Here is a 57,443-nt window from a genome sequence, read left to right on the forward strand (position 1 = left end):
ACATCATGGGCCGGCATCTGGTGGAACTCCCGGCGGACTTCGCCGCGCGTCCGCCGCAGGACGACAGGGAACCGCCCTCCATGGGCAAGCCCAGCGCGCAGCGCCAGGACTGGGAGGTGCAGTCGACCGTCCGGCACACCGCCCCCACCCCCGGACGCCCGCCCGCACCCGCCCCGGCCCCGGCCACGACGGGCGCGGCGGCCATGACGGCGATCGTCGACGAGACGGGGAACGCCCCCGCGGCGCAGTCCGCCGTGGGCCACATCCCGCAGCAGCGCGGCCGGTCGGCACCGGCCAGGCTGTGGCGGGTCGTCTCCCGCTGGTGGAGCGGCGACTGACCCGGCCCGTCCCGACGAGGCGCGAACGGAACCGGCATCCGGCCCGGTGGCCGCGGACCGTGGGTCCGCGGCCACCGGGCCGGACCCCGTCGGTACGGATGCGGCTTGTACGGATTCCCTTCGTACGGATTCCCCGAGCCGGGAGGGGAAGCGGGGGTTGTGGCGGCAGGGCCGGAAGCGGGAGCCGCGCCCCGGAGCCGTTCGTGCCCGGTCCCCGTACCATGCGGAAGCGTGAAGCTGACAATTCTGGGCGGCGGCGGATTCCGGGTTCCACTCGTGTACGGGGCGCTGCTCGCCGACCACGCCGAGGGCCGCGTATCGGCGGTCACCCTTTACGACACCGACACCGCCCGGCTCGCCGCGGTGGCCCGGGTGCTCGCCGAGCAGGCCGAGAACGTCCCCGACGCGCCCCTCGTCAGTGCCACCACCGACCTCGACGAGGCGTTGCGCGGCGCCGACTTCGTCTTCTCGGCGATCCGGGTGGGCGGCCTCGAAGGCCGGGCGGCCGACGAACGCGTCGCCCTCGACCGGGGCGTGCTCGGTCAGGAGACGGTCGGGGCGGGCGGCATCGCCTACGGGCTGCGCACCGTGCCCGTCGCCGTCGACCTGGCCCGGCGCATCGCACGGCTCGCCCCCGACGCCTGGGTCATCAACTTCACCAACCCGGCCGGTCTGGTCACCGAGGCCATGTCCCGCCACCTCGGGGACCGGGTCATCGGCATCTGTGACTCCCCGGTGGGCCTCGGCCGCCGCATCGCCCGGGTGCTCGGCGCCGACCCGGACCGGGCCCGGATCGACTACGTCGGCCTGAACCACCTGGGCTGGGTCCGCGGACTGCGCGTCGACGGCCGGGACGAACTCCCGCGGCTGCTCGCGGACCCGGCCCTCCTCGGCTCCTTCGAGGAGGGCCGGCTGTTCGGTGCCGACTGGCTGCGCTCGCTGGGCGCCGTCCCCAACGAGTACCTGCACTACTACTACTTCAACCGGGAAGCGGTACGCGCCTACCAGGAGGCAGAGCAGACTCGCGGTGCCTTCCTCCGCGAGCAGCAGGAGGGCTTCTACGCCCGGATGAAGGACCCGTCGGCTCCCGCCCTGGCCACCTGGGACCGCACGCGCGCCGAACGCGAGGCCACGTACATGTCGGAGAACCGGGAGGTCGCCGGGGTCGGCGAACGGGACGGGAGCGACCTGGAGTCCGGCGGTTACGAGCAGGTGGCGCTCGCCCTCATGCGGGCGGTCGCCCGCGACGAACGGACCACGCTCATCCTCAACGTCCCCAACCGGACCACGCTCCAGGTGCTCGACGCCGAAGCCGTCATCGAGGTGCCGTGCCTGGTCGACGCCAACGGCGCCCGCCCCGTCGCCGTCGACCCGCTTCCGTACCATGCCGTGGGTCTCGTCACCGCGGTCAAGGCGGTCGAACGCGCGGTCCTGGAAGCATCGGAGAGCGGTTCGCGCGCGACCGCCGTGAAGGCATTCGCCCTGCACCCGCTGGTCGACTCGGTGACCGTCGCCGAACGCCTCGTCGACGGATACGTCGAGGCCCACCCCGCACTCGCCTACCTGAACCGCCCCTGAGCCCGGACACGGCGGGGCCTCAGGCCCGGCCGGAGCGGAGCTCGTTGCCGACCATGAGGTGGAGCTGGGCCTCCAGCCACGCCCCGCACCGGGCGGCCAACCCCTCCTCGCCCGGCGCGGACCCGTCGTCCAGCGTGTCGAGGAAGGCGCGGAGCAGCGTCGCGGCACGGGTCAGGCCGGTGCGGGACAGCGCGGTCACGGAGTCGTCGATACGGGACCGGGCGGGGGCGTTCAGATGGCGCAGCCCGCTGTGCGCCACCGCCGACATGGCGGACATCGCCTCCTCCAGCACCGCCGCCAGCGGATCGGCGGACCGCCGCGCCACCGCCGCCAGGGCCGTGGAGCCGTCACCCGGGGCGAGGTCGGGCACGACCACCCCGGCCGGAGTGAGCACCCCGAGCGGATCGATCCGCACCCCGCCGCCCGAGCGGTGCACCGAACCGCTCACGTGCGTGGCGCCGCTCTCCAGCGCATCGGCCAGGGCGTCCAGCGCACCGGGGCACTGCGGCCGGTACTCCGACGCCACCACCGCCCGGGACCCCGAGGCATCGAGCACGACGGCCTCAAGACGCTGCTCGGCCGGGTCGTAGCCGACGCTCTCCACCGCCGACAGCGCGACGACATGGACGCTCTCCGCCTCCACCCGCGGCCGGATCAGCCGGGGCGGGCGGCCCTCCCAGCCCGCCGTCAGCGCGGCCAGGTCCCGTACGAGCAACGGCTCGGGCAGCTCGGTCCAGGCGGTGCCGACGGGGGTGATGGTCGTCGCGCCGAGCCGGCCCCGCGCGACGGTCAGCGCACGGCTCGGAGTGCGCCGCACGCTCTCGCTGACCAGGCTCCCGGCGGCCAGCGAACCGAGCGAAGTGGCGAGGAGGCGCCGGGCGGACAACCCGTGGGCGGTGAGTTCCTTGCCCTCGGCCGCCGTCCAGTCCTTGCGCAGCACGAGGACGTTGCCCGCGCCGGGATGGGCGAAGTACACCTCGGCGGTCAGGGACCGGCCGGTGCCGTGGACCCGGCAGCCGAGCGAGGTGAGCCGGACCCGGCGCAGCGGGGTGTCCCCGGCCTCGCGGGTGCCGAGCACGCCGGGGTGCGCGGCGGCCCGCCGCCGGGCGTGCACCTCGGTGATCAGGGCGGCGACCGACTCCGGGCGGTAATGGGCGCCGCGGTCGGCGTACGCGGTGAGCTGGTCCGTCAGCTCGGCGAGCGCCCCCGCGGGCCAGTGCATCGACTCGGCGGTCAGCCCGGCACCGGCACGCACCAGGGCGCCGCCGTGGACCGGCCCGACATGGGCCACGCCCTCCGCCAGCAGCTCGTCCACCAGCCCGACGGCCGTGTCGAGCGCGGACAGGGGCGCGGACACCGCGGCGGGGTCGCCGCCCCCGACCTGGACGGACACGGAACGCTCCGCGGTCCCCGTCGCGTCGGCGGCCCGGAACGCCCACACCGCGAGCGCCACCATCTCGCCGCGCAGTTCGGCCGCCGCGTCCGTCAGCGCGTACCCGATCTCGCCGGGCACCGGGAAACGCACCGTGCAGGTGGGGAGTTCGACCCTGGGCTCGGGATGGCCGGGGGTCGGGCGGTGCACCATGGCGCCGTAGCCGCGCTCGAAGGTGCGACGGGCCGAGGCGGCCGGGCGGGTGCCGACCGCCTCGGCGAGGGCCTCGTCGCCGGTGTCGCCGGGGGACCATTCGACGGCCGGGGCGGGCTCGCCGTCCGCGGCCGACCCTGCCCGGCGCTGGTAGGCCAGCACCAGGGCGACGAGATGGCGGCAGACACCGGGCGCGGAACAGCTGCAGTCGCCGTTGTCCAGACCGGCGGCGGGCGGCAGGGACGTGGTGGTGCCGTCGTCGAAACGGGCCCGCACGGTGGCGTCCGGATCGGTCGTGAGCTCGGGCACCGTCCCGGCATCCAGCTCCTTCGTGGCCCGTTTCACCAGGCCGCGGTTGGCCAGCGCCGCGAGCGTGTCCGGGGTGAGGGCGAGCAGATCGGCCCGCGCGTCGGCGCGACCGGTGGACGTGTCGGTCATCGGCCCAGCCTCTCGGCGACGAACTCGGCGAGGCGGCCCGGCGTCATCGCCCCGATGTGCGCCCCGGCCTCGGCGAGCCGCCCGGCCGTCCGGCGGTCGTAGTCGGGGTTGGCGTCCTCGTCGAGCGCGGCCAGCCCCAGTACGGTCGTGCCCTGCTCCACCAGTCCCCGCACCGCCCGCACCAGCCGGTAGGCGTCGCCGCCCTCGTAGAAGTCGGTGACCAGCGCGACGATGGTGCGCCGCGGATTCTCCACCAGCCCCGCGCCGTACTCCACGGCCCGCGCGATGTCGGTGCCGCCGCCCAGCTGGACCCGCATCAGCAGCTCCACCGGGTCGGTCACATCGGCGGTCAGGTCCACCACCTGGGTGTCGAAGGCGACCAGATGCGTCTTGAGACCGGGCAGGCCCCACAGACAGGCGGCGGTCACCGCGGAGTGGATGACCGAACCGGCCATCGAGCCCGACTGGTCGACCAGCAGGATCAACTGCCAATGCACCACGTGACGTTGGGTACGGGAGTGGAAATGGGCGCGCTCGATGAGCAGCCGGCGCTCGGCCGGCTGGTAGTGGGCGAGGTTGGCCCTCACGGTCTGCCGGAAGTCGAAGTCCCTGGCCAGGGGCACCCGGCTGGGCCTGCGGGAACGGGTGCCGTGGAACGCCCGGCGAACCTCCGGCCGGAGCTTGGCCAGGAGCTGTTTCACCACCGTCTCGACGATGCGCCGGGCCAGTTGCAGCACCTGGGGGTTCATCAGGTGCTTGGTGCGCAGCACGGCCCGCAGCAGCGTCGCGCTCGGCTCGACCCGCTCCAGCACCGCGGGATCGGTGACGATCTCCTGGATGCCGTACCGCTCGACCGCGTCCCGCTCCAGGCGTTCGATGGTCTCCTTCGGGAAGAGCCGGTGGATGTCGTCGAGCCAGTCGACCGCGGTCACCGCGGACGGCCCGTCACCGCCTTCCCGGGAACCGGAACGGCGCACCCCCCGTCCGGCGAGATCGGGGTCGCGGCCGTAGAGCCAGTCGAGGGCCGCGTCCCGGCCGGCGTTGCCCGGGCCCAGCTGCCCGGTGTGCCGTTCGGCGGGGGAACCGAGCACCAGCCGCCAGCGTTCCAGCCCCGCGTCGGGAGCCGTGCCGCGCTCCTCCTCGGGCGTGGGCGCAGGCTCGGGCGCGTGTCCGTGCGTGGTCATGGGGTGGCTCCCAGGTCGTAACGGGCCAGCAGGCGGGACACGGACTCCTCCAGCGTCCGGGCCCCGGCGATCAGCAGGGGGTCCGCGGTGGTCCGCAGCAGGGAACGCGACGAACCGCGCACCCCGCGCCGCTCCAGCAGCCGGCCGGCGATCCGCTCCCGTTCGCGGGGCGGGAAGAACGCGAACGCCTGCCGCAGCGCGGGCAGCCCGGCCAGGAACTCCTCGTCGGGCAGGGCGAGGACCAGACCGTCCAGCACGTCGATCAACGACCCGCCCCCGGCCCCGTCCTCGCCCACCACACCGGTCACCTCGTCGCGGGCGAGCGCGAACAGCCCGGCCAGCCAGTCGCCGAGGGCGTCCGCCCCGGCCCGCGCCACCGCACGGACCGCGTCGGCCGGGTCACCGGCGGCGTCCGGCTCCTCGGCCAGGGCCCGGTACAGCCCGAAGGCGGCACCGCGCAGATCGACCGGCGCCTGCGGATCGTCGCTGATCCGTCGGGCGATCCCGGCCACCGTCGCACGCGTGACGGGCAGCAGGTCCGGCGCGTGCACCACCGTGTCCCGCACCGCGACCACGGCCCGCAGCCGGGGCCGGTCCACCCCCGCGGCGCCGCGCGCACCCTCCAGGAGCCACAGCAACCGCGCCGTCGCCCCCTCGATCACGGCGGCGAGCAGCGGACCGTGCGCCATTCCGAACACCCGGTCGTGCCGCCACAGCCCCAACGCCGTGGCGAGTATGCCGCCGAGCGGCCCCACCGTCCGCAACCCGCCGACCCGGGAGGACAGTTCACCGAGCAGCTGCTCCGAGAAACCGTCCATTCCGCACAGCACGGCGTCGAACAGCGTCTTCGCCAGGTCGTCGGCCCCGGTCGTGGCGGCACGCGTCCGTTCGGCGAGTGCGACGGCCGCCGCCTCCGCCAGGGTCGCGCCGTACGCCCCCGCCTCCACCAGCGCGGCCTCGCGGCCCGGGGCGGTCTGCGTCTCCCAGCGCTCGGTGAAGACGGGATCGATCCCGTGCTCGGGACCGGACGTCCGCACGTGACCGGGTATCCCCAGCACGCGCAGCCGGTGCAGCGCCCGGCTGCGCTCCAGATCGGCGGCGTCCGTGAGGTCCAGCCGGTACGCGGCGCCCGCGTCGCCGTCGAGCGCCAGCGCGGCGAGCCGCGCCGCCACGTCGTGCACCAACGGCGGCGCGGGAGTACCGGGGTGGAGACGGCCGGTGCGGTCACCGCCGCAGGCGGCGAGCATCTCGACGACCGCGGGGTGGACGCCCGTCGACAGGGTGCCGCGCGCCGTCCACGGCAGCGGCTGGTCGAGGTCGTCCGTGATCAGGGCCCCCGCGAGCCCGTCCAGCACGTCGATCCGCGCCGGGGACGGGTGGCCGCGCAACGTGGTGAGCCCCTGCGCCAGGCTCCGGGCGGCGATCAGGTCGGCGGTGGACACCGGGAACTTCCGCGCCCGCAGCCGCTCGACGACCACCCGCAGCAGGTCGTCCGCGGCGGCTCGGGGCCCCAAGTCCCACACCCGCTGGTAGTAGCCCGGCGACGGCATTCCCGACTGGTACCCCGCGAACGCGTCCAACTGCCGGAAGGAGTACGGCACGAGGAAGCTCCCGGCCATGGCACCGTCCGGCGGGGCGGGCACCAGCGGCCACCCGTCCTCGCCCCGTTCCCAGTCGTCGTCCCCCGCGTCCCCCTCCCCGCCGGAGGCGGTGAGCGCGCGGAGCGCGGGCTGGTGGAAGCCGCCGGTGACCACCAGTACCGGCCGGTTCCCGGCCGCCCCGACCGCGGCCCGGACCCACGCCGCCATGTACGTTTCGCGGGCACGGTCGCCCGCGTCGGCCGCCGCGTCGCCCCGGACCAGCGCGAAGTACGCGTCGAGCCGGTCGGCGAGGCCGTCGTACGGCTCGACCTCGAACAGGCGGTCCCAGAGGGCGTCGGAGGAATCCACCGCGAAATGCCGGCACAGCCGCTCCGTCGCCTCCGCGTAGCGGATCTCCGCGTCGGCGTAACGGTTGGTGCGCTCGGCGAACGCGGGATGCCAGGCCGGGAGGTCGATGAAACGGACCTCGGCCCCGGCCGCCCGCCCAGCCCGCAGCGCGACCCACTCGGGCGAGTAGTCGCACAGCGGGGCCCAGGACGTCGCGGCACGCTGCTCGTCGCGGTAATGGCTGAACACCGCGACCGGCAGCTCGTGGCCGAGCAGCAGCTCGTCCAGCCGGCCGTTCATCTCGGCCGGACCCTCGATCAGCACCAGGGCGGGCCGGAGCTCCTCGACGGTCCGCTCGACGAGCCGCGCGCAGGCGGGGGAGTGGTGGCGCACCCCCAGGAACACCGCGGGCATCAGTCGGCCAGCAGATGGCGCGCGTCGTACAGGGCCTTCCACTGCGGGCCCTGACGGCGCGACACCTGCTGCTCCAGATAGCGGCGCAGCCGGGCCAGGTCCTCCGGACTGTCCTTCGCCGCCGTCCCCGCCAGGCAGGCCACCACGTCGGCGGCACTGCCCGGCTCGCCGCGCAGGAACCAGCCGCGCACCCCCACGGCGTGGGCGACCGAGACGGCCTCCGCCGTGCTCATCACCGCCGTGGGACGGTCCGGGCCACCGGCCCCGTCCTTGCCGCCGGTGCCCGCGCGCAGCTCCCGGAAGGTGCCGACCAGCACCTCCAGCACGTCCCGGTCCGGCGGCGGCTCCACTCCCGAACGCCGCAGCAGGGTCGTCACCTCGGCCTCGACCAGGGCCAGTTCGGTGTCCAGGTCGGGGATGGGGAACACCGTCTCGAAGTTGAACCGCCGCTTGAGAGCCGCGCTCATCTCGTTGACGCCCCGGTCCCGGGTGTTGGCCGTGGCGATGACGTTGAAGCCCTGCCGGGCGAAGACCATGCCCTCGGGCCCGGTCAGCTCGGGGACGGCCACCACCCGCTCGGAGAGCAGCGACAGCAGCGAGTCCTGCACCTCCAGCGGACAGCGGGTGATCTCCTCGAACCGCACCAGCCTGCCCTCCGCCATGCCGCGCAGCATCGGGGCCGGGACGAGCGACCGGGCGGAGGGTCCCTCGGCGACCAGCAGCGCGTAGTTCCACCCGTACTTGATCTGGTCCTCGGTGGTGGCGGCGCCGCCCTGCACCGTCAGCGTCGAGTCCCCGCTGACCGCGGCCGCGATCAGTTCGGACAGCAGCGACTTGGCCGTGCCCGGCTCCCCGACCAGCATCAGCCCGCGGCTCGTCGCCAGTGTCACCAGGGCCCGGTCCACCAGCGAGGGGTTGCCGACGAACTTCCGGCTGATGCCCGTACCGGCGTCGCCGACGATGAACCGGCGGGCGGCCCGCAGGCTCAACTCCCAGCCGGGCGGGCGGGGATCGTTGTCCTCGGCGCGCAGCGCGGCCAGCTCCTCGGCGTACCGCACCTCGGCCGGGGGCCGCTGCACCGCGACCGGGCCGTCGTCCGGCGTGCCCCCGCGCGTCTCGTCCCGTACGGTCATGATGCGACGCCCTCCGTGAGTTCGGCCAGGTCACCGAGGAGCTCGGACACGGTCACCGCGTCCAGTCCGGTGAACCGGAGCGGGTATCCGCCACGCCCCCAGTGGTCATTGGGCCGGCGGTCGAGCCAGACCGTCTCCAGGGTCTGGTCGGGGAACATGTCGACCACGCCGACCGCGATGCCCGGGTCCAGCGCGATCACCAGGTAGCAGTCGTCGCCCAGGCGCTTGGAGATCCAGCGCTCCACCCCGGCGTCCTGCGGCACCCCGCGCTCCCAGCCGCGCCGCTGCAGCCCGAGCACCTTCCCGACCGGAACCTTGAGCCCCTCGAACCGGGGGAGCCGGTAGGCGTCGGCCTCCTCCCCGGACAGGACGGACACGCTCCGCCCGAGCTGCGGGAAGGGCTGGAGGATCTCGTAGTCGGCGAACACCTCGGACCAGGCGGCCAGTTCGTCACCCAGGTGCAAGGGGTGCGCGAGCCGAACCGTCGCGTCGTCGGCCAGGACGAACACCTCGTCCTCCGCGTCGGCGAACGTGCGGTCCTCCGCCACCCGGAACGCGGTGCGCGCTCCGTCCTCCGCCTCGCTCAGCCACACCAGCCGACGCACCAGGTGCCACATCAACGGATGCTCGACGAACAGCTTCCGGAACTCCTCGGCCGTCCAGGAGCGTTCGGCCACCATCGCGGCCTCCAGCCGGCGCACCTGGTCCGAGGCGATCGTCCGGACGTCCTTCTTGAGCGTCATGAACCGCTTGCGCTCCGCCGGGGCGAGCTCCGCGTCGTCGCGGGCACCCGGCTTCGGCAGGTCCTTGCGGCGCTTGCCGTCCCCGTCCAGCACGTACGGTCGCAACTGCTCGTCGAAACCGACCGTGAACGAACGGGGACCGTAGTCGACGACCGTCGAGCCGTCCGCGTCCAGCCCGAGGTCGGGCACGAGCCGGTCGGAGAGCTGTTCCCCGGTCAGCCCCAGTGTCTCGGCGACCTCGGCGATCTTCTCCCCGGCCCGTTCCTTGAGCGCCTTGAACTTCACCCGCTGCGCGATGCCGTGCAGATGCAGCAGGGCCACGTCGCTGCCGATGGCGGCCAGCACGTCGAGGCCCTCCACGGCCCGGTGGTGCGCCGACTCCCCGGGCCAGGCCCGGATCACCGGGGTGAGCCGGCGCACCGTCTCGTCGTCGCCCAGCAGCCCCAGTGCCTGCAGCGCCCACGACTCCTTCGCGGGCAGGTTCGCCATCCGCCACTGCTCGAACAGGGCCCAGGCGAACTCGGCGAGCGAGGCGGCCTCGGCGGTCCCGGTCAGCACCTCGACGCCGGGGTACACCTCGCCGGGCTTCGACAGCGCCAGCATCATCACGGCGTGCCGCACCGACGCCGCCGGCAGCGCACCACCGGAACGGACCTTGATCTGCGGCAGGAGCGCGGGCTCCGCCCAGCCGGGCAGTACCGGCATTTTGGCGGGCAGCGCCCGCTCCAGCGGGTCGATCGACAGCAGGCCCGCCACCGCCGCCGCGGCCTCCTCGCCGTACGTCCGGGCGGCTTCGCGCACCACGTCGTCGCCGTGCGTCGAGGCGATGTGCAGCAGTGCCTGCTCCGCGGCGCGCCGTGCGGTGCCCGCCTTTCCGACGGCGTCCGGCACCAGGAGCGGGGCGGCCGCCACACCGTGCCGGGCGAACCAGGCGCGGGCGGTGGCCGCGGTGGACTTGAGGCGGACCGCCCAGTTCGCCATGTGCCGGGCGACCTGCACGTCGACGAAGGGCAGGAACAGCGGGGCGAGCGAGGCGGGCTGCCGGGGCACTGCGCGCAGCAGCAGCGGCAGCGCGGCGAGACCGAACCGGGCGGCGACCGGCTTGAGCGTCTCCTCACCGGCCCACAGGTCGGTCGGGTCCCAGGTGGCGAGCAGCGGGGCGACCTGCTCCTCGTCGCCGTGGACGAAGAACCAGGCAGGGTGCAGGCTGCCCCGGGCCAGGCTGTGCTTCAGGGCGGCGACCTCCTTCTCCCAGGAGTCGTCGTCGGGCCTGGCGGTGTACCAGGAGGAGGTGGCCGTCCACGCGGCCTGCTCCTCGGGAAGCCACTGGACCGAGGGTTCGGCCTCGGCGGTCAGCCCCTGTACGACCTCGTTCTTCAGCTCGGTGCGGGGCCGGGACCAGGGCGGCGACGTCAGCGCGGCGGGCAGGGAGTCGGCCGGCGCGTCGGCGATCAGGTCAGCCGGGTTGAGCAGCGGCTCGACGATCTCCACGACCTCCGGGGCGAGGCCGTCGAGTGCCAGTGTCACCACGTCGCGGTGGGCGCCGACGTGCCCCTGGAGCAGCTGCGGCACCAGGCCGGAGGAGCCCTTCGGGCCGGCGGCGGCGACCTTCGCGGCCAGCAGCCGCACCGCCCGCACCGGGTAGCGGCTCATGGCCGTGAGGAGGGAGGGGCGGACCTGCTTCGAGTCCACATGGGACAACAGGGCGAGGAACGCCTCGTCGGTGGGCAGCTCGACCAGGGAATCGGCGGCGAGCTTCACGCTCTCCGAGTAGTAGCGGTCGGACCGGTCCAGAACCTCGACGAGATGGGGGGCGATGGCCGGGCCGATGCCCTCGGCGGCCGTCGCGATGAACGCGACGTTGTCGATGAAGTCCGAGGAGGGGGAGAACCGGGCCATCTGCTCGGCGGAACCCAGCGAGTTGAACACCATCGCCCGCAGGATGCGGTGCTGACTGCCGGTCACCTCGGGATCCGCGCAGAGCTCGTCCACCCACTCCGTCTCGCTCGGCACGAGGTAGGAGACGAGGATCCTGTGCGGCATGTCGGTCCGGCACCGGGCCAGTGCCTCGACGGCCGCCCGGTAGGTGTCCTCGTCGGCCGCGGCGAGAAGGGTACGGACCCGGTCGATCGGGGCCCGGTGCTCCTGCGCCCAGTAGTAGTGCGGCTCCTGGAAGGCGACCAGCCGGGGTGCGCCGCGCTTGCCGCCGCCGCGCTGCCAGGTGCCCCGGACCGAGAACACCTCGGCCGCCGTCCGTGCGGCGAACGGCAGGCCGTACCGCGAGACCCAGAAGTCCGCCCACACGGAGTTCGGCACGGACGTCTCGACGATCGAGGCCAGCGCGGCCGCGCCGACCGGTGTGGGGCTGCCGCCGAGATGCGCCCGCAGCTGTTCGGCCACCCCGGCATCCGAGGTCGGTGCGTCCAGGAACTCCTGGATCCAGGCCATGTGGTCCGAGATCGCGGCCTCGATCGTGTCGAAGGCACCCTTGGCGGGCTTGCCCGGCACCCGGCGCACCCCGCCGCGCCGTGGATGGAGCACCCGCCTCCAGTTGGCGGGCAGTACGAAGGTGTCCTCGTCGGGGAGCGTCACCGTGCCCTCCCCGGGGGCGGCCGTGGAAGTCCCGCCCGGAACGGGGACGGCCGCGGAAGACTCGACGGGGACGGAGCCGGAAGCGGAATCGGAGGAGCCCGGGCCGGAGGGGCGGGAGGCGGACGTTCCGACCTCGCGGTAGCCCTTCTTCTCCTTCTCCGCGATCGTCTTGAGGACCTGGGCCGCGGCGGCCTCCGCCGACGCGTACTCCTTCGTCTGCGTACGTCCGTCGCTGCCGCACCGGCCGTAGCGCACCGTCACCACGGTGCCCACGGCCTCGGTCTCCCAGAACTTCGACGCACTGCCCTCGACGTACTCCCAGCGACGCACAGCCCCGCCCCCTTCGTCACTTTCGACTCGCACCGCCGCGAGCTCCTCGATCAGTGGTGCCACAGTAGAACGGACCACTGACAGCGCGAGGTGTCCGGGGTGTCCGACGAGGAAAGCCGCAGGTCATCGAGTGCACGGAAGTGCGCACCCGGGCAAGGGGTCTTTCCGGCGCGGCTGCTGCGGCCGGTGTGCGAAAAGTGGTTGCTGCCGCATCGCGGGCGGAAGACGCCGCTCCGTCGCCCGTCCCGGCGTCGGTGCCGCAGTGGTCCGTGGCCGGTCGCGGCGGAGGCGGTCCGCGGTCCGTCGCGGTCGAGTCCGTCACGTTCCGTGAGTGAACGGGGTGTGCGGCCGGCAGGGGCGCCGGTCACCCCCGCGTCACGGACGGGGGCTTCAGGGGGCGGAGATGGCGCGCTCGCCGCCGGACGGCGCCCACGACGGGGCCACACCGGTCACTTGGCACACCATCAGGAAGAGCGGAATGGGCGGGGTGTACGGCGTGCGGTTGTCGGGCTGGTGGATCAACCGGGGGCGCGCGGCGGGGACATAGGCCCCTTTCGCGTAGGCGACCTGCTGCGGCCAGTCCAGATCGAGATCCGAGCCCGCGGGCACGATCCACCACCAGCGGTCGGCGTCCGCGAAGACGCAGCCGGTGCGCGGCAGATGGGACATCAGCCGGAAGCCGTACCTGGCCGGAACCCCCACCGCGTCGCAGCCCAGGCTCGCCGACAACGCGGGCGGCAGCGGCAGGCGCACCGTGTCCGTGGTGAGCCGGGGATCGCGGGGGCGGCGGGCCCTGCGCAGGTGGGACATCGCGTTCTTCAACATGGCTGCTCCGGGCCGTGCGACAGCTCCGCCCAGACGATGCGGCCCGAGCCGTTGCCCGTGTCGCGGGAGCCCCAGGCGCTGCACATCGCGTCGACGAGCAGCAGGCCGCGGCCGTGCTCGTCGTCGGAGGCGCGGCGCAACTGCGGCCCGCCGGGCTGGCGCCCCTGGTCCTGCACGGCTATGCGCAGCCGCCCGTGGAGGCGGTGCAGCTCGCACACGACGCGCGTGCTCACGGTGTGCACCACCGCGTTGGTCACCAGCTCCGAGACGATCAGGATCGCCGCGTCATGGGTGTCCGCGTCCATCCGCCACTGGTCGAGCCGGGCCCGGGTCAGCCGCCGTGCGCCGGCCACCGACTCGGGGTGCGCGGGCAGCGCGAAGCAGTACCGGAGCGCCTCCGTCCCGGGACTGAGATCCATGAGCCGGGGGATGAGCGCACTGCCAGGTGCCACAACCGATTCCTCACAGTGGGGGCTGCGTCACGCTCCGCGCTCTCACGCGAATGAGGGCCGGCGCGACTTCGTGAACTGGTTCACTCACCAACTCTCCCCCTGTCGTGAACACTTGGCAAGGGGCACTCTGAAATTTTCAGAGTGGCTGTGTTCTGGATGGCCCATGCATGGCACACTGCTCGCAAACAGCGCATGGGGAGGTCTGAAGTGAGCGAACCGCGGTCCGCCCCGACCGTGGGTCAGGTCGTTCTCGGCAAGCGCCTGCAGGATCTGCGGGAGCGCGTCGGCCTGAACCGCGACCAGGCCGCCAAGGTTCTGCGGGTCGCGCCTGCGACGGTACGCAGGATGGAGACCGCCGAGGTCGCTCTCAAGATCCCCTACGTGCAGATGCTGCTGAAGGCGTACGGGGTCGCCGACGACGAGGCCGAGGCCTTCGTGGAGCTGGCCGAGGAGGCCAACAAGCCCGGCTGGTGGCAGCGTTTCCACGACGTGCTGCCCGACTGGTTCAGCATGTACGTCAGTCTGGAGGGCGCCGCGAGCCTCCTGCGCATGTACGAGCCGCACTTCGTCCCCGGCCTGCTCCAGACCGAGGACTACGCGCGCTCGGTGATGCGCACCGGGGCCGTCGGCCAGACCAGACCCGAGGACATAGAACGCCATGTGGCGCTGCGGATGCAGCGCCAGTCCCTGCTGACCAGACCGGACGCCCCGAAGCTGTGGGTGGTGATGGACGAGACGGTGCTGCGCCGTCCCGTCGGCAGCGTCGAGGCCATGCGGGGACAGATCGACCGGCTGCTCGAAGCGACCGAGCTGCCCCATGTGACACTCCAGATCGCGGAATTCTCGACGGGGCACCACCCGGGCACCTACGGCCCGTTCGTCCTGTTCCGGTTCGGCGTCCCCGAACTCCCCGACATGGTTTACAGCGAGTACCTGACCGGAGCCGTCTACTTCGACGCGCGCCCCGAGGTGGCCTCCTACCTCGAAGTCATGGACCGCATGGCGGCTCAGGCCGCCACTGCACAACGCACGAAGGAAATCCTCCGGGACTTCCGCAAGGAGCTGTGATGGATCCCATATACAACGGCATGCCGGCCGCCGATCTCGGCACCGAGGGCTGGCACAAGCCGTGGAGCGGTGGGAACGGGGGCAACTGCGTCGAAGCGATGAAGCTTTCCGACGGCAGGGTCGCCGTGCGCCAGTCCTCCGATCCCGACGGCCCCGCCCTGATCTACTCCCACGGCGAGATCGCCGCCTTCATCCAGGGGGCCAAGTCCGGCCAGGCGGACTTCCTCCTCACCTGACCCGCTTCCCCGTCCGGACCGACCGCCCACCCGGACCCGGCCGGAGCGCTCGCCCGAACCGGCCTTCTCACCCGAATCCGCAGCACCGCCGCCGTTCCCGTTCCACACTGCTGTTGTCCGCCGACCTATGGACCCATGGAGCGCGCTATGACCGGGCACGACCCCCGAGTCGTCGAGATCGACACCAGCAAGCCCCATCCCGCACGGATGTACGACTGGTTCCTCGGCGGCAAGGACAACTACCCGGTCGACGAGCAGATGGCCCGACAGCTGCTGGCCCTCGACGCCAGGGGACGGGACATGGCCCGGGTGAACCGGGCCTTCATGCACCGGGCCACCCGGTGGCTGGCCGAGAACGGCATCCGCCAGTTCCTCGACATCGGCACCGGCATACCGACCGAACCCAACCTCCACCAGATCGCCCAGCGGGCCGCCCCGGACGCGCGGGTCGTCTACTGCGACAACGACCCGATCGTCCTCGCCCACGCGGCGGCCCTGCTGCGCTCCACGCCCGAGGGCGCCACCGAGTACATCCAGGCCGACGCCCGCAGGCCGGAGGTCATCCTCGAGGCGGCCGGGTCGGTCCTCGACTTCGACGAGCCGATCGCGCTGTCGCTGCTGGCGCTGCTGCACTTCCTGGACGACGAGGACGGCGCGTCCGAACTCGTCGACCGCCTGGTCGAGCGGCTCCCCTCCGGCAGCTACCTGGTGCTCTCGCACACCACCGGGGACTTCGACCCCGACAGCGCGGCCCGGGCGTCCGCCCTGTACAAGGCCCGCGGAATGACGCTGCGCCTGCGCTCCCACGCCGAGGTCGCCATGTTCTTCGACGGGCTCGAACTCGTCGAGCCGGGCGTCTCGCTCTCCGCGGACTGGCACCCGGAACTCGGCGAGGTCGTCGAGGTCGCCGGCGACGGGCCCATCCCGGGCTACGCGGGCGTGGCCCGCAAGCCCTGACCGCCCGCCGGGCCCCGACCCGTCGGCCCCGGCCGCGGCGCCCGTACCGGCCGACCGCCCCCGCCCGGTGCGCACCGGCGTTCCGGACCGGTCGTACCGCAGGTCACAATGGGCGCATGTCACGACGCACCACACGACCGGGACGGCCCGCCACCGCCGGAGCACGGACCCCCGGCACCACCGCGGGATCGCCGTGCCCGTGCGGCCTGCCCGCCACCTACGCGGACTGCTGCGGTCGCCTGCACGCCGGGACCGCCGCCGCGCCGACCTGCGAGTCGCTGATGCGCTCCAGGTACGCCGCCTTCGTCGTACGGGACGCGGCATATCTGCTGCGCACCTGGCACCCCGACACCCGGCCGCCCGCCGTCGACTTCGACCCCCACATGCGGTGGGTGCGCCTGGAGGTACTGGAGACGACGGAGGGCAGCGCGTTCCACACCACGGGAACGGTCACCTTCCGCGCGCATTACACGGACGACGGCCGGCCGGACTCGCTCCACGAGAAGAGCCGGTTCGTCCGGCACGACGGGGCCTGGGTGTACGAGGCCGCGGTCTTCGTCGACTGACCCGCCCCGGGCGGCTCCTCGGCCCCGGTCAGGCGACGGCCGCCGCCCGCCCCCGCTCCGGGACGAGCTCCTGCTCCAGGTCCTCCGCCAGCAGCCGCTTGGCGATCGCGTCCACCGCCGCCCGCAGCTGCCGGTCGTCCGGGCGCGCCCCGCTCTCGTCCAGGCGGTCGTTGAGCCACCGGGCCCACGCCTCGGTGATCGTCGCCGCCTCCCGGCGCCCGGCGGCGGTGTGCGTGAACAGGTGGCCGTCGCCGGTGAGGTAGCCCTCCTCGATCATCCGGTCGAAGACCGGCACCAGCACCTCGGGCGGCAGCCGGTGCCGGGCCGCGATCAGCCGCAGTCCCGCGTGGCCCACCATGCGGGTGAACAGTTCGACCTGCATCACCGCCCAGGCCCCCGCCACGTCCAGTCGGGTGTCCGAGTCCGCCACGATCCGCCGGGCCGTGTCCGGGCCCGCCCCGCGCACGATCTTGGCCACGGCGAATTCGAGGAGCTTCGCCGAGTCGCCGGTCCCGGGCTGCGCGAACCCCTCGCCCATGTCCGTGGAACCGGCCCGCGCGGTGTCCCGCAGCTTCACCTCCTTCAGCAGGAGCGCCACGAAGAACCCCAGGACCGCGACCGGCACCGTCCACAGGAACACGGTGTGCAGCGTGTCCGCGTACGCCTGGGCCAGCGGCGCCGACTGCGCGGCGGGCAGGGAGTGCAGCCCCTCCGGGCTCTGCGCCGCCTTCGCCAGCACCGCGGGGTCGCCGCCCGCCCGCGCCGCCGCCGTGATGCCGTCGGTCAGGTTCGGTCCCAGCGTGTTGGCGTAGATCGTGCCGAAGACGGCCGTGCCGAAGGAGCTGCCCAGCGTGCGGAAGAACGTCACGCCCGACGTCGCCGTGCCCAGGTCCGAGTAGTCCACGGTGTTCTGCACGGCGATCGTCAGCACCTGCATGGACAGACCGATTCCCACCCCGAGCACCAGCATGTACAGCGACTCCAGCCACACCCCGCTGTCCGGGCCCATCAGGGAGAGCAGATACAGCCCCACCACCATGATCAGCGAGCCCACGATGGGGAAGATCCGGTACCTGCCGGTCTTGGAGACCGCGTTGCCGCTGAAGATCGAGGCGGCGAGCAGCCCGATGACCATCGGCAGCGTCCGCACGCCCGACAGGGTCGCCGAGTCCCCGTCCACGTACTGCAGGTACGTCGGCAGGAAGATCATCGCGCCGAGCATCGCGAAGCCCACGATGAAGCTCAGCACCGAGCAGACGGTGAAGACCGGGTTCCGGAACAGCCGCATGGGCAGCATTGGCTCCCGCGCCCGGAACTCCACGAGGCAGAAGAGCGCCAGCGCGACGACCCCGCCCGCGAACAGGGCGATGATGACGGGCGAGCCCCAGGCGTATTCGTTGCCGCCCCAGCTGGTCGCCAGGATCAGCGCGCTCGCGCCGATCGTGACCAGGGCGATGCCCAGGTAGTCGATCACGGGCCGCCCGACGGCCTTGACCGACGGGATCGTCCGGGCCGCGGCGATCACCACCAGGACCGCGATCGGCACATTGACGTAGAACGCCCAGCGCCAGCTCAGATGGTCGGTGAAGAGCCCGCCGAGCAGCGGCCCGATCACCGTCGACACCCCGAAGACCGCGCCGATCGCCCCCTGGTACTTGCCGCGCTCGCGCAACGGGATCACATCGGCGATCAGCGCCATGGAGGTGACCATCAGCCCGCCGGCGCCGATGCCCTGCAGGCCGCGCCAGATGATCAGCAGCATCATGTCGGTCGCCAGTCCGCACAGGAACGAACCGGTGATGAAGATGATCGCGGACAGCTGGAAGATGATCTTCCGGCCGAACAGGTCGCCGAACTTGCCCACCAGGACCGTCGCCACCGTCTCCGCGAGCAGGTACGCGGTGACCACCCACGACATGTGGGCGGCGCCGCCGAGGTCCGAGACGATCGTCGGCAGCGCCGTGCCGACGATCGTCTGGTCCAGGGCGGCCAGCAGGATCCCCAGCACGATCGTCACGAAGACGATGTTCCGGCGGCGCGGGTCGAGCACGGGCGGCGCGGCGGCACTCTGCGCGGCGGAGGCGGTCTCGCTGGCGGTGGTGGTCACGTCTGCACCCTCACACCGGCCGGCGCCTCCCGCATGTGGGGGACGGCCGGACGTGTCGTCAGCCCAGCAGGTCCCGCAGGGAATCCTTCATGCGCGCCACGAAGGCGTCCCGCACGGGCTCCGCCACCCGGTCCAGCGAGAGGTACGGATTGAGGTCCTCCAACTCGACGAGCAGCAGCTCGCCCTGGGCGGTCCGGCAGGCGTCGACCCGCTGGATGCCGTGTTCGAGGGTGTTCCACTCCACGAACCCGCGGGCGAACTCCAGGTCCGCAGTGCTCGGCCCGTACGGCTCCAGCACCCACCGCCGCTCCGGGTCCGGGGCGTACAGCGCGTACTGGAAGTCGTGGTCGACGAAGTAGAAGGACACCTCGTAGCGGAAGTCGATCCGGGGCTGGACGAGCACCGTGCCGTCCTCCTCCGGCGCCGGCGCCGCCTCCCGCACGAACCGCAGACCGACCGAGTCCGCCCCCAGCTTCGGCTTGACCACGTACTGCGCCGCCCCGGGCAGCGACCCCAGATCGGCCGCCCGGTCCACCGTGGGGATCACCGGACGGCCGGCCCGGCTCAGATCGACCAGGTACTGCTTGCCCGCCATGTCCCCGCGGCCGTGCAGCGGGTTGTAGACCCGGGCGCCCAGCTCCCGCGCCCGCGCGCGGAACGCGTCGTACGCCTCCTGGTAGTGCAGCACGGGACCGCTGTTGCGTATGACGGTCACGTCGAAGCCGTCCAGCAGCGCGGCGGCGTCCCGGGGGTGGCAGAGCGCGACGTCGAAGTCCTCCCGCAGCCGTGACGTCAGATGGATGTCCTCGTCGCAGTAGCGGCGTCCGCGTGCCTCGTAGGCGAGGTCGGTGACGAAGAGGACCGAGGGTCGGGGGCCGGAGGGCATGTCGTTCTCCCGGGGCGTGTCGGTGACCGGATGATCAATGGCCGTGACGGAGCTGCCCGTTCCCGGCCCCGGAGCGCCGTGACGGCCGCCCCGTACGGGTCGACCGCGTCGCAGCACCGCACCTGACCGACATCCTCTCGTCCGCCCCCGCGGCCGGTGCCCGCGGGGCGTACCGGATCACGCGCCGGGCGGACGGCGGGGGCTCCCGGTCACCACGGGCTGCCCGGGAGCACCGGGAGCCGGGGGTGGTGGGCGGCGAGGATCTTGTTGGCCCGGGCCAGGTCGGAGAGCGCCTGCTCGCGGTCGGCCCGGTCCTCGGCGCAGAGCAGCGGACCGCGGAAGCGGCGCACCTCGCGCGCGGCGCAGTCGGCGTCGAACTCCGCCTGCAGGATGTGCTGAGGGATGCAGGACCCGATCAGCGCGGCGACCCGGTCCGGGATCGGCACGGGGACGAGGAGGTGCGAGGCGGTCATGGGTGGTTCCCTCTCGGAACGGTTGGCCAGGAGGTGGTGCTCGGAGCGCGGCCGCCGGGTGGGCGGCCGACTCCTCCATGTGTACGGCACACAGTTCCGGGTTTCTCGCTGAGAACGTCTCCGTGTGGCAACCGTTTGAGAGTGACCGGCTATTTCGCTTTACTCACAAGTAAGTTGACTCTTGGTGAGCGACGTGATCCGGCTGAAAGTCGACTCAGAGCAGGGATTCGCCGCTCCGGTCCCGCAGCCGGAGGGCGCGCAGGACGGCCTCGGTGGAGAACCGGCTCTCGGGATCGGTCAGCTGCTCACCGAAGATCGACTCCAGATTGCGCATCCGGTAGCGGACCGTCTGGGGGTGGACGTCCAGCAGTTCGCCCATGTGGGCCGCGGTGCCCCGGGTGTCCAGCCAGATCCGCAGGGTCTCCACCAGCCGTTCCCGGCGGGTGGTGGAGATGTGGGAGATGGGGGCGAGCTCGCGCCGGGCGAGCTGGTCGACCAGGACCGGGTCGGAGAGCAGCCACAGGGTGATGAGGTGGTCCTCGCAGAGGATGACGGGCTCGTCGTCGATGACGTTGGTGTCGACGAGTTCGAGCACGCGCCGGGCCCAGCGGATCGAGTCCGAGGCCAGGGCGGTGGGCACGGTCAGGCCGATCGCGGCGCGGGTGCCGAGGAGCGCCTCGTCCAGCATGCGTCTTCGGGCGTCGTCGAACGGGCCCGGGATCAGTAAGTGCGGCTGGGGATCGCTGAGATCGACCAGGACGTCGCGGTCAGCCACGGCCCGGTCCAGGGCGGCGGGGGAGCGGACGGCGACCAGGGTGACCTCGTCGGGCAGGGTCCAGCCGGTCTGCTCGCACAGTTCCGCGATGGCGGTACGGGGTGCGGGGCGCCCGGCGAGGATCAGGTGCAGCAGGCGCCGGCGCATCGCCTCGGTCTGCTCGCCGTTCTGCGACTGCACCTCCAGGAAGCCCTCGCGGGAGAGGGCTTCGAGCTCGTCGATGTAGGCGAAGAGGGCGTCGGCGAAGCTGAGCATGAGGGTCGGCGAGAAGTTGTGGCTCCGGCCGACCTTCTTCGCCCGGCGCAGCGCGACCCGGGCCCCGAGGCGGTAGGCGCCCTGGAGCGTCTCCATGGTGCGGCCCTCGTACGCCTCGAAACGCCCGAACCGGCGGCACATGTCGTCGCGCAGCGAGGTCGAGGTGGACGGTTCGGCGACCAGGTCCACGAAGGAGGAGAGGCTCTGCTCGACGCCGACCCGGATGGCCTGCCCGTTGGGGCCGTTGAGCAGTCGGGCGTATTCCGGATAGGCCCGGGTGACCTCGACGCCGATCTCCTTGATGAGGCTCGGCAGTTCGGGCCGCATGATGACGGCGAATTCCTGGGGGAGCGGCCCCAGCGGATCCCCCGTGTCCGACGGCTGTATGAGTTCTGGCATGACTGTCCCCTTGCTCTCCGGCGCCTGGTGGGGGGTCAGGCGGTGGGGAAAGCGCTCCCACGAACCGACAGGTGCGTACCAAGTTCGCGATGAAGATAGACCAAGTCAGCGGTCGTGCCCACCACTTGGGCAAGATCGAAGTGCAGGGGGCACGCATCCTGGAGCCGTTGGGGCGCTTCGGTGCAGGTGAGGCGGGAGTGCTCACTTCCGGACAATGTTTTTCGGACTTCTGCTCTGTCGGGGACAAGAAAGTAACCGTGGGTAACTGATGTCCTGTCGGGGGATTGGTGGGGTTTCGCGCGGGTGGTGCGCATTCTTCCGAGGGGGCGCTTCCGGGGCGCGGTGACCGCCGTGCCGCGCGTCGGCCCGCGGGGTGTCGAAGGCGCGAAAAGCGGTCTTGGGGAGATGTATTCCTCGGGGCCGGGAAATCATTGGGGATTCATGAGGGGATTTTCTGAACCGGTCAGCCGGAATGGATAACCCATCAGCCCCTTTGTGGCCGGAGCCGATTGGTCCGGGCGGCCGGGGGAGGCCCGGAGGTTCCGGAACGTCCGGGCCGGGCCCCGGCCCGGCTCCGTACGGCTGCCGTCCGCCGGCGCGGGGGGCCGCGGTCGTGCCGACGGGTGGGCCTCCGGTGCGCGTCCCGGATCCGGGGTGTGGCTCCGTGACGCTCCGCGCAGTTCAGCGGTGCGACGGACGCGGCGTGCCGGGTCGGCATTCGGCCGCGCCGCAGACGATCTTACTGACGGGTAAGGGGGTGGTCGGCGGACCGCCCTGGCCTCGCCGACTGTGTCCGGGGTGAGTGTCCGGGCCTCTCGTGGGCATATGACACGGACGTAACTACTCACTTTCGTATAGAAAATCGTGGCGATCTGCTGAGTTCTCGCTAAGGCGGAATGCATTTGCCGAGAGGGGGCGGGAATTTCTGCGTCGGGTATTGCCGCGCCGGGCTACTGGCTCGTAACGTTCGATCCGCACGGAGTTCGATCACGCAGTCGAGTCCATCGACTTCTGCGTTCCACGATGTGAGCCGCCCTCGTAGCCGGCCATTCCCAGGCTCTGATGCGAGGTAATCGGGTACGTCCAACTCCACTTCCCGGAGGTAAGTTCCGTGAGAAAGACCCTCAGCCGCGCCCTGTTCGCCACCACCGTCGCCGCCGCCGCGCTCGGCCTCGCCGCCACGTCGGCCTCGGCCACCGCCCTCGCGGGGTGGACCGTGTCCAACCCCACCGCGGGCGGCGGCTTCACCGCCACGCTCAAGGCCGGTACCTCGGCGACCCTGGTCGACACCACCACCGGCCAGCAGGTGGACTGCTCGGTGTCCCCCGCCAGCGGCACCGCCCCGAGCGGTACGTACGCCTCCGGCGCGGGCCTCGCGAAGATCACCGGGGTCACCTGGGGCTCCGCGGCCAGCCCGTGCCCCGGACCGCTCGGCTCCAGCTTCACCGCCTCGCTCGCCACCGGTGCCGTCATCAGCATCAACGCCAGCAGCTACAGCGGGGGCATCTCCTCCGGCACCCTGTCCGGCGTCAAGGTCAACCTGGTGGGCGACACCATCCTGGGCACCTGCAACGCCGTGATCAGCGGGACCGTGAACAACGTGACGTACAACAACGCGACCGGCGAGCTCGCCATCAACACCGGCACCGGCCTGAAGGTCGACAGCGCCACGAACTGCGCGGGTCTGCTCAACGCGGGCGACTCGGCCACGTTCAAGGCGACGTACAAGGTCGCCAACCCGATCAGCATCACCTACGCGTGAGTCATTGATCGTGCCTGAGGTCCCCCGCGCCGCTCCCGAACGGAGTCGGCGCGGGGGGCTCGGCCGCGGTCGAACCCGTCCGCGGTGAGGGCATGCGCGACTTCCCCATGGGCCACTGACCGCGAGGGGTCGTGAGCCCCTCCGCAGACGACCAGTCAGTTCCGAGACAACGGCAGGTTGCCGAGATGAGAATGAAGTCGATCCGCTCCCGGCGATGGGGCCAGGTCGGTGCCGTCGGCGGGATGGCTCTGTTGGCAGGGCTCATGCCGGGTACGGGTGTGGCCAGCGGGACCCATGTGGTGGAGACCCGGCTCGGGTACTCCTGCACGACGGCATCGGGCGAGCACGGGGCGGACGTGACCGTCTCCGTGGAGCTGCCGGTGAGCTCCCCGGTGGGCGTCGCGGTCCAGCCGGAGCAGGTGCGGATCGGCCTGGCGCTCGCACCGGAGCTGCTGGGCGAACTGCCGGAGGGGGAAACCCCCGTGCTGTCCGGGGCGGCGAGCCTGCAGACGACGGTCACGCAGAACGGCGTGTCGACGGACGTGATGTGGCAGGCCCTGGAGATCCCGGAGTCGGGTGTCGTCGCGGACCGGGACACGGACATCAAGGCGAGCGGGGCGGTGCCCACCGTGACCCCCCGGTCCAGCGGCGCGATGGTCTTCGCGGCGGGCAAGCTGCAACTGGACCTGGTGGTCCGGCCGTCCGGCGGGGAGACGCCAGAGCCCGTCGTCGTCCCGGTGTCCTGCACGGCCGACGCGGACCAGTCGGCGGAACTCGGGACCGTGCGGGTGCCGGTGCCGTCCGACGGGACCGTGCCCGGCGCGCCGGACGGCCCGGACGCGGGCACCACGCCGCAGGAGGACGCCCGGAACGCGGACGCCGGTGTCGCGGCGGACACCAAGGAGGTCACGGCGCCGGACCTCCCCGGCTGCAAGATCCTCTACGGCCCGGTCACCGCGCCGCCCAGGCCGGCGCAGGGCTACATGGCCGGCTACGCCAACGTGAAGAAGCAGAAGGCCGCCACGAAATTCCAGGACCCGGCCCATCTGCTGCTCCAGCTCAATTCGATGCTCGCGGTCTACAGCTGTCCCACCGGCTCGCTGACCTGGGTGCACAGCGAAGGCACGATGGACTACCGGGGCAAGGCCCAGATGCCCCCCGCCCGGTCGACCTTCCTGACCTTCGGATTCATGCCGACGACGGCCACCGTCGAGATGTCGCTCACCGGCCCCGTATACATCGACACGTTCAACGACGGGGCGCCGGACCCGGTGACCGGCCGCCGGAAGGAATCCACGACGGCGACGGCCCAGGTGAAGCTGCGGCTGTACGACGTGTCGGTGAACGGCACCCCCCTCGACGTGGGGCCGAACTGCCGCACGGCCCGGTCGATGGAGCTCGCCCTCGTCGGCAAGGGCTCCACCGGCGCGGGGCCGGACGAGGGGTACACCGTCAAGTCCGGCGGGCCGCTCCTCGGGTCCGCCGACGTCCCCCCGTTCACCGGCTGCGGGGCGACCGAGGACCTGGACAACGTGTTCACCGCCGCGGTCTCCGGACCGGCGAACTACACCAAGATGATGCAGGGCCCGCTCTGTGTGGACGGCGTGCCGGCGCACTGCCCGGAGCCTCCGAGGCCCAAGCCCGAACGCTGAACGCACACCCCCTTGTCTCTTCCTCCAGAAAGGCTGGACGATCAATGAGTGCTGCCCCGAAGCGAGTCAGACCCGCTCTTCTCGGCGCGCTGGTGGCGGTGGCCGTCGGTATACCGCTGAGCACCTCGTCCGCGAGTGCCGCCTCCGCCCAGGGGATGAACGGCAACTGGGCGCCGTTCAGCCGCTGCCCGGTCGACAACCCGGCGATGCTGGCCGCGGACGGCGTCAACGAGATCGCGATGTGCGTGTCCTCGCACTCCGAGAGCGGTTCCATCAAGCTCGGCAACACCGAGGCGACGACCGGCGCCAACGACCTGCAGTTCGGCATCATCCGCAACACGGCGACCGGTGCGTCCAAGGTCGTGCCGGCGGCGGGCGGATCGATCGTGGGGGCTCCGACGGAGATCCCCGGCGGTCTCCTCGGCCTGATGTGCCCGAGCGGTGTCCCGGTCGTCTCGGAGATCTGCAAGACGCTGACGGACAACAGCCTCAACCGGGTCGTCGCCACGGTGCAGTCGGTGGGCACGCCCACGAACTTCGACCTGACGGCCGGCATGCAGAGCGGGAAGACGATCGTCGACATCCCGGTCCGCATCCACCTGGAGAACCCCTTCCTGGGCTCGAAGTGCTACATCGGCACCGCCTCCGACCCGATCGTGCTGAGCCCGCGCAACCTCACCCAGCCCGCCATCGGCAGCCGCCGCTTCGATGCCGACGGCACGGCGAACACCGGGGGCTTCCTCAACCGGATCGAGCTGACCGGCAACGCGCAGGGGGACGCGGCCTTCGCGGTGCCCGGCGTGAGCGGCTGCGGCCCGCTGACCCTCGGCGAGCTGAACTGGGCGGTCAACCTGAAGACGGGCCTTCCGTCGGCCTCCGGCAAGAACAGCCTGACGCTCAACAACGCCGCCACCTACACGGCAGGCCTGGCGCTGCCGGGTTCGTCGGCCCCCAACGCCGGCCGGCTGCTGGCGGAGAGCTGGCACGCGGGAGTGGCGAAGTAGCCGGGCCGGCCTGCGGCCGGAGCACCGCTTCGGGCACGGACGACGGCGCCGTCTGGTCGGTGACCTGGGGGAGTGTGCGGGGGCGTGGGGGCTCCACCGTCGAGGTCCGGCGGACCGGCCCCTGACGTTCCATCCGGTGAGCTCGTCCGGAGGTGTGATCAGCGGGAGCGTCCCGGACTTCGAGCCGGGGTTCCGCACGGAAACGCCGTTCGGCCTCCGCACGGGCTCGATCACCGGGACGACCGGCGACGTCGTATTCGGCACCGCGACCGATGAGGCCACGGTGAACGCCGGGACGGGGCTCGTCGTCCCGACCGCCGGCAATTGCGCAGGAATCCTCAACAGCGGGGACTCGATCAGGTGCTCGGCCGCCTACGGGGTCGATTTCTCCTGAGGCTTGTGCCGCCCTTCCTCTGTCCGCCCCGCCCGGCTCGTGCTGCCGGGCGGGGCGGACGTGCGTATGGGGCCATGAGTTCTTCGCACCGTGGGCCGGAACGACTCACTTCTCGACAAGAGAAAGAAATCGAATACTCACCCGGCAACAAAAAAAGCGAGAACGCCCGTCATTGTGCAAAAAAGTTGAGCAACTGCTATTGCGAAGGCAGGTTACCGAGCCGTAGCGTCCCGGTTGAGCAGCGGGGAAAGGTGCCCGTGGCTGCTCGTTCGGTACCTCGGGGGCCCGGTGGATCCGGCCCCGCCGACCGTCGGAACCCGGCCTTCCGGCCGAAAAGCTTGCGCATGTTTCGACAAAGCCGCCGTACGGCTTTGTCACTTGTTGACAAGTGACCCGTACTGCACTTCAGATTCGTCGATTTCCGCTGCTCAACGGCTTGTCCTGGCGGTTTCGACAGACATAGCGTGTGCGCCTCCTGGTGCATGTGTGACGAGCCGCCATTGGATTTACCGGAGCCGGAGCGCTGACAGATGACTTCGTTCACAGAAACTTCGAAGGAGGGCCGATGGGAATCGAAGTAGTCGTCGAGGGCCTGACGAAGTCCTTCGGCAAGCAGAACATCTGGCAGGACGTCACCCTCACGCTGCCCGCCGGCGAGGTGAGCGTGATGCTCGGGCCTTCCGGCACCGGAAAGACCGTCTTCCTGAAATCCATCATCGGTCTGCTGAAGCCGGAGCAGGGGCGCGTCCTCATCAATGGCGTCGACATGGTGAACAGTCCGGAACGCGAGATCATGGAGACCCGGAAGCTCTTCGGGCTCATGTTCCAGGACGGCGCGCTCTTCGGTTCGATGTCGCTCTTCGACAACATCGCCTTCCCGCTGCGCGAGCACACCCGCAAGAAGGAATCGGAGATCCGCCGGATCGTCATGGAGCGCATCGACATCGTCGGGCTCCTCGGCGCCGAGGACAAACTGCCGGGCGAGATATCCGGCGGCATGCGCAAGCGGGCCGGCCTGGCCCGCGCCCTCGTCCTGGACCCGCAGATCATCCTCTGCGACGAGCCGGACTCCGGGCTCGACCCGGTCCGCACCGCGTACATCTCCCAGCTGCTCATCGACCTCAACGCGCAGATCGACGCGACGATGCTCATCGTCACCCACAACCTCGACATCGCGGCCACCGTCCCGGACAACATGGGCATGCTGTTCCGCCGCAACCTGGTCACCTTCGGACCGCGCGAGGTGCTGCTCACCAGCGACATGCCCGTCGTCTCCCAGTTCCTCGCCGGGCGCCGCGAGGGCCCCATCGGGATGGCCGAGGAGAAGGACGCCGCCACCCTCGCCGCCGAGGAGATCAACGGCTACGGGGTCGGCATCAGCTCCGCCAACGCGCCGCGCACCGTCGTCCCGCAGCTGGAGCCGTCGCCCGGCCTGCCCGTGCGGCAGGCCGCCCTGCGCCGCCGGGAACGGGTCCTGTCGATGATGGGCCAGCTGCCCGAGGCCGCCCGTACCGCCATCATGAAGAGCTACGCTCCGGCCGCGGGCGGTGGGAACCCGTGACGGCCCCCATGCCGGTACTGCCCCCCGAACCGCCCGTCTCCGGCGCCGACGGCGTGGAGGGCGCGGGCGGGCGGAAGACGCGCAAGGCGTCGGGACGGCAGCGGCCGACCCGGCTGCTCGCCCCGCTGCGCGAGACCGGGAAGCTCTTCTCCCTCGCCGCGACCGTGAGCCGGGAGATGTTCCGAAGGCCCTTCCAGTTCAGGGAGTTCGTCGAACAGTTCTGGTTCGTCGCCAGCGTCACCATTCTGCCCGCGGCACTCGTCTCCATCCCGTTCGGCGCGGTCATCGCCCTCCAGGTCGGCTCGCTGACCCAGCAGCTCGGGGCTCAGTCCTTCACCGGCGGGGCCAGCGTCCTCGCCGTGATCCAGCAGGCCAGCCCGATCATCGTGGCCCTGCTGATCTCCGGCGCGGCGGGCTCGGCCATCTGCGCCGACCTCGGGTCCCGGAAGATCCGCGAGGAACTCGACGCGATGGAGGTCATGGGCGTCTCGCCCATCCAGCGCCTGGTCGTGCCGCGCGTCCTGGCCACCATGCTGGTGGCCGTCCTGCTGAACGGCCTGGTCTCGGTCGTCGGCACGCTCGGCGGCTACTTCTTCAACGTGATCCTCCAGCACGGCACCCCCGGCGCCTACCTGGCCAGCTTCTCCGCCCTCGCCCAGCTCCCCGACCTGTACATCAGCGAGGTCAAGGCGCTCATCTTCGGCTTCATCGCGGGCATCGTGGCCGCCTACCGCGGACTCAACCCGCGCGGCGGTCCCAAGGGCGTCGGCGACGCGGTCAACCAGTCCGTCGTCATCACCTTCATGCTGCTGTTCTTCGTGAACACGGTCCTCACGACGATCTACCTCCAGATCGTCCCCGCGAAGGGGAGCTGACCGATGTCGATGCTCAGCTGGCTCGATCGATCGGGTGAGCAACTCACCTTCTACGTCCGGGCGTTGATCTGGATACCGCGCACCCTGCGCCGCTACCTGCGCGAGGTCCAGCGGCTGCTGGCCGAAGTGGCCTTCGGCAGCGGCGGCCTCGGGGTCATCGGCGGCACCATCGGCGTGATGGTCGCGATGACCCTCTTCACCGGCACCGTCGTCGGCCTCCAGGGCTACGCGGCCCTCAACCAGATCGGTACCTCCGCCTTCACCGGCTTCATCTCGGCCTACTTCAACACCCGCGAGATCGCCCCGCTCGTCGCCGGCCTCGCGCTCTCCGCGACCGTGGGCGCCGGATTCACCGCCCAGCTCGGCGCCATGCGGATCAACGAGGAGGTCGACGCCCTGGAGTCGATGGGGGTGCGGTCCATGCCGTACCTCGTCTCCACCCGGATCATCGCCGGGGTCGTCGCGATCATCCCGCTGTACGCGATCGGGCTGCTCTCCTCGTACCTCGCCTCCCGTTCCATCACGATCCTGTTCAACGGACAGTCCGCGGGCACGTACGACCACTACTTCAATCTCTTCCTCTCCCCGGACGACGTGCTGCTGTCCGTGCTCAAGGTGCTGATCTTCAGCGTCATGGTGATCCTCGCCCACTGCTACTACGGCTTCCACGCCACGGGCGGGCCCGCCGGGGTGGGCGTGGCGGTCGGCCGTTCGGTGCGCAATGCCATCGTGCTCATCAGCGTCACCGACTTCTTCCTCTCCCTCGCCATCTGGGGCGCCACGACGACGGTGAAGGTGGCAGGCTGATGAATTCCCGACGCGCGCAGACCGCCCGCCACCGGCTCGCCGGAGTCGCCTTCCTCCTCGTGCCCGCCGTACTCGTATGGGTCTCGGTCTCGGTGTACCGGAAGGACTTCACCGACGACGCCACCGTGACCGTACGCACCGGCAGTGTCGGCAACGAGATGCACCAGAACGCCGACGTGAAGATGCGCGGCGTCGTCGTCGGACAGGTCCGCGGCATCGCGGCCGACGGCGACGGAGCCCGGCTCACCCTCGCCATCGACCCCGGCCAAATGGACCGGATACCGGCCGACGTCACCGCCCAGATGCTGCCCACCACGCTCTTCGGCGAACGGTTCGTGGCACTCGTGCCGCCCGCCGCACCGTCCGCGCGGACGCTGCGGGCCGGGGCCGTCATCCCGCAGGACCGCTCGAAGAACGCCATCGAGCTGGAGGAGGTCCTCGACGACGTCCTGCCGCTGCTGACCGCCGTGAAACCGGAGAAACTCGCCTCCACCCTCGGCGCGGTCTCCCGGGCCCTGCAAGGACGCGGCGAGAAGCTCGGCGACACCCTCGTCACGCTCGACGCCCACCTGGCGAAGTTCAACCCCCAACTCCCCACGCTCAACGCCGACATCAAGGAACTCGTCAAGGTGAGCAAGGTGTACGGGGACGCCGCCCCCGACATCCTCGACGCGCTCACCGACTTCACCACCACCAGCGGCACCGTCGCCGAACAGCAGGCGCAGCTCGCCGACCTGTACGGGGCCACCACCGCCTCCGCGCAGGACATCACCTCCTTCCTCCGGGAGAACAAGGACAACCTGATCCGGCTCTCCGCCACCAGCCGGCCGACCCTGGAACTCCTCGCCCGGTACTCGGACGAATTCCCCTGCACCCTGCGGACCATGGCCGGGTTCGTCCCCGCCATGGACAAGGCGCTCGGCAAGGGCACCGATCAGCCCGGCCTGCACGTCTCGGTCCAGCCCGTGAAGTCCAAGGGCAAGTACGTGCCGGGCAAGGACACCCCGGTCTACGACGCCACCGGCGGACCGCACTGCTACTCCGTGCCGTACGTCGGCAGGACCGTACCGACCGCGGACGCCCGCACGGCACCGGCCGCCCCGCGGGAGAGCGCCGCGCACGGTGACGGAGCGGACCGGACCGCACGGCCCGGCCGGGGCCCCGCCCTCGGCATGCCCAACTCCCCGCAGGAGAGCCGGCTCGTGAACGAGCTGGTCGCCCCCTCACTGAAAGTCCAGCCGCAGACCCTGCCCGACTGGAGCAGCGTGCTCATCGGTCCGGCCTTCCGCGGCGCGGAGGTGAAGTTCAAGTGAAGCGCCGTTCCCTCGCCGGGCCGCTGACGAAGTCGATCGTCTTCATCCTGGTGACCGTGCTCGCCACCACCGTGCTGGCGCTGTCCATCGCCAACACGGGAGTCGGCGAGACCACCGAGTACAAGGCCCGGTTCACCGACGTCACCGGCCTGATCGTCGGCGACAGCGTCCGGATCGCAGGGGTCAAGGTCGGACAGGTCGAATCCATCGAGGTGGCCGACAAGAGGCTAGCCGAGGTCGGCTTCGCCGTCCGCAAGGGACGCAAGCTCCCCGCCTCGGTCACCGCGTCGATCAAATACCTCAACATGGTCGGCCAGCGGTACGTCGACCTCGACCAGGGAGCCGGGCCGGTCGGCGAGAGCTTCGCCGCCGGAGCGACCATCCCGGTCTCCCGCACCACCCCGGCACTCGACCTCACCCAGCTCTTCAACGGCTTCCAGCCGCTGTTCGAAGGACTCTCCCCGCCGGACGTCAACCAGCTGGCCGGCTCCATCGTCCAGGTGCTCCAGGGCGAGGGCGGCACCGTCGACAGCATCCTCTCCCACGTCGGCTCGCTGACCGGCACGGTCGCGGCCAAGGACAAGGTGATCGGAGAGGTGATCAAGAACCTCAACACGGTCCTGAAGACCGTCAACGACCGCGAGGACGGCTTCGACGACCTCGTCGTCACCCTGCAGAAACTCGTCACCGGCTTCTCCGGCGACCGCAAACCCCTGGGCGAGGCGGTCACCGCCATGGGCGCGCTCACCACCGTCACCGCGGACCTCTTCGAGGACGGTCGCAAGCCGTTGAAGAAGGACATCAAGGAACTCGGCCGGCTCTCCGACCAGTTGGCCGCGGGCACCCCGCAGATCGAGAACTTCCTGAAGAAGACCCCGGCCAAGATGACGGCGATCAGCCGGCTCGCCTCGTACGGCTCATGGCTCAACCTCTACCTCTGCGAGGCCAAGGTCCGCGGAGTGACGACCGAGGACGGCAGCGCCCCGCCCACCGGCATCGCGATCACACAGCCGAGGTGCCTGTCATGAGGATCAAACCCGTACGGGAACGCAACCCCGTCGCCGTCGCCGTGGTGGGACTGGTCGTCCTCGCCCTCGTCGCGCTGGGCGCCTACCGCGCCGACTCGCTGCCCTTCCTCGGCGGCGGCACCGCCTACAGCGCCGACTTCACCGAGTCCGCCGGACTGGAAGAGGGCGACGAGGTGCGGATCGCCGGCGTGAAGGTCGGCGAGGTCACCGGAGTGTCGCTGGACGGTTCCAAGGTGAAGGTCGGCTTCCGGGTCGAGGACGCCTGGATCGGCAACGCCTCCACCGTCGGCATCGCCATCAAGACGCTGCTGGGCGAGAAGTACCTCGCCGTCGACCCGCTGGGCGACGCCCCGCAGAACCCCGACGAACGCATCACGGCCGGCCGCACCACCTCCCCGTACGACGTCACCCAGGCGTTCAACGGGCTCGGCGAGACCATCGGGGAGATCGACACCGACCAGCTCGCCAAGAGCTTCGAGACGATCTCCGCCACCTTCAAGGACTCCCCGCCGGACGTGAAGAGCGCCGCCGAGGGACTCTCCGCCCTCTCGAAGACGGTCTCCGAACGCGACGCCCAGCTCGCCACCCTCCTCAAGGGCAGCAAGCGGCTCACCAAGACCCTCGCCGACAAGAAGAGCAGCTTCGAAACCCTGCTGGAGGACGGCAACCTGCTCCTCGGCGAGATCCAGGCCCGCCGCGACTCCATCCACCTGCTGCTCACCGGCACCCGGAACCTCGGCACCCAGATCACCGGCCTGGTCAAGGACAACGACAAGCAGCTGAAGCCGACCCTGGACTCGCTCGGCCGGGTCACCGCGGTCCTGGTGAAGAACCGCAAGAGCCTCGACAAGGTGCTCTCGCTCGCCGGTTCGTACAACCGGCTCGTCGGCAACACCCTCGGCAGCGGCCGCTGGTTCGACAACTACGTCTGCGGGCTCGTCCCGAAGGACTACCTGCCCGCCGGCACACCCCCGGCGACCGGATGCATGCCACCCAAGCAGCGAGGCGGCCGCTGACATGAAGATGAAGCGCATCGTCGGCATGGGCGCCGGACTCGTCGTGGTGGCCGTCGCGGTCACCGGCGGAGTCATGGCCATGGACGACGAGGGAACGACGACCATCACCGCCTACTTCGACCAGGCCACCGGCGTGTACGCCGGATCGGACCTGCGGATCCTCGGCGTCCGGGTCGGCCGGGTCGAATCGGTCACGCCCCGGGGGGAGGAGGTCGAGGTCACCCTGCGGGTCGACAAGGGCGTCAAGGTCCCCAAGGGGGCGCACGCCGTGGTCGTCGCCCCCAGCCTCGTCGCCGACCGCTACGTCCAGCTCGCCCCCGCCTACGACGGGGGACCGCTGATCGAGGACGACGCGGTGCTGCCGGCCGCGAAGAACGCCACCCCCGTCGAGGTCGACCAGCTGTACGACTCCATCACGAAGCTCTCCAAGGCCCTCGGCCCGGAAGGGGCCAACGCGAACGGGGCGCTCTCCGGACTCCTCGACACCGGGGCCAGGAACCTCGACGGCAACGGAAAGGCCATCGGGGACTCCATCGAGCAGTTCGGCAAGGCCGCCAAGACCCTCGACAGGAGCAGCGGGAACCTCTTCGACACGCTCTCCTACCTGCAGACCTTCACCACCATGCTGAAGGAGAACGACGGCAATGTGCGCGCCGCCGAGCAACAGCTCAACACGGTCACCGGATTCCTCGCCGACGACAAGGAGAACCTCGGCGCGGCACTGAAGGAACTGGGCACCGCGCTCGGGCAGGTCAAGGGCTTCATCCAGAAGAACCGCGGTGCCCTGAAGGCGAACGTGGAAGCGCTGGTGCCGATCACCCAGACCCTGGTCGACCAGCGCGCCTCGCTCGCCGAGTCGCTCGACACGCTGCCGCTCGCCGCGGACAACGTCCTCAACGCCTACGACCCGGCGCACCGCACCCTCAACGGCCGCACCAACCTCAACGAACTCTCCATGGGCGGGCCCCTCACGGAGGCCACCGCGCTCGCCGGCCTCACCCCGGTGGACACCGCCCGCCGCAAGGCGCTGCCCGCCCTGCCGCTCCCGGCCGTCGGCACCGTCTACGGCACCCCGGAAAGGTCCGCCACGGACAAGAAGGAGGCGAACCGATGAGCCGTGTCCTGCGCAGACCCGGAGCCCGCACGACCGGCATCGCCGCACTGCTGGCCGTGGGGGTCGGACTGACCCTGGTCGTCACCGGCTCCGGCCTGCCCGCGTTCACCGGCCTCGACCAGGTGCCGCTGCCCGGCGGAGCCGACCTCGGCGACCACCCCTACGAGGTCACCGCGGAATTCGCGGACGTGCTCAGCCTCGCCCCGCAGGCATCGGTGAAGGTCAACGACGTCGCCGTCGGCCGCGTCACCAAGGTCTCCCTCGGCTCGGGCAGCTGGAACGCCAAGGTCACCATGCGCGTCAACGGCAAGGTCGAACTGCCCGCCAACGCCTACGCCCACCTGGAACAGTCCAGCCTCCTGGGGGAGAAGTACATCCAGCTCGCCGCCCCCGCACGCGGCACCGAACGGGGCAGGCTCGCCGACGGGGACCGCATCCCGCTGAGCCGGACCAACCGGAACCCCGAGGTCGAAGAGGTCTTCGGCGCCCTGTCGATGCTCCTCAACGGCGGCGGCGTCAACCAGCTCAAGACCATCACCACCGAGCTGAACAAGGCGCTCGCCGGACGCGAACCCCAGGTCCGCTCCATGCTCGGCCGGGTGGACACCCTCGTCACGAACCTGGACGAGCACAAGGAGGACATCACCGACGCGCTCGACGGGGTGAACCGGCTCTCCGCCACCCTCGCCACCCGCAAACGGGACGTCGGCACGGTCCTCACCGAACTCAGCCCCGGCATGAAGGTCCTGGAGAAGCAGCGTGGCTCGCTCCTCACCATGCTGCGCTCGCTCGACACGCTCTCCACCGTCGCCGTCGACACGATCGACAAGAGCAAGGCCGACATGATCGCCGACCTCAAGGCCATCGCCCCGACCCTCAAGGCACTCGCGGATTCCGGCAAGGACCTGCCCGACTCCCTCCAGGTGCTGTTCACCTACCCGTTCACGGACGAGGTGCTGCGCGGGGTGAAGGGCGACTACCTCAACGTCTACCTGGATGTGACGGCCATGCCCGGCACGCAGATCGTCCCGTCGCTCGTACCCCCGGTCACTCCGCAGACCGGGACCGGCACGGCACTGCCGCTGCCCCTGCCCGCGGTACCGACGGCGGACCCGAAGGAGCGCGGCCGATGATCACCCTCGCCATCCGGCTCAAGAACATCTCCTTCCTCGTCATCGCGGTGCTCGTCCTCGGCTTCCTCGGCATCCGGTACGCCGACCTCGGGCACTACGTCGGCCTGCGCAGCTACTACACCGTCAAGGTCCAGCTCCCGCGCACCGGAGGGCTCTACACCCACTCCAACGTCACCTACCGGGGCGTCTCGGTGGGCCGGGTCGGACCGATCGAGCTGACCGACGAGGGGATCGAGGCCGAACTGCGCATCGAGAAGGACGCCCCGAAGATCCCGGACGGCCTCAAGGCCGACGTCGCCAGCCTCTCCGCGGTCGGCGAGCAGTACATCGACCTGCGGCCCACCCGCTCCGAGGGCCCCTACCTGGAGAACGGCTCCGTCATCGACCAGGTCGACACCACCGTCCCCGCCCCCGTCACCGACGTGCTCACCAGCGTCGACGAGCTGGCGGGCTCCGTGGACCTGGAGTCCCTGCGCACCGTCGTCGACGAGTTCGGCACCGCGTTCGAAGGCCGCGGCGACGACCTCCAGGTCCTGCTGGACTCCGGGAGCGACTTCGTCCGGGCCGCCGACGACGCCCTGCCGACCAACACCCGGCTGATGGCCGACGCCCGCACGGTGCTGCGCACCCAGGCCGAACAGGGCGAGGCGCTCAAGGGCTTCGCCTCCGGCGCCAAGGAACTCGCCGCACAGCTCAAGGGCTCCGACACCGACCTGCGCAAACTGATCGCCGCCGCCCCCGGCGCCGCGGGACAGATGAGCGGACTGCTGCGGGACATCGACCCGGCCTTCGGCGTCGTCGTCGCCAACCTCCTCACCACCTCCGAGGTGGCCGTCACCCGGCAGCGCGGCATGGAGGAACTCCTGGTACGACTGCCCGCGGTGGCCGCCGCCGGCTCCAGCGCGATCGACGGGGACGGCGCCCGGTTCGGCATGTCGGTCACCTTCTTCGAACCGCTGCCCTGCACCGCCGGGTACGGCGGCACCACCTACCGCAACGGCCTGGACACCACGCCCGGACCCGCCGTCAACACCAAGGCCCGCTGCACCTCGTCGCCCGGCACCGGCATCAACGTGCGCGGCAGCGCGAACGCGCCGAAGGGCGGCCCCGTGCCCGAGCCCGCCCGGCCCGGCTCGATGCTCCTGGGCAACGGCACGGCGAACCGGCTGCCGGGAGCGCTCGGCGTCGCCCCCGACCCCGCCCCGGCCACCGCCGGCATGGCCGGACTGCTCGGACTCGGACGGGGGAGCGGCGAATGACCTCGCGCACGAAGACCCTGGGCGGCTGGGCGGTGCTGCTCGTCGCCGCGCTGCTCTGCGGCCTCGGTGGCTGGTCGTACGTCCGGGCCCGCGGGGACGACGACCTGGCGTACGCGAAGGACCGGGACACCGCGCTGGCCGAGGGGAAGAGCCGCCTCGCCCTGCTGAACAGCCTCGACGGCAAGGACGCCGGGAGCGTGGACACCGGCCTCGCGGCCTGGCTCGACTCCTCGACCGGACCGCTCCACGACCAGCTGGCCCGCACCCGGAGCAAGGACGCCGAGGCCCTGGCCGAGGCGGGTGCCACCGCCCGCGGGAAGGTCACCGACGCGGCGCTCACCGCGCTCGACGAACGCACCGGCACCGCGGAGATGATCGCGACCGTCGACGTCGAGGTCACCCCGCGCACCGGGAAGGGCGGCACCGAACGCAAACGCTTCGAGGCCACGCTCGCCCGGACCCCGGACGGCTGGAAGATCAAGGCGCTCACGGCGATCGCGGCCGGGGGCGGCGCATGAGGGAACGGGGAGGGACGGCGGTCGTGAGCACGGACGTGGACACACCGGACACCGAGGAGCTCGCGGAACCCGGCACGGACGCCCGGGAGGACCCGCCCGGGCAGCCGGAACCCGGACGGCGGTGGCCGCGCGTCGTGGCGGCCGTCCTGACGGCCGCGCTGCTCGTGACCGGCGGCGCGCTCTTCGTCGAGGGCAGGCAACTGCGCGACACCCCCGCCACGTCGAACCACGCGCTGACCGACAGCGAGGCGACCACCCGGGTCGCGGGCGATGTCAGCAACGCGCTGGGCAAGGTCTTCTCGTACAGCCCGCAGGCCACCGCCGTCACCAAGGAGGCGGCGAAGAAACTCCTGGCCGGCAAGGCGCTCCAGCAGTACGCGGCGCTGTTCGGCCAGGTCGAGAAGCAGGCCGCCGACCAGAAGCTCACGCTCACCACCCATGTCGTGCGCGCCGGGGTGACCCGGCTGACGGAGGACAGCGCCCACCTGCTCGTCTTCCTCGACCAGGTCTACGAGCGCGAGGGCAGGCGGGCCACCACGGCGGCGGCGCAGCTGTCGGTCACGGCCCGGCTGCGGGACGGCCAGTGGACCGTCGTCGAGATCACCGCCAGATGAAAGAGCCGCACGCGCGCGACTCGGCACGCAGGGCCCGGCAGGGAGAGGGAACGATGGCACGGATACGGACGACGGGGAACCCGCTGGTGGCGGCGGCGATCGTACTGACGGTCGCGGCCGCCGGCGCGGCGGTCTGGGGCGGGGTGTCCCGGTACGAGGCCGCGCACGACGAGTCGGCGGCGTACGCGCGGGTCCGCGACGACGCGCTGGCCGCGGGCGAGCAGGCCGTGCAGAACATGAACACGCTCGACCACCGCAAGCTGGAGCAGGGCCTCGACACCTGGGCCGACTCCACCACCGGCGACCTGCACCGGCAACTCGTCGACGGGCGGGACGCGTTCGTGAAGCAGATCCGGGAGGCGAAGACGGTCAGCACTGCCCAGATCCTGTCCGGGGCGGTCACCGAACTCGACGACCGGGCGGGCAGAGCCGGAGTCATGGTGGCGCTGCGGGTCACCGTGACCGCGCCCAAGGGCAAACCCGCGGTGAAGGAGAGCCGGATGCTCGGACAGCTCACCCGCACCGCCGAGGGGTGGAAGCTCAGCGCCCTCGGCCAGGCGCCCGTCGGCAACACGGCCGGCTGAGAGCCCGACGCCACCGACTCCCACCCCGCCACCGAGAGGACCCCCGCACATGTCGACGACCCGTCACCTCGTCAACCGCCGGCGCCGGCTGGCCACCGTCGCCGCGGAACGCGCCACCACCGCCACCATCGCCCCGCCGCGCGGACCGCAGGACCCGGCCCCGTCCCGGGACGAGTCCGCGCGGACCCCGGACGGGCCGGACACCACCACCGACGACGAGGTCACGGACTCCGCCGCCGACGACGAGGCGGCGGCGGAGGAGAGGGGAGAGGAGCCGAAGCGCGAGCGGACACCCCGGCTCCGCGTTCGGCTCCCCCTCGTTCTCGGCGTCCTCACCGTGCTCCTCGGGGCCTACGCCGCCTGGGCGTTCGCCTCGGCCGGCGACCTGCGCGACGACCCGGCCCGGCAGAACACCGCCCTCACCGACATCGGCCGCACCAGCGAGGTGAAGGGCCAGATCTCCGAGGCCGTCGGCGCGGTGTTCTCGTACGACTACGCCTCGCCCGCCAAGTCCGACCAGGCGGTGAAGAGCCATCTGACCGGCAAGGCGGTCCAGCAGCACCGGGACATGCTCGCCCAGGTACGCGCCCAGGGGCAGAAGCAGAAGCTGGTGCTGACCACGACCGTCACCGACAGCGGGGTGGAACGCCTGAACGGCGACCGGGCCCGGCTGCTGATCTACGCCGACCAGAGCAACACCCGTACCGGCAAGGCGGAGGAGACGACCTACGCGGCGGCCATGTTCGCCGTGGACGCCGTCCGGCACGGCGGAACCTGGCGGATCTCCGCCATCGACACGTTCGCCCGGTGACCCGGGGGGGAGAGGGGAGCACGCATGAGGTTCAACGGCACGATGCGCCGCGGACTCGGCGGCACGGCGGCCGCCGTCGCGGCGATGGCCGCGCTCACCGCGTCCCAGGCCCCGGCACCGGTCGGCCACGAACCGACCGCGAAGGAGCGCCGGGAGGCCGACGAGGTCACGTGGTCGCAGGTCCCCAACGACGACTCGTACCACACCGAACTGCCCCCGTTGCAGTCGCCCGAGCCGCCGAAGGCCGGGGAGAAGCGGAACCCGGATGCCGTCCGCTCGTGGACCGAGGCGGGCATCCCGGCCACCGTCCTCGCCGCCTACCGCAAGGCGGAGGGCGCGCTCGGGCGGACCGACCCCGGCTGCCGCCTGCCCTGGCAACTGCTCGCGGCGATCGGCAAGGTCGAGTCCGGCCAGGCGGGCGGGGGACGGGTCGACGCCCACGGCACGACGACCACCCCGATCCTCGGCCCGGTGCTCGACGGCGCCGGATTCGCCCGTATCCGGGACACCGACGGCGGCGCGTACGACGGCGACCGGACCTACGACCGGGCGGTCGGCCCGATGCAGTTCATCCCCTCCACCTGGGCGCACTGGGGCAAGGACGGCAACGGCGACGGCCGCCGCGACCCCAACAACATCTACGACGCCGCCCTCGCCGCCGGGCACTACCTGTGCGCCGGCCCCCGCGACCTGTCGGTGAAGGCCGACCTGGACCGGGCGATCCTCAGCTACAACCGCTCGGACACCTATCTGCGCACCGTGCTGTCCTGGCTGGAGTTCTACCGCAAGGGCGTCCACACGGTGGCCGACGGCAAGGGCACCGTCCCGAAGAGCCCCGGTGCGGGCGGCCCCAACAAGCCGAAGCACCCGGTCGGGGGCCCCGGCACGGGCGGCGGCATCGTCGTGGGCCCGCAGCCCGGCGGATCGCCCGGCCCGTCCCCGTCCCCGACCACCGGCCCGTCCCCCTCCGGATCGCCCACCGGCTCCCCGGACCCGACCGGTTCCCCGGACCCCACCGAGCCGGGCAGCCCGTCGCCCGACCCGACCGACAGCGGACCGGCCTCCCCCGACCCCGGCACGAGCCCCGACCCCAGCCCCTCGGATTCCGCACCCGGCTGCCCCACCGACTCGCCGAGCCCGGACCCGACCGACCCGCCCGGCGGCACCGACTCCCCGCCGCCCGGCCCGGGAACGGGCGAGGACCCGTGCGCCACCCCGTCCGAGACGCCGTCAGCCGGCTGAGAACACCTCGGCCAGGTCGTACCGCACCACCTCCTCCAGCTGCGCGTACGTGCAGCCGGCGGGGGTGCGGTCCGGCCGCCACCGGCGGAACCGGGCGGTGTGCCGGAACCGGTCGCCCTCCATGTGGTCGTACGCCACCTCGCAGACCCGCTCCGGGCGCAGCGCCACCCACGACCGGTCCTTCTTCCCGGACCAGCGGTTCTGCGCCCCGGGCAGCCGGGCGTCCTCATGCGCCCGCGCGTCGGCCCAGGACGCCCACGGGTGGTCCGGGAAACCGACGCGCAGCGGCTCCAGCTCGGCCACCAGCTCCTCGCGGCGCCGCATCGGGAAGGCCGCGCAGACCCCGACGTGCTGCAGCACCCCCTCGGAGTCGTACAGCCCGAGCAGCAGCGAGCCGACGACCGGGCCGCTCCGGTGGAAGCGGTACCCCGCCACCACGCAGTCGGCGGTCCGCTCGTGCTTGATCTTGTACATCGCCCGGACGTCGGGCAGGTAGGGCAGATCGAGCGGTTTGGCCACCACACCGTCGAGCCCCGCGCCCTCGTACCGCTCGAACCACTGCCGGGCGACCGCCGGGTCCGTGGTCGCCGGCGCGAGGTGCACCGGGGGCGCGGCACCGGCCAGGGCCTCCTCCAGGACGGCGCGGCGGCCGGACTGCGGGGTGGCGAGCAACGAGTCGTCCCCCAGCGCCAGGACGTCGAAGACGACCAGGTCGGCCGGGGTCCGCCCGGCGAGCAGCCGCACCCGGGAGGCGGCGGGGTGCAGGCGCTCACCGAGCCGGTCGAAGTCCAGCCGCCCCTCGTGCGCGATCACGATCTCGCCGTCGACCACGCAGCGCGGCGGCAGACCGTCCCGGACGGCGGCGACCAGTTCGGGGAAGTAGCGGGTGAGCGGCTTGCCGGTGCGGCTGCCGATCACCACCTCGTCGCCGTCCCGGTGCACGATCGCACGGAAGCCGTCCCACTTCGCCTCGTACTGCATGCCCGGCGGGATCTTCGCCACGGACTTGGCGAGCATCGGTTTCACAGGAGGCATCACCGGAAGGTCCATGGTCGGATTCTCACCCCTGAAACCGCATAATTCCTCCGATGTGCGGCACGACGGAGCCAGGCCTACCGTGACCGTCATGGGCGCAGCGGTGAAAGCGGTGGAGCTGGAGGCCGACGGACGGACCGTACGGCTCTCCCACCCGGACAAGGTCTACTTTCCGCAGAAGGGCTACACCAAGCGGGACGTGGCCGAGTACTTCCTGGCCGTGGGCCCCGGCATCACCCGTGCCCTGCGCGACCGGCCGACGACCCTCCAGCGCTTCGTGGACGGTGTCGACGGCGAGTCCTTCTACCAGAAACGGGCCCCGAAGAACCTCCCCGACTGGATCCCCACCGCCGAGGTCACCTTCCCGAGCGGCCGTACCGCCGACGAGATCCGCCCCACCGGCCTCGCCGCCGTCATCTGGGCGGCCAACCTCGGCACACTCACCTTCCACCCCTGGCCGGTCCGCGGCACCGACACCGACCATCCGGACGAACTGCGCATCGACCTCGACCCGCAGCCGGGAACGGACTACGCCGACGCCGTGCGGGCCGCCCACGAGCTGCGGGCCGTGCTCGACGACCACGGGCTGCGCGGCTGGCCCAAGACCTCCGGGGGCCGGGGCATCCACGTCCTCGTCCCCATCGAACCCCGGTGGACCTTCACCGAGGTCCGGCGCGCCACCATCGCCGCCGGACGCGAACTGGAACGCCGGATGCCGGACCGGGTGACCACCGCCTGGTGGAAGGAGGAGCGCGGCGAGCGGATCTTCGTCGACTACAACCAGGCCGCCCGCGACCGCACGATCGCCTCCGCCTACTCCGTGCGCGCCCGCCCCCACGCCCCGGTCTCCGCCCCGCTGCGCTGGACGGAACTCGACGACGCCGAGCCGCGCGACTTCGACATCCGGACCATGCCCGGACGCTGCGCCGAGGAGGGCGACGTGCACGCCGACCTGGACGAGCACGCCTTCCGGCTCGACGGACTGCTGGAACTGGCGGACCGGGACGAGCGCGAGCGCGGGCTCGGCGATCTCCCGTACCCGCCCGATCACCCGAAGATGCCGGGCGAACCGAAGCGGGTCCAGCCGAGCCGGGCCCGGAACGGGGCGGACGACGAGGACGGGGAGAGCGGCAGGGGCGGCAGGGGCGGCAGGGGATGAGCGTGCCGGACCCGGGGCCCCCGGCCTCCCACGGAGCACACGGCCGGCCGCTGAGCGGCCGCCGGAGGTGGGCCGCGTACAAGGACTCGCCGTACTTCCCCGCGACCGTCCTGGTGTTCATCCTCGCCGCCGCGGCCGGGCTCTTCGCCGGTTCCTACACCTATGCGATGGCCAACCCGACCCCGCACCACATCCCGACCGCCGTGGTGAGCCGACCGGTCACGGGGAGCGAGAAGGAGTTCGTCACCGGCATGGACGAGGCGCTCGCCGCCTCGCTGGAGGTCCATCCGTTCGCGACCCGCGCGCAGGCCCACGAGGCGCTGGAGAGACAGGAGGTCTTCGCCATCGTCCGGGCGGTCGGCCCCGGTGTCTCGCTGGACGTCGCGGGAGCCTCCGGCGCCGCCGTCGCCCAGCTCCTCGCGGAGTCCGCGGCCGAGGTCGGGGCCAGGACCGGGGTGCCGGTCACCGTGCGGGACGTCAAGCCCCTGCAACGGGGCGACCCGCGCGGGCTGGCGCTCTTCTACATCTCGCTCGCCGCCGTCATCATCGGTTTCGTAGGCGCGATCCAGCTGAGCGTGCACGCCCGCGCCCTGATCCCGCTGGAGCGGATCGCCTTCACCGTCGGCTACTCGCTGCTCGGCGGGTTCACCATCGCCGCGGTGGTGGACTGGTGGCTGGGCGCGGTCGATCTGCCGTTCTTCGAGTCCTGGCTGATCCTGGCGTTCACGATGTTCACCTCGGGCATGGTCTTCACCATGTTCAACACCCTGATGGGGCGCTGGGCCATGATCCCGACCTGGGGCGTCATGGTGCTCCTGGGGAACCCCTCGTCGGGCGGGGCGGTCTCCTGGCCGCTGCTGCCCTCCGCACTCGGCCACATCGGGCGCTGGCTGCCGCCGGGCGCCTCCGTCAGCGCCCAGCACACCGCGGTCTACTACCAGGGCCACCAGCGGCTCTTCCCGTACCTGGTGCTGGGGGCCTGGGCGGTGCTCTCCTGCACGGTGTTCTGGGTGTGGCGCCACCGGCACCCGGGCGGCCGTGACCACATGCCCCGGCATGCGGTCACGGCCACCTGATCCGGGCCGGGCTACAGCTCCTTGATGCGGATGTCGCGGTACGAGACCACGTCCGTGGTGCCGTGCACCTGGAGACCGATGTAGCCGGAGGCGTACCGCCGGCCGTCGGTGCCCGGGTCGTCGCCCCGGGGCGGTTCGAAGACCTGACCGCCGGTGTTGTCGAACTCGTTCAGCAGGACCCCGTTGCGGTAGACCGAGTAGTGCTGGTCCACCACCCGGATCTCGTAGTCGTTCCAGGTGCCCTTGGGAGTGACCCCGGCACCGGCCAGCCCGACCCGGTCGAAGCCGTAGAGCGAACCGGTCTTGTACATGTCGCCGTCCGGTCGGTCGAGGATCTGCACCTCGTGGCCGTACTTGATGGCGACCCACTCCGGACGGGACTCCTCCGGGTTGTCGTGGACGTTCGGGAAGCGGACGAACACGCCGCTGTTGGCGTTGCCCGCGCCGGGGGCGTCGTCACGCCACTGGAGCTTCAGCGAGAAGTCGCCGTACTGCCGGCCCGGGAACCAGAGCATGCCCATGCCCTCCACCGTGGTGGAGCTGGTGAGGGTGCCGTCGGCGTTGAGCCCGAACTTCCCGCCGCCGACCTGCTGCCACTTGGCGAACGACTCCGCCGTGCCGTCGAAGAGCTTCCGGTAGCCCTCGTCCTGGCCGGGTTTGCCGATCCCCGACTGCTTGGCCGCCCGGTAGATCTTCCGGTGCTCGCGGGCGTCGATCACCCCGGCGGCGAGCAGCCGGTCGAGGACCTTGTCGACGTGCTTGAGGAACAGCGCGTGCGACGACCAGTCCTTCTCGTCCTCGATCAGTTCGTTGATGGTGCAGCGGTTGCCGGTGACGCGGTTGGGGACGCCGGTGTCGACCGTGCCGACGATGACGGTCAGCCGCTCGTCGAACTCCGGGCAGTTCGGCGCGGGCACGCCCCCGCCCTCCGCGACGGTGAACGACACCTGCTTCGCCCCGGAGGTGTTGCCGGCCCTGTCCGTCGCCCGGTGGGCGACGGTGTGGCGGCCGACGCGGTCGACGACGACGGCGGTGGTGTACGCGAGGTAGGGGCCGCCGTCGAGGGAGTACTCGATCCTGTCGACGCCCGATTCCGCGTCGGTCGCGGTGACGGTCACCTCGGCCCCGGTGATGTAGGAGCCGTCGGAGTTCCGGTCGCCGGAGACCGTCGCGGAGGTCTCCGGTGGTGTCTTGTCGTCCGTGGGTGGTGCGACGACGGTGAAGTCGGCCGTTTTCTCCGTCGCGGTGTTGCCCGCCCGGTCGGTGGCCCGGTAGCGGACGGTGTGCGTACCGGTCTCGTGCACCATCACGGGTGCGGTGTACGGCTGCCAGGCACTGTCCGGGCCGAGCGCGTACTCGACGGTGTCCACGCCCGAGCCGTCATCGCTCGCCGAGACGGTGACCGTGGCCTGACCGACGTACGCGCCGTCGGCGTTCCGGTCGCCGTCCACCTTCGCGGAGGTCTGCGGCGCGGCGGTGTCCTCGCCGCCGCCCTCGGTCACGACGAGGACGCCCTGCATCGCCTCGTGGCCCGGCATGGTGCAGTGGTAGAAGTACCGGCCGGGGGTGAGCGTGACCTCGGCGGTGTGCCTGCCGCCCCGGTCGTCGCCCGGATTGGCCAGGATGTTCAGCGCGACGTCGTCGTTGAACTCCGGGTCCGAGACGCTGAAGGTGAGGGTGTGCGGCATCCCGGTGGTGTTGCCGGTGGCCGCGCTGTTCTCGAAGACGATGGTCGCTCTGCCGGCCACCGCGGTCCTCGGGGCGGACAGATAACGGTCGATGGGGTCGCCCGCGGTCCAGGTGAGGACCTGGTCGGCCGCCGTGCCGGCCGGGGTCGCCGTACGGCCGTACGCCGCCGTCGAGGTCAGCCCCAGCACCATCAGGAACGAACCCAGCAGGGCGAGCCACAACCGGGCGGGTCGGTACCGCCTCCGGGAGAGGACCGGACGATGTCTCACCGCACTGCCGCCTTCCTGGCCAGGTCGTCGGCGGCCGGGGTCGGACCGCCGCCCTTGTACGTCACGCGCCACAGCGCGGACTTGGAGTCGGAGGTGAAGAAGCCGCGCCCGTAGTCCAGGACGTACAGCGAACCGTCCGGGGCGAACTTCCAGTCCATCAGGTTGCGGATGCCGTCGGCCCCGACCGGGACGATCTTCCTCAGGGACTCGGCGTGCGTGGGCAGCCCGCCCCTGCCGACCGTCCTCGGGTCGGTGAGCACGGCGTGCCGCGGCTGGTCGCCGTCGTAGAAGTCGCCGACGAACCACTTGCCGTCCCAGTACGCGGGCCACTTGTCGGGGCTGGTGCTCGCCGCGTCGTACCGGTAGACCGGTCCGTTCATGGTGGCCTGGCCGCCGCCCTTGAGCCAGGGCAGCAACTGCTTCTGCTCCCCGGCCTCGTAGCTCGGGATGCCGTTGGCGTCCCGCGGATAGTCCACACCGCCGCCCTGCGGCGAGTACCAGATGGTGTTGGAGGTGACCGGCGGCAGGTTCACCAGGCCGTCGTTGTTCGGCGACTCGTTCTTCGGGTGGTCGCAGTCGTACCAGCCGAGCGGCTCGGCGGGGTCGGGCAGATTGCGGTCCCGGTAGGGCTGCTTGTTGCCCATGCAGTACGGCCAGCCGTGGTTGCCCGCCTTCGTGATCGCGGCGAACGTGTCGTACTTGGCCGGGCCCCAGGTGGTGGACGGGGCGCCCGCGTCCGGGCCGACCCAGCCCGCGTACAGCGTGTCGGTCGACTTGTCGACGGAGATCCGGGCCGGGTTGCGCACACCCATCACATAGATCTCGCCACGCGTCTTTCCGCCGCCCTCGTCGGGCTCCTTCCCGGTGAAGAGATTGCCCTCGGGGAGCGTGTAGGTCCCGTCGTCCTCGGGGTGGATGCGCAGGATCTTTCCGTTGAGGTTGTTGGTGTTGCCCGCGGTGCGCCGGGCGTCGGCGAACGAGACGCCCTTGTGGCTGGGCTGCGGGTTGTTCCCGGAGTAACCGTCGCTGAAGCCGGAGGAGTTGTTGTCACCGGTCGCGATGTAAAGATTGCCCTTGGAGTCCCAGGCCATCCCGCCGCCCGCGTGGCAGCAGCTGTGGACCTGGACGGGCCAGCTCAGCAGCACCTTCTCCGAGGCCAGGTCCAGCTCGTTCGTGGCCAGGTCCAGGGTGAAGCGGGAGACCTGGCGCACCGCCAGCTGCTTGTCGCGGTCGAGCTTCGCGTGCGGGGTGTAGTGCAGGTACACCCAGCCGTTCTTCTCGAAGTCCGGGTCCAGCTCGATGCCGAGCAGCCCCTCCTCGACCTTGACCAGCTCGTCGCCGCCGCCCTTGTTGCCGAAGACCGTCAGCTCACCGGCGAGGGTGACCTCCTTGGTTTCCGGGTCGTAGACGTGGACCTGCCCGAGGCCCTTGCCGATGTCCGGGTCGTTCCAGTCGGTGACGACCGGCCTGCTGCTGTCGGCGCCGCCGCGTCCGATGTACAGCACGCGTCCGTCGGGGGCGGTGACCAGCCCGTGCGGCTCGCCGATCTGGTCGTTCCGCCCCGGCTGGTTGGGCCGGGTGACGCGCTCGGCCGTGTAGTTGGAGTCGATGGTGGCCTTGCAGTCGGCCTGCGAGAGCCGGGTCGTCCAGTTCAGCGCGCCGCGCAGATGGTCGCGGAAGTCGGTCTCCGCGAAGCTGTCGACGGTGCCGCCCATCGCCGTGTAGAAGGACCGGCCGCCGTCGTAGTCGCGGCACCAGGAGACCGGGTGGTCCCAGCCGTTGGCGCTCGCGCCCGGCTTGTAGGTGATCTCGCGGACGCGCGCCACGGTGTGCACGGCACCGGACGGGTTCTTCGCCCAGTTCAGCCACTTGTCGGGGCGCTTCCACTCCAGCGGCAGGTTCTTCGTCGCCGGGTGCTGCCGGTCGCCGACCTCGACCGTGGCGCGCTGCACGGAGGCCGGACCGTTCGCCGCCGGGCGGGCGCCGACCAGGCCGGTGAACCAGTCCGAGTACGGCTCGGTCCGTGCCGCGTCGTGGATGCCGAGGAAGCCGCCGCCCGCCTCCATGTACGCCTCCAGACCGGCCTCCTGCTCCGGATCGAGGACGTCGCCGCCGCCGGTCAGGAAGACGACGGCGTTGTACCGGCCGAGCTGCTTGCCGTTGGTGAAGACGGCGGGGTCGTCGGTGGCGACGGTCCGGAACCGGCCGGCCTCCGGGCCGGTGAGCCCGATCCGTTCGATCGCCGCGATACCGGCGTCGACGGTCGGGGACTCCTCGGTGGCGGAGGCGTGGAACACCAGCACCCTGACATTGGCGCCGCCTGGTGGCGACGGCAGGGACAACGTTGTCGGGATGGAGTCGGACGGCTCCGGATACGGTCTGGCGGCGGCCTGGCCGGCGCCGAGCAGGGAAGCGGTCAGGGCGACTGCCGAAAGGCCGACGACGAGTCCGCGTCGCGATCTGGACCGGTGATGTGGTGTGCGCTGCATGTGGTCACCCACCCTCTTTGGTCACTGCAACAGCGGATGAAGCTAGACCTCTTTTCGTGGTTCGCCAATAGCTATGGCGGCAATTGCGCGAACTTTGTCCTGGGTGTGGATGAACGGGGATTCCCCGGCTACGGTGTGGGCCGTCCGGAGGTCCGTCCTCGGCCTCACCGATCCACAGGTTCCTCAACATCCTTGGCACAGTGGGGAGTTCGGCATGGACAGAAGGAGCTTCAACCGGAGGATGCTGATCGGCGGCGGAGTCGCGGCGACGACCGGTCTGACATCGTTGTCCCTCGGTTCGATCGAGGCCAACTCGGCCGAGTCCGTGCCGAGGACCGCCCCGGCGGGCGGCGAGGTGCGCCATCTCAGGCTGTACGCCGAGAAGTTGGCGGACGGCCGGATGGGCTACGGCCTGGAGAAGGGGAAGGCGACCGTCCCGGGACCGCTCATCGAGATCAACGAGGGCGACACCCTGCACATCGAGTTCGAGAACACCATGGACGTGCCGGTCAGCCTGCACGCGCACGGCGTCGACTACGACATCGCGAGCGACGGCACCCGGATGAACCGGAGCGTCGTCGAACCCGGCGGCACCCGTACCTACACCTGGCGCACCCACGCTCCCGGCAGGCGCAAGGACGGCACCTGGCGGCCGGGCAGCGCGGGCTACTGGCACTACCACGACCACGTCGTCGGGACGGAGCACGGCACCGGCGGCATCCGCAAGGGCCTCTACGGCCCGCTCGTCGTCCGGCGCAAGGGCGACCTGCTGCCGGACAGGACGATCACGATCGTCTTCAACGACATGACGATCAACAACGAACCGGCCGACCGGAGCCCGGACTTCGAGGCCACGGTGGGGGACCGGCTCGAAGTCGTCATGATCACGCACGGCGAGTACTACCACACGTTCCACATCCACGGTCATCGCTGGGCGGACAACCGGACCGGCCTGCTCACCGGCCCCGACGACCCGAGCCGGATCATCGACACGAAGATCGTCGGTCCGGCGGACTCCTTCGGTTTCCAGATCATCGCGGGCGAACACGTGGGCGCCGGGGCCTGGATGTACCACTGCCACGTGCAGAGCCACTCCGACATGGGCATGGCCGGGCTGCTGCTCGTCGCCAAACCGGACGGCACCGTACCGGGCCACGAGCCGCACGGCGCGACGGCCCACCGCACGGCCGCGCCCGACGGGGCGTCGCACGACAAGGCGGCGCATGACGGGGACGCGCACGGCGGGACGGTGGCGGACCCCCGGTGACCAGGAGCGGGGCGCAGTCGCGTGCCGGGGAGGGGCGCGGTCGCACCGGTCGGCCGGTCACCCCGCCGGGCCCCCGCGGGCCCGGCGCGGTCAGTTCTCCGGCACCGTCCCGGCCGCGTCGGCGGCCAGGCGCAACTGCTCCTCCTCGACGATGCGCCGGGCCAGCGCACCGTCCGACACGTCCACGGCGTCCGGCGTCGTCTCGGCGACGTCGCTGCGCCGGGCGTACATGTCGAACAGCCGCTCCTTGCGGGCCAGGATGTCCAGCATCCGTTCGTCGACGCTGTCGGTCGCCAGGAGCCGGTGCACCCGGACGGTCCGTATCTGCCCCATCCGGTGGGCGCGGGCCACCGCCTGGTGCTCCATGGTCGGTTTGATCTGCGGCTCGCAGAGGATGACCACCGACGCCGCCTGCATGTTCAGCCCGACCCCGCCGGCCTGGATCTGGCTCAGCAGCACGGCATGGCCGTCCACGGCGGCGAAGTCGTCGATCAGCCCCTGCCGCCGGGCGGCCGGGACGTTTCCCGACAGCGGGCCGAACACCGGGGACCCCAGGGCCTGTTCGACGGTGAGGAGCACCTCGCGGAAGTACGAGAACACCACCACCTTGAGCCCGTTGCCGGCGGCCTCCGCCACCAGCTCGCGCAACCGGTTCAGCTTCGCCGACGTGGCGGGCCGGGCGTACGCGGCCCGGCGCATCCGCATGAACTGCCCGGCGCCCACGGCCTCGCGGTAGGCGGCGAGGTCGTCCGGGCTGAACTCCTCCCACTCGTCGACCTGCACCACCGAGGGGAGTTCGGCCAGCACGTCCTCCTGGTTGCGCCGCAGATAGGCCGGGGCGACCGCCCTGCGGAACGCGAGCGAACCGGCCGCCCCGTGGGTGGTGCGGATCGAGGGTGCCAGCTCGGGCTGGAGGTGGCGGACGAGGCTGCGGAACTCCTCGACCCGGTTCTCCATGGGCGTACCGGTCAGGAACAGCACCCGGTCGGTGCGCTGCGTCCAGCCGGACACCGCCCGGGAGCGCCGGGTCTCGGGGTTCTTGACGTAGTGGGCCTCGTCGACCACCAGCATCCCGGGCCGTATGCCGCAGTCCCGGGCGTCCGGCAGGGTGTGCAGGGCGTCGAACGTGGTGAGCGCGACCCCGCCGGTGCGGCGCCACTCGTCGAAGGCGCCCTGCCGCTCGGGGCCGTGCAGCGGCAGGGTGTGCAGGGTGGAACGGGCCCGGACCTCACGCGCCCAGTTGATCAGCACGCTCGCCGGGCAGACCACCAGGAAGTGCGTCTCGCCCCGCGCCGAGAGGTGCGCGAGCGCGGCGATGGCCTGGACGGTCTTCCCCAGCCCCATCTCGTCACCGATGATCACCCGCTTCTGCGTGAGCGCGAACCGGGCGCCGAACGACTGGTACCCGCGCAGGGAGACCCGCAGCCGGGCGTCGTCCAGCCGCAGATCGCGCACCCGGTCCGCCATCGCGGACGGGAGGAACCCCTCGGCCGCGTCCCGGTCGGGCCCGGTGCCCGACAGCTCGGCGATCAGGCTGTAGTACTCGGCGGACCGCAGCTCGAAGTCCACCCACGCCGCGACGTCCGACTCCGCCTCCCGCAGCAGATCCACCGAGACCTGCCCGAACAGCACCGGCAGCCCTCGCCCGGCCGCCTCGTCGACGGCCTCCCGCACTCCGCCCACGGCCTCCATGACCCGGGAGCGGGCCTGCCGCCGGGCGAACAGCATGCGCAGTCGCCCCCCGGCCGGTGCCGCCTCGGCCAGCAGGGGCTCCAGGCGCCCGACGAGCCGGCCCGCCGCGTCCACCGCCCGGCGGGCCTCGGAACCCGCCTCGACCAGCCGGTGCAACGCGATGACCAGCGCGGTCGCGGCCTCGTCCGGGGCGTCCACGTCCAGCCGGACCGTGACCGTGTCCCGCACCGCGTGGGCGATCTGCCCGGCGGCGGCCAGCGCCTGGTCGGCGGTCTGCGCACCGACCCCGGGAATCTCGCGCAGCTCGTAGCGGCTCGCCCCGTGCACCCGGCCGACGGTGGTGAACCCGGCCTGCTCGATCGCGCCGATCCGCAGCCTGCCCTCGGTGACGTCCCGGAGCCGGGAGACGGGGATGGCGGCGAGCTCCCGGCCGACCAGGGAGTCGACCAGCGGATCCAGCGCGGCGCGCACGGCGTCCACGGCGCGGGTGTGGTCGGCGAGCACGGCGCGGGCGGTCTCCAGCAGCTGCCCGGCCCGCACCAGCAGCTCCCGGGCGGCCCTCCCCGTGGGCGCGTCGACCCCGTCCGGTCCGGCCTCTGTCATGTACGTTCCTCTGTCCGCGCGGCCCGGCCGCCGTCCTGCCCGGCACCCGCCCCCGGCCGGTTCATATCGTGCCACGCGGCACCGACAGGGCCACCGGTTCAGGGCGCGGGCGGGCGGCGTTGTGCCGGGGACAGCAGCAGCACCTCCAGGGCGCGGGCGCAGGAACGGGCCTGCGCCAGGAACCAGTCGATGCGCCCGTCCGTGATCACGGACGGTGTGGCCCGGACCGCCAGGGCGAAGCGGGCATACCCCGCACCGTCCAGCACCGGCACCGCCAGGGTCCGCACCCCGTGGGCCGACTCGCCGTCGTTGAGCGCGTGGAAATCGGCCCGCACCTTCGCCAACTCGGCCTCCAGCGCCGCGGGTTCGACGATCGTGCGGTCCGTGAAGGCGGGCAGCGCGGGAAGCGAGAAGGGGCCGCCCTCGCCCGGCCGGGCCCAGGCCAGCAGGACCTTGCCGAGCGCCGTGGAGTGCAGCGGCCGGCGCAGCCCCACCCTCGGGGTGACCGAACCGCCCGCGACGATCACCGCGTGGGGACCGCTGCGCAGCGCCAGGTCCGCCGTGGCGCCGGTGCGCTCGGCGAGATCGCTCAGCTCGGGGGCGGCCAGATGCAGACCGCGCTGGTGGTACGAGAGCCGGCCCAGCTCGGTCACCGCGGGGCCCAGCCGGTAGCGGGACGTGCGGGCGTCCTGCTCCAGGAAGCCCGCGCCGAGCAGGGTGCGGGCCAGCCGGTGCGCCGTGGAGGCGGAGAGGCCGAGGCGACGGGCCAGGTCGGAGGCGCTGAGGTCGGGGCCGTTGTCGTGGAAGCAGTGCAGGACGTCCAGGGCGCGCCGGACCGCCTGCGCTCCACCGGGCACGCGCACTGCCGCGGCCTCGGTCATATCGGTTCACTCTCCGCTCATGAGGGGGTGGCAGGGGGGTAACGGGTTGCCACACTACGGGAGCCGCAGAGCCCGGAAACCGGCTGGCGAAACACTGTGTTCACACCGAATCCCACATCATGGGAAGCGAGTTGTGCGGCGGTCGCGGGGCGTGGCAGTGTGCAGCACGTCAGCACCGACGAGCAGAAGGGAGCAGTGCCATGGCCGGCCGCCGAACCGCGACCCCCGCCCACGCCGCTCCGAGCCTGCTCGCCCTGACGCTGCGCCGCCACATCGATCTGGCCCGGGTCTCCAGCGCCACCTGTCGCTGACCCCCTCGCGTTCCCCTTTCCCTTTCGCGTTTCCCTTTTTCCCTCCGCCGCGCCACGGCGCGGCCGGGGCCCTCGGCCGTACCCGGTGCCCACATCCCGGCGTACCGGCCACCACCCGTCCGCTTCGCCGACTTCCGGGAAGACACCCCCATGACGCATGCCGTCCTGCCCAGGACGCTCTGGTTCACCCGCTGCCCCGTACCCACCGCCACCGGCATCGCCGCCGACCGGAACTGGCTCGCCGAGGAATTCGCCCGCGACGGCATCACGGTGCGCTCCCTCCAGGACCCTGCCCCCGGCGCCGACCGGGCCGCCCACTTCACCCACGCCCTGCCGGGCCTGTTCCGCGAGGGCGGCAACGTCCCCGCCCTGTGGGCCCGTTCACGCGGGGAACGGACCCGGCTGATCGGCCTCACCTGGATCGAGGAACGGCAGGCCGTACTCGTCGCACCCAACTCCGGCATCCGGGGCACCGAGGCCCTGCGCGGCCTCCGGCTCGCCGTCCCGGCGCACGACATCGCGATCGACTTCTGGCGGGCCATGGCGCTGCGCGGCTTCGACGGCGCGCTCGCCCACGCCGGACTCGGCCCGGACGACGCCGAGTTCGTCGATGTCCCCGCCGCCGGGCACGAGGGCCAGTGGGCCGCCGAACTGGCGGCGCTGAGCCGCGGCGACGTCGACGCCGTGTACGTGAAGGGAGCGCGGGCCGTCGAGGCCGCGCGGCGGGCCGGTGCGGAGGTGGCCGTCGAACTCGACGAACTGGCCGACCCCCGGTTCCGGATCAACAACGGGACCCCGCGCCCCATCACCGTCCACCAGGAACTCCTCGACCACCGCCCCGACCTCGTCGACCGCTTCCTCGCCGTCCTGCTCAGGGCCGCCGACTGGGCCGCCGGACAGCCCGGCGAGGTCGCCCGCATCCTCGGCGCCGAGACCGGGGCGGGGGCCGACGGGGTCGCCGGGGCCTACCGGCCGGGCACCCACCGCGCCCTCCGCCCCGACCTCTCCCCGGGCCGCCTCGCCCTCCTCGCCGACCAGGAGGCGGGACTGCGCGCCCACGGCTTCCTGCCCGAACCCGTCGACGTCACCGCCTGGGCCGACCCCGAACCGCTGCGCCGCGCCGCCGCACTGCCCGTACCCCGCCCGTCCGGCCCCGAGCTGTGAGGACCCCCGCCCCATGAACATCCCCCGATCACCACGCAGGACCGTCGCCCCCGCGCTCCTCACGGCCACCGCACTGCTCGCCCTCACCGCCTGCGGCACCTCCGGGGCCGACAGCGGTTCCGGCGCCGGGAAAACGGTCGAGATCCGCATCCCCGACCCCGGCAACTCCGGGGTGCTCGCCCTCGGCAAGAAGGACGGCAGCCTCGACAGGGCGCTCGCGAAGGTCGGCGCCGAGGTGCGCTGGACCGGCAGCGCCGGCCCCTTCGCCCCGGCCGCCCAGGCGATGAACGCCGACCAGCTCGACATCGCCACCGGCTCCATCACCTCCGGCATCACCTCGCTCGCCCGGCGCCCCGGCTTCAAGTTCTTCACCGCGACCGACCCGGACGCGGCGGGCGAGGGCATCCTCGTCAAGAACGGCTCCGGCATCACCTCGGTCAAGGACCTGGTCGGAAAGCGGGTCGCCGTCAACCAGGGCGGCACCGGCGAGTACCTGCTGCTGAAGGCACTCGCGAAAGCCGGTGTCCCCGCCGACGAGGTCGAGCGGGTCCATCTGCGCCCCGACCAGACGGCCGCCGTCTTCAACGCCGGCAAGGTCGACGCCTGGGCGGTGTGGGCGACGTACGCCGTGGCCGAGATCGGCGGCGGCAAGGCCCACTTCGTCGCCGACGGCGCCGCGATCGGCTCCGACAACTACAGCCTCAACGCCGTGCGCACCGGATTCGCCGAACAGCACCCCGAGATCGTCAAGGCGCTCTACCGCTACCTCCACGAGGCCAGCGTCGAGGAGAAGCGGGACCCGGCCGCGTACCTCAACGTCTTCACGGACGTCGGTCCGACCGCCGTCACCGGCAGGGCGAAGGAGGTCCAGACCCGCTTCACCCGCCAGGGCGCAACGGTCGACCCCATCGGCCCGGAGGACGTCGAACGCTTCGAGGCCGTCGCCGACTTCTACGCCGAGCAGAAGGTCACCAGGGACAAGGTCGACATCGCCGCCCACCTCCTCGACATCGAGAAGCTGAAATGAGCGAAACCGCCCCGCCCCCCGGCCTCGTCCGGCCGCGGCCCCGACGGTACCGGGCCCGCGGCCGGACCCGGTCCGCGACCGTCCGGGCAGCCGGCCCGTTCGCCCTCCTCGCCCTGTGGTGGGCGGCGTCCGCCACCGGACTGCTCACCCCCGACGTGCTCGCCTCGCCCGCCGAAGTACTGCGCGCGGTGGGCGAGCTGTGGGGAAACGGACAACTGCCCGACGCGCTCACCACCTCCCTCACCCGCTCCGGACTCGGCCTCCTCATCGGTCTCGCGGCCGGACTGACCCTCGGCATCACCACCGGATTCACCCGCCTCGGGGACGAACTCCTCGACTCCTCCGTCCAGACCCTGCGCACCATCCCGTTCCTCTCCCTGGTGCCCCTGTTCATGGTCTGGTTCGGCATCAACGAGACCGCGAAGATCCTCCTCATCGCCGTCGCCACCACCTTCCCCATGTACGTGTCGACGACCAGCGGGGTGCGCGACACCGACCCCAAACTCATCGAGGCCATGCGCAGCTTCGGCATGGGCCGCCTCGCCCTCGTGCGCCAGGTCGTCCTGCCCGGTGCCCTGCCCTCCCTGCTCGCCGGACTGCGGCTCTCCATGACGCTCAGCGTCATCGCCCTGATCGCCGCCGAGGAGATCAACGCCACTGCGGGCATCGGCTATCTGATGTCCCAGGCGCAGAGCTACGCCCGCACCGACATCCTCGCCGTCTGCATCCTCGTCTACGGACTGCTCGGACTCACCGCCGACGTCGTCGTACGGCTCCTGGAGCGCGTACTGATGCCCTGGCGCACCCCACAGGGAGCCACCCGATGACCGATCCGGCCCCGCGCACCGCCGCGGTACGGGTACGGGGACTGCGCCGCGTCTTCGGCGACCGCGCCGTCCTCGACGACCTGCGACTCGACATCGCCCGCGGCGAGTTCGTCGCCCTGCTCGGCGCCAGCGGGAGCGGCAAGACGACCCTGCTGCGCATCCTGGGCGCGCTCGACGCGGCCGACGGGGGCGAGGTGCTCGTCCCCCGGGCCCGCACCGTCGTCTTCCAGGAACCCCGCCTCGTACCGTCGAAGAAGGTCCTCGCCAACGTGACCGTGGCCCTGCCGCGCGACAGGGCCGGACACGGGCTGCGGGCCCTGGCCGAGGTGGGTCTGGAGCGGCATGCCGACGCCTGGCCCGGCACCCTCTCCGGCGGCGAGGCGCAACGGGTCGCCCTCGCCCGCGCCCTGGTCCGCGAACCCGAACTGCTGCTCCTGGACGAGCCGTTCGCCGCACTCGACGCCCTGACCCGGCTGCGGATGCAGGACCTGGTGGGGGAGTTGTGCCGCAAGCACCGGCCCGCCGTCCTCCTCGTCACCCACGACGTCGACGAGGCGATACGCCTCGCCGACCGGGTCGCCGTCCTGCGCGGCGGCCGGCTCGTCACCGACGAACCGGTCGCCGTCGACCGGCCGCGCGACCCCGGCGACCCCGCCTTCGCGGCCCTGCGCCGCCGCCTCCTCGAAGACCTCGGCGTGGGACCCGCCTCGCCTCCCGAAACGGCCCCGAGCCCCGACGAAGCCCCCGAACGTACCGAAGTCGGAGTGATCTGAATGACCATCACCATCGGTGTGCACAGCAGCAATCCGTCCCTCTACCACCTGTACCACCTCTCCCGCCTCGGCCTCGCCCGGGAGGAACTGGCCCCGCTCGGCGAGAGCGTCGTCTTCCACCCGTACACCGACGGCGTCCGCACCGGCGAACTCCTCAGCCGGGGCGTCATCGACTTCGGCGGCACCGGCTCCACCCCGCCCATCACCGCCCAGGCGGCCGGACACGACATCGTCTACACCGCCGTCTCCGCCCCGCGCCCCGGACACGGCGCGCTCCTCGTCCCCGAGGACAGCCCCGTGCGCACCGTCGCCGACCTCAAGGGCACCACCGTCCACCTCGCGATCGGCTCCTGGCAGACCCATCTGATCGCCAAGGCGCTCGACGACGCCGGGCTCTCCTACGCCGACGACATCACCGCCGTCCGCAGCGGCGACGACAGCGAGGAACTGCTGCGCACCGGAGCCATCGCCGCCTGGGTGGCCCAGGGCGACCGACTGGCCGCCGCCCGCCGCACCGGCGGACTGCGCACCCTGATCCGCACCGGTGACGTCATCACCGACCGGTCCGTCTTCTTCACCCGCCGCGACCTGGCCGAGAGCCGCCCCGACATCGTCGAGGCCCTCACCCGCGCCCTCCGGCGCGCCGACGACTGGGCGGCGGCCCACCCCCGGCAGGCCGCCGAGATCGCCGCCGCCGACCTCGGCGGATCCGCCGACGACTGGGAGACCGCGCTGCGCGCCCTGCCGTGGCGGATCGAGCCCGTCACCGACGCCTTCATCGCCGAGCAACAGGAGGCGGCCGACATCTTCCACCGCATCGGCTTCGTCGAACGCCCCGTCACCGTCGCCCAGGCCCTGGCCGGTGCCGGCGCAGACCGGGCGGCGTGACGACATGGCGACCGAAGTCCTCTGGTACGTCATCCCGCGCGAAGGCGCCTACCCCTGGGAACCCGAGGGGCGCCGCCCGGTCGACCTCGGCTACCTCGCCCACCTCGCCGACGCGGTCGAACGCCTCGGCTACAGCGGCGCGCTGCTCGCAACCGACCTGTACGACGTCTGGCCGCTCGGCAGCGCGCTGGCCGCCTCCACCAGCACCGCCTTCAAGCCGCTGCTGGCCGTCCACCCCGGCCTGATCTCGCCCACCCTGCTCGCCAAGATGGCCCTCAGCTTCGACACCCTCTTCGGCGGCCGGCTGCGGTTCAACGTCGTCAACGGCTCGACGAAGGCCCTCC

General features: G+C 71.9%; 51 protein-coding genes (2 of these 51 cut by a window edge). 35 read left to right on the forward strand and 16 right to left on the reverse strand.

Annotated features, from left to right (window positions below; translation table 11 throughout):
• Both ACFYW1_RS23540 and ACFYW1_RS23545 read left to right on the forward strand, forming a co-directional pair.
• Window positions 1-338 carry the final stretch of a cytochrome P450 gene (locus ACFYW1_RS23540; RefSeq protein WP_388996450.1) on the forward strand. The gene continues 1,228 nt to the left of window position 1, outside the view, so only the last 338 of its 1,566 coding nucleotides appear in the window; its start codon lies off the left edge, out of view; its stop codon occupies window positions 336-338.
• A gap of 231 nt (window positions 339-569) precedes the next feature.
• Window positions 570-1,916, forward strand: a complete 1,347-nt coding sequence (locus ACFYW1_RS23545; protein ID WP_388996453.1) for a 6-phospho-beta-glucosidase — start codon at window positions 570-572, stop codon at window positions 1,914-1,916.
• 19 nt (window positions 1,917-1,935) lie between these two features.
• Here ACFYW1_RS23545 and ACFYW1_RS23550 read toward each other — a convergent pair whose 3' ends face one another.
• The 7 genes from ACFYW1_RS23550 to ACFYW1_RS23580 all read right to left on the reverse strand — a co-directional run bounded on the left by ACFYW1_RS23550 (window position 1,936) and on the right by ACFYW1_RS23580 (window position 13,540).
• Window positions 1,936-3,939, reverse strand: coding sequence for a hypothetical protein (locus ACFYW1_RS23550; protein ID WP_388996456.1), 2,004 nt, complete (start codon window positions 3,937-3,939; stop codon window positions 1,936-1,938).
• Entirely contained in the window at window positions 3,936-5,123 is a 1,188-nt protein-coding gene (locus ACFYW1_RS23555) for a VWA domain-containing protein (protein ID WP_388996459.1), read from the reverse strand. Before ACFYW1_RS23555 ends, ACFYW1_RS23550 begins: the two co-directional genes overlap by 4 nt.
• Window positions 5,120-7,465: a DUF5682 family protein gene (locus ACFYW1_RS23560; protein WP_388996462.1), complete on the reverse strand. Its 2,346-nt coding sequence runs from the start codon at window positions 7,463-7,465 to the stop codon at window positions 5,120-5,122. Before ACFYW1_RS23560 ends, ACFYW1_RS23555 begins: the two co-directional genes overlap by 4 nt.
• Complete coding sequence (locus tag ACFYW1_RS23565) at window positions 7,465-8,598, reverse strand: AAA family ATPase (protein ID WP_388996465.1); 1,134 nt, start codon at window positions 8,596-8,598, stop codon at window positions 7,465-7,467. Before ACFYW1_RS23565 ends, ACFYW1_RS23560 begins: the two co-directional genes overlap by 1 nt.
• Window positions 8,595-12,263, reverse strand: coding sequence for a WGR and DUF4132 domain-containing protein (locus tag ACFYW1_RS23570; RefSeq protein WP_388996468.1), 3,669 nt, complete (start codon window positions 12,261-12,263; stop codon window positions 8,595-8,597). Before ACFYW1_RS23570 ends, ACFYW1_RS23565 begins: the two co-directional genes overlap by 4 nt.
• Before the next feature lie 390 nt (window positions 12,264-12,653).
• Window positions 12,654-13,088: a hypothetical protein gene (locus ACFYW1_RS23575; RefSeq protein ID WP_388996472.1), complete on the reverse strand. Its 435-nt coding sequence runs from the start codon at window positions 13,086-13,088 to the stop codon at window positions 12,654-12,656.
• Window positions 13,082-13,540, reverse strand: coding sequence for an ATP-binding protein (locus ACFYW1_RS23580; protein ID WP_388996475.1), 459 nt, complete (start codon window positions 13,538-13,540; stop codon window positions 13,082-13,084). Before ACFYW1_RS23580 ends, ACFYW1_RS23575 begins: the two co-directional genes overlap by 7 nt.
• Window positions 13,541-13,747: 207 nt before the next feature.
• Between ACFYW1_RS23580 and ACFYW1_RS23585 the strand changes: the two genes are divergently transcribed.
• The 4 genes from ACFYW1_RS23585 to ACFYW1_RS23600 all read left to right on the forward strand — a co-directional run bounded on the left by ACFYW1_RS23585 (window position 13,748) and on the right by ACFYW1_RS23600 (window position 16,367).
• Entirely contained in the window at window positions 13,748-14,608 is an 861-nt protein-coding gene (locus ACFYW1_RS23585; RefSeq protein WP_148832511.1) for a helix-turn-helix transcriptional regulator, read from the forward strand.
• A complete protein-coding gene (locus ACFYW1_RS23590) occupies window positions 14,608-14,844 on the forward strand; it encodes a DUF397 domain-containing protein (RefSeq protein ID WP_148832508.1) in 237 nt (78 codons plus the stop codon). The genes ACFYW1_RS23585 and ACFYW1_RS23590 overlap by 1 nt, the downstream gene beginning before the upstream one ends.
• 147 nt (window positions 14,845-14,991) lie before the next feature.
• Window positions 14,992-15,801 carry an SAM-dependent methyltransferase gene (locus ACFYW1_RS23595; RefSeq protein WP_388996479.1) on the forward strand — a complete coding sequence of 270 codons (810 nt, stop codon included), beginning with the start codon at window positions 14,992-14,994 and terminating at the stop codon, window positions 15,799-15,801.
• Between the two features lie 116 nt (window positions 15,802-15,917).
• Window positions 15,918-16,367: a YchJ family protein gene (locus tag ACFYW1_RS23600; protein ID WP_388996482.1), complete on the forward strand. Its 450-nt coding sequence runs from the start codon at window positions 15,918-15,920 to the stop codon at window positions 16,365-16,367.
• Between the two features lie 28 nt (window positions 16,368-16,395).
• On the opposite strand, the gene ACFYW1_RS23605 is transcribed toward ACFYW1_RS23600, so the two are convergent.
• The 4 genes from ACFYW1_RS23605 to ACFYW1_RS23620 all read right to left on the reverse strand — a co-directional run bounded on the left by ACFYW1_RS23605 (window position 16,396) and on the right by ACFYW1_RS23620 (window position 21,262).
• Window positions 16,396-18,474, reverse strand: coding sequence for an MDR family MFS transporter (locus ACFYW1_RS23605; protein WP_388996485.1), 2,079 nt, complete (start codon window positions 18,472-18,474; stop codon window positions 16,396-16,398).
• A gap of 58 nt (window positions 18,475-18,532) precedes the next feature.
• Entirely contained in the window at window positions 18,533-19,360 is an 828-nt protein-coding gene (locus ACFYW1_RS23610) for a hypothetical protein (RefSeq protein WP_388996488.1), read from the reverse strand.
• A 209-nt stretch (window positions 19,361-19,569) separates the two neighbouring features.
• Complete coding sequence (locus tag ACFYW1_RS23615; RefSeq protein ID WP_388996491.1) at window positions 19,570-19,833, reverse strand: hypothetical protein; 264 nt, start codon at window positions 19,831-19,833, stop codon at window positions 19,570-19,572.
• A gap of 214 nt (window positions 19,834-20,047) precedes the next feature.
• On the reverse strand, window positions 20,048-21,262 hold the full coding sequence (locus ACFYW1_RS23620; RefSeq protein WP_388996494.1) for a helix-turn-helix domain-containing protein: 1,215 nt from the start codon (window positions 21,260-21,262) through the stop codon (window positions 20,048-20,050).
• 71 nt (window positions 21,263-21,333) lie between these two features.
• On the opposite strand from ACFYW1_RS23620, the gene ACFYW1_RS23625 reads away from it, so the two are divergent.
• The 19 genes from ACFYW1_RS23625 (at window position 21,334) to ACFYW1_RS23715 (ending at window position 39,949) form a co-directional block, all read left to right on the forward strand.
• Complete coding sequence (locus ACFYW1_RS23625; protein ID WP_388996497.1) at window positions 21,334-21,531, forward strand: hypothetical protein; 198 nt, start codon at window positions 21,334-21,336, stop codon at window positions 21,529-21,531.
• A gap of 842 nt (window positions 21,532-22,373) precedes the next feature.
• Window positions 22,374-23,024 (forward strand): hypothetical protein, encoded by a 651-nt coding sequence (locus ACFYW1_RS23630; protein WP_388996500.1) that lies wholly within the window; start codon window positions 22,374-22,376, stop codon window positions 23,022-23,024.
• 185 nt (window positions 23,025-23,209) lie between these two features.
• Window positions 23,210-24,676, forward strand: a complete 1,467-nt coding sequence (locus tag ACFYW1_RS23635) for a DUF6801 domain-containing protein (RefSeq protein WP_388996502.1) — start codon at window positions 23,210-23,212, stop codon at window positions 24,674-24,676.
• Window positions 24,677-24,720: 44 nt separating this feature from the next.
• Window positions 24,721-25,680: a hypothetical protein gene (locus tag ACFYW1_RS23640; protein ID WP_388996505.1), complete on the forward strand. Its 960-nt coding sequence runs from the start codon at window positions 24,721-24,723 to the stop codon at window positions 25,678-25,680.
• 136 nt (window positions 25,681-25,816) lie between these two features.
• Window positions 25,817-26,074 (forward strand): hypothetical protein, encoded by a 258-nt coding sequence (locus ACFYW1_RS23645; protein ID WP_388996508.1) that lies wholly within the window; start codon window positions 25,817-25,819, stop codon window positions 26,072-26,074.
• Window positions 26,075-26,639: 565 nt separating this feature from the next.
• Window positions 26,640-27,635 (forward strand): ATP-binding cassette domain-containing protein, encoded by a 996-nt coding sequence (locus tag ACFYW1_RS23650; protein ID WP_356934928.1) that lies wholly within the window; start codon window positions 26,640-26,642, stop codon window positions 27,633-27,635.
• Complete coding sequence (locus ACFYW1_RS23655) at window positions 27,632-28,510, forward strand: MlaE family ABC transporter permease (RefSeq protein ID WP_388996511.1); 879 nt, start codon at window positions 27,632-27,634, stop codon at window positions 28,508-28,510. The genes ACFYW1_RS23650 and ACFYW1_RS23655 overlap by 4 nt, the downstream gene beginning before the upstream one ends.
• A gap of 3 nt (window positions 28,511-28,513) precedes the next feature.
• Complete coding sequence (locus ACFYW1_RS23660; RefSeq protein WP_356934930.1) at window positions 28,514-29,317, forward strand: ABC transporter permease; 804 nt, start codon at window positions 28,514-28,516, stop codon at window positions 29,315-29,317.
• Window positions 29,317-30,630, forward strand: coding sequence for an MCE family protein (locus ACFYW1_RS23665; RefSeq protein ID WP_388996515.1), 1,314 nt, complete (start codon window positions 29,317-29,319; stop codon window positions 30,628-30,630). The genes ACFYW1_RS23660 and ACFYW1_RS23665 overlap by 1 nt, the downstream gene beginning before the upstream one ends.
• The gene (locus ACFYW1_RS23670) at window positions 30,627-31,658 is read left to right on the forward strand and encodes an MCE family protein (RefSeq protein WP_388996517.1); all 1,032 of its coding nucleotides are present in this window, start codon (window positions 30,627-30,629) and stop codon (window positions 31,656-31,658) included. The genes ACFYW1_RS23665 and ACFYW1_RS23670 overlap by 4 nt, the downstream gene beginning before the upstream one ends.
• Window positions 31,655-32,674, forward strand: coding sequence for an MCE family protein (locus ACFYW1_RS23675; RefSeq protein WP_388996520.1), 1,020 nt, complete (start codon window positions 31,655-31,657; stop codon window positions 32,672-32,674). The genes ACFYW1_RS23670 and ACFYW1_RS23675 overlap by 4 nt, the downstream gene beginning before the upstream one ends.
• A 1-nt stretch (window position 32,675) precedes the next feature.
• Entirely contained in the window at window positions 32,676-33,788 is a 1,113-nt protein-coding gene (locus tag ACFYW1_RS23680) for an MCE family protein (protein ID WP_388996523.1), read from the forward strand.
• Entirely contained in the window at window positions 33,785-34,921 is a 1,137-nt protein-coding gene (locus ACFYW1_RS23685) for an MCE family protein (RefSeq protein WP_388996526.1), read from the forward strand. The genes ACFYW1_RS23680 and ACFYW1_RS23685 overlap by 4 nt, the downstream gene beginning before the upstream one ends.
• The gene (locus ACFYW1_RS23690; protein ID WP_388996529.1) at window positions 34,918-36,180 is read left to right on the forward strand and encodes an MCE family protein; all 1,263 of its coding nucleotides are present in this window, start codon (window positions 34,918-34,920) and stop codon (window positions 36,178-36,180) included. The genes ACFYW1_RS23685 and ACFYW1_RS23690 overlap by 4 nt, the downstream gene beginning before the upstream one ends.
• Window positions 36,177-36,698, forward strand: a complete 522-nt coding sequence (locus tag ACFYW1_RS23695; RefSeq protein ID WP_388996532.1) for a hypothetical protein — start codon at window positions 36,177-36,179, stop codon at window positions 36,696-36,698. Before ACFYW1_RS23690 ends, ACFYW1_RS23695 begins: the two co-directional genes overlap by 4 nt.
• Window positions 36,695-37,312, forward strand: coding sequence for a hypothetical protein (locus tag ACFYW1_RS23700; protein WP_388996535.1), 618 nt, complete (start codon window positions 36,695-36,697; stop codon window positions 37,310-37,312). The genes ACFYW1_RS23695 and ACFYW1_RS23700 overlap by 4 nt, the downstream gene beginning before the upstream one ends.
• Window positions 37,313-37,365: 53 nt before the next feature.
• Entirely contained in the window at window positions 37,366-37,896 is a 531-nt protein-coding gene (locus tag ACFYW1_RS23705; RefSeq protein ID WP_388996538.1) for a nuclear transport factor 2 family protein, read from the forward strand.
• A 49-nt stretch (window positions 37,897-37,945) separates the two neighbouring features.
• On the forward strand, window positions 37,946-38,707 hold the full coding sequence (locus tag ACFYW1_RS23710; protein WP_388996541.1) for a hypothetical protein: 762 nt from the start codon (window positions 37,946-37,948) through the stop codon (window positions 38,705-38,707).
• Window positions 38,708-38,731: 24 nt separating this feature from the next.
• Window positions 38,732-39,949 carry a lytic transglycosylase domain-containing protein gene (locus tag ACFYW1_RS23715; RefSeq protein WP_388996543.1) on the forward strand — a complete coding sequence of 406 codons (1,218 nt, stop codon included), beginning with the start codon at window positions 38,732-38,734 and terminating at the stop codon, window positions 39,947-39,949.
• Here ACFYW1_RS23715 and ACFYW1_RS23720 read toward each other — a convergent pair.
• A complete protein-coding gene (locus tag ACFYW1_RS23720) occupies window positions 39,938-40,999 on the reverse strand; it encodes an ATP-dependent DNA ligase (RefSeq protein WP_388996546.1) in 1,062 nt (353 codons plus the stop codon). The genes ACFYW1_RS23715 and ACFYW1_RS23720 overlap by 12 nt on opposite strands.
• Window positions 41,000-41,096: 97 nt before the next feature.
• Between ACFYW1_RS23720 and ligD the strand changes: the two genes are divergently transcribed.
• Both ligD and ACFYW1_RS23730 read left to right on the forward strand, forming a co-directional pair.
• A complete protein-coding gene (gene ligD, locus ACFYW1_RS23725; RefSeq protein WP_388996636.1) occupies window positions 41,097-42,143 on the forward strand; it encodes a non-homologous end-joining DNA ligase in 1,047 nt (348 codons plus the stop codon).
• On the forward strand, window positions 42,140-43,219 hold the full coding sequence (locus ACFYW1_RS23730; protein WP_388996549.1) for an ABC transporter permease: 1,080 nt from the start codon (window positions 42,140-42,142) through the stop codon (window positions 43,217-43,219). The genes ligD and ACFYW1_RS23730 overlap by 4 nt, the downstream gene beginning before the upstream one ends.
• Window positions 43,220-43,230: 11 nt before the next feature.
• On the opposite strand, the gene ACFYW1_RS23735 is transcribed toward ACFYW1_RS23730, so the two are convergent.
• Window positions 43,231-45,177: an OmpL47-type beta-barrel domain-containing protein gene (locus tag ACFYW1_RS23735; RefSeq protein WP_388996552.1), complete on the reverse strand. Its 1,947-nt coding sequence runs from the start codon at window positions 45,175-45,177 to the stop codon at window positions 43,231-43,233.
• Window positions 45,174-47,666 carry a ThuA domain-containing protein gene (locus ACFYW1_RS23740; RefSeq protein ID WP_388996555.1) on the reverse strand — a complete coding sequence of 831 codons (2,493 nt, stop codon included), beginning with the start codon at window positions 47,664-47,666 and terminating at the stop codon, window positions 45,174-45,176. Before ACFYW1_RS23740 ends, ACFYW1_RS23735 begins: the two co-directional genes overlap by 4 nt.
• A gap of 214 nt (window positions 47,667-47,880) precedes the next feature.
• Between ACFYW1_RS23740 and ACFYW1_RS23745 the strand changes: the two genes are divergently transcribed.
• Window positions 47,881-48,933, forward strand: a complete 1,053-nt coding sequence (locus ACFYW1_RS23745; RefSeq protein ID WP_388996558.1) for a multicopper oxidase domain-containing protein — start codon at window positions 47,881-47,883, stop codon at window positions 48,931-48,933.
• Between the two features lie 90 nt (window positions 48,934-49,023).
• Here ACFYW1_RS23745 and ACFYW1_RS23750 read toward each other — a convergent pair whose 3' ends face one another.
• Together ACFYW1_RS23750 and ACFYW1_RS23755 are read right to left on the reverse strand one after the other, a co-directional pair.
• Window positions 49,024-51,228, reverse strand: a complete 2,205-nt coding sequence (locus tag ACFYW1_RS23750; protein WP_388996561.1) for a DEAD/DEAH box helicase — start codon at window positions 51,226-51,228, stop codon at window positions 49,024-49,026.
• 98 nt (window positions 51,229-51,326) lie between these two features.
• Window positions 51,327-52,109 (reverse strand): IclR family transcriptional regulator, encoded by a 783-nt coding sequence (locus ACFYW1_RS23755; RefSeq protein ID WP_388996564.1) that lies wholly within the window; start codon window positions 52,107-52,109, stop codon window positions 51,327-51,329.
• Between the two features lie 200 nt (window positions 52,110-52,309).
• On the opposite strand from ACFYW1_RS23755, the gene ACFYW1_RS23760 reads away from it, so the two are divergent.
• The 7 genes from ACFYW1_RS23760 to ACFYW1_RS23790 all read left to right on the forward strand — a co-directional run.
• Entirely contained in the window at window positions 52,310-52,420 is a 111-nt protein-coding gene (locus ACFYW1_RS23760; RefSeq protein ID WP_316248401.1) for a putative leader peptide, read from the forward strand.
• A gap of 150 nt (window positions 52,421-52,570) precedes the next feature.
• Window positions 52,571-53,584, forward strand: coding sequence for an ABC transporter substrate-binding protein (locus ACFYW1_RS23765; protein ID WP_388996568.1), 1,014 nt, complete (start codon window positions 52,571-52,573; stop codon window positions 53,582-53,584).
• A gap of 13 nt (window positions 53,585-53,597) precedes the next feature.
• The gene (locus ACFYW1_RS23770; RefSeq protein ID WP_388996571.1) at window positions 53,598-54,611 is read left to right on the forward strand and encodes an NrtA/SsuA/CpmA family ABC transporter substrate-binding protein; all 1,014 of its coding nucleotides are present in this window, start codon (window positions 53,598-53,600) and stop codon (window positions 54,609-54,611) included.
• Entirely contained in the window at window positions 54,608-55,438 is an 831-nt protein-coding gene (locus ACFYW1_RS23775) for an ABC transporter permease (RefSeq protein WP_388996574.1), read from the forward strand. Before ACFYW1_RS23770 ends, ACFYW1_RS23775 begins: the two co-directional genes overlap by 4 nt.
• Window positions 55,435-56,211 carry an ABC transporter ATP-binding protein gene (locus ACFYW1_RS23780; protein WP_388996577.1) on the forward strand — a complete coding sequence of 259 codons (777 nt, stop codon included), beginning with the start codon at window positions 55,435-55,437 and terminating at the stop codon, window positions 56,209-56,211. Before ACFYW1_RS23775 ends, ACFYW1_RS23780 begins: the two co-directional genes overlap by 4 nt.
• Window positions 56,212-57,099, forward strand: coding sequence for an ABC transporter substrate-binding protein (locus ACFYW1_RS23785; protein ID WP_388996580.1), 888 nt, complete (start codon window positions 56,212-56,214; stop codon window positions 57,097-57,099). It begins immediately after the preceding gene.
• 4 nt (window positions 57,100-57,103) lie between these two features.
• Window positions 57,104-57,443, forward strand: partial view of an LLM class flavin-dependent oxidoreductase gene (locus ACFYW1_RS23790; protein WP_388996583.1) — the start only. The gene runs 734 nt beyond the window's last position; 340 of the gene's 1,074 nt are visible here — the first part of the coding sequence; its start codon is at window positions 57,104-57,106; its stop codon lies off the right edge, out of view.

This window comes from Streptomyces sp. NPDC002669 (assembly GCF_042889165.1).
GTDB lineage: Bacteria > Actinomycetota > Actinomycetes > Streptomycetales > Streptomycetaceae > Streptomyces.

Coding starts and splice junctions, on each gene's coding strand:
- ACFYW1_RS23775 (WP_388996574.1), top strand. CDS start 54,608: ATGAGCGAAACCGCCCCGCCCCCCGGCCTCGTCCGGCCGCGGCCCCGA.
- ACFYW1_RS23690 (WP_388996529.1), top strand. CDS start 34,918: ATGATCACCCTCGCCATCCGGCTCAAGAACATCTCCTTCCTCGTCATC.
- ACFYW1_RS23765 (WP_388996568.1), top strand. CDS start 52,571: ATGACGCATGCCGTCCTGCCCAGGACGCTCTGGTTCACCCGCTGCCCC.
- ACFYW1_RS23615 (WP_388996491.1), bottom strand. CDS start 19,833: ATGACCGCCTCGCACCTCCTCGTCCCCGTGCCGATCCCGGACCGGGTC.
- ACFYW1_RS23740 (WP_388996555.1), bottom strand. CDS start 47,666: ATGCAGCGCACACCACATCACCGGTCCAGATCGCGACGCGGACTCGTC.
- ACFYW1_RS23745 (WP_388996558.1), top strand. CDS start 47,881: ATGGACAGAAGGAGCTTCAACCGGAGGATGCTGATCGGCGGCGGAGTC.
- ACFYW1_RS23710 (WP_388996541.1), top strand. CDS start 37,946: ATGTCGACGACCCGTCACCTCGTCAACCGCCGGCGCCGGCTGGCCACC.
- ACFYW1_RS23575 (WP_388996472.1), bottom strand. CDS start 13,088: ATGTTGAAGAACGCGATGTCCCACCTGCGCAGGGCCCGCCGCCCCCGC.
- ACFYW1_RS23715 (WP_388996543.1), top strand. CDS start 38,732: ATGAGGTTCAACGGCACGATGCGCCGCGGACTCGGCGGCACGGCGGCC.
- ACFYW1_RS23785 (WP_388996580.1), top strand. CDS start 56,212: ATGACCATCACCATCGGTGTGCACAGCAGCAATCCGTCCCTCTACCAC.
- ACFYW1_RS23675 (WP_388996520.1), top strand. CDS start 31,655: ATGAGGATCAAACCCGTACGGGAACGCAACCCCGTCGCCGTCGCCGTG.
- ACFYW1_RS23650 (WP_356934928.1), top strand. CDS start 26,640: ATGGGAATCGAAGTAGTCGTCGAGGGCCTGACGAAGTCCTTCGGCAAG.
- ACFYW1_RS23750 (WP_388996561.1), bottom strand. CDS start 51,228: ATGACAGAGGCCGGACCGGACGGGGTCGACGCGCCCACGGGGAGGGCC.
- ACFYW1_RS23665 (WP_388996515.1), top strand. CDS start 29,317: ATGAATTCCCGACGCGCGCAGACCGCCCGCCACCGGCTCGCCGGAGTC.
- ACFYW1_RS23555 (WP_388996459.1), bottom strand. CDS start 5,123: ATGACCACGCACGGACACGCGCCCGAGCCTGCGCCCACGCCCGAGGAG.
- ACFYW1_RS23700 (WP_388996535.1), top strand. CDS start 36,695: ATGAGGGAACGGGGAGGGACGGCGGTCGTGAGCACGGACGTGGACACA.
- ACFYW1_RS23780 (WP_388996577.1), top strand. CDS start 55,435: ATGACCGATCCGGCCCCGCGCACCGCCGCGGTACGGGTACGGGGACTG.
- ACFYW1_RS23770 (WP_388996571.1), top strand. CDS start 53,598: ATGAACATCCCCCGATCACCACGCAGGACCGTCGCCCCCGCGCTCCTC.
- ACFYW1_RS23595 (WP_388996479.1), top strand. CDS start 14,992: ATGACCGGGCACGACCCCCGAGTCGTCGAGATCGACACCAGCAAGCCC.
- ACFYW1_RS23680 (WP_388996523.1), top strand. CDS start 32,676: ATGAAGATGAAGCGCATCGTCGGCATGGGCGCCGGACTCGTCGTGGTG.
- ACFYW1_RS23640 (WP_388996505.1), top strand. CDS start 24,721: ATGAGTGCTGCCCCGAAGCGAGTCAGACCCGCTCTTCTCGGCGCGCTG.
- ACFYW1_RS23620 (WP_388996494.1), bottom strand. CDS start 21,262: ATGCCAGAACTCATACAGCCGTCGGACACGGGGGATCCGCTGGGGCCG.
- ACFYW1_RS23685 (WP_388996526.1), top strand. CDS start 33,785: ATGAGCCGTGTCCTGCGCAGACCCGGAGCCCGCACGACCGGCATCGCC.
- ACFYW1_RS23590 (WP_148832508.1), top strand. CDS start 14,608: ATGGATCCCATATACAACGGCATGCCGGCCGCCGATCTCGGCACCGAG.
- ACFYW1_RS23610 (WP_388996488.1), bottom strand. CDS start 19,360: ATGCCCTCCGGCCCCCGACCCTCGGTCCTCTTCGTCACCGACCTCGCC.
- ACFYW1_RS23565 (WP_388996465.1), bottom strand. CDS start 8,598: ATGACCGTACGGGACGAGACGCGCGGGGGCACGCCGGACGACGGCCCG.
- ACFYW1_RS23660 (WP_356934930.1), top strand. CDS start 28,514: ATGTCGATGCTCAGCTGGCTCGATCGATCGGGTGAGCAACTCACCTTC.
- ACFYW1_RS23760 (WP_316248401.1), top strand. CDS start 52,310: ATGGCCGGCCGCCGAACCGCGACCCCCGCCCACGCCGCTCCGAGCCTG.
- ACFYW1_RS23730 (WP_388996549.1), top strand. CDS start 42,140: ATGAGCGTGCCGGACCCGGGGCCCCCGGCCTCCCACGGAGCACACGGC.
- ACFYW1_RS23560 (WP_388996462.1), bottom strand. CDS start 7,465: ATGCCCGCGGTGTTCCTGGGGGTGCGCCACCACTCCCCCGCCTGCGCG.
- ACFYW1_RS23550 (WP_388996456.1), bottom strand. CDS start 3,939: ATGACCGACACGTCCACCGGTCGCGCCGACGCGCGGGCCGATCTGCTC.
- ACFYW1_RS23720 (WP_388996546.1), bottom strand. CDS start 40,999: ATGGACCTTCCGGTGATGCCTCCTGTGAAACCGATGCTCGCCAAGTCC.
- ACFYW1_RS23635 (WP_388996502.1), top strand. CDS start 23,210: ATGAGAATGAAGTCGATCCGCTCCCGGCGATGGGGCCAGGTCGGTGCC.
- ACFYW1_RS23695 (WP_388996532.1), top strand. CDS start 36,177: ATGACCTCGCGCACGAAGACCCTGGGCGGCTGGGCGGTGCTGCTCGTC.
- ACFYW1_RS23705 (WP_388996538.1), top strand. CDS start 37,366: ATGGCACGGATACGGACGACGGGGAACCCGCTGGTGGCGGCGGCGATC.
- ACFYW1_RS23600 (WP_388996482.1), top strand. CDS start 15,918: ATGTCACGACGCACCACACGACCGGGACGGCCCGCCACCGCCGGAGCA.
- ACFYW1_RS23755 (WP_388996564.1), bottom strand. CDS start 52,109: ATGACCGAGGCCGCGGCAGTGCGCGTGCCCGGTGGAGCGCAGGCGGTC.